General features: G+C 63.9%; 41 protein-coding genes (1 of these 41 only partly in view). 10 read left to right on the forward strand and 31 right to left on the reverse strand.

Annotation, left to right across the window (positions count from 1 at the left end):
- From pabB to FCS99_RS15515, 4 genes are all read right to left on the reverse strand, one after another.
- A protein-coding gene (pabB, locus tag FCS99_RS15500; RefSeq protein WP_138514208.1) for an aminodeoxychorismate synthase component I crosses the window boundary here: on the reverse strand, positions 1-265 show its 5' end (the start). 1,016 nt of this gene lie to the left of the window's left edge; 265 of the gene's 1,281 nt are visible here — the first part of the coding sequence; its start codon is at positions 263-265; its stop codon lies off the left edge, out of view.
- Positions 266-272: 7 nt separating this feature from the next.
- The gene (locus tag FCS99_RS15505; RefSeq protein ID WP_138514210.1) at positions 273-1,034 is read right to left on the reverse strand and encodes a tyrosine-protein phosphatase; all 762 of its coding nucleotides are present in this window, start codon (positions 1,032-1,034) and stop codon (positions 273-275) included.
- Between the two features lie 60 nt (positions 1,035-1,094).
- Complete coding sequence (locus tag FCS99_RS15510; RefSeq protein ID WP_138514212.1) at positions 1,095-1,745, reverse strand: hypothetical protein; 651 nt, start codon at positions 1,743-1,745, stop codon at positions 1,095-1,097.
- Positions 1,746-1,822: 77 nt separating this feature from the next.
- Positions 1,823-3,286: an AMP nucleosidase gene (locus tag FCS99_RS15515; RefSeq protein WP_233352871.1), complete on the reverse strand. Its 1,464-nt coding sequence runs from the start codon at positions 3,284-3,286 to the stop codon at positions 1,823-1,825.
- A 55-nt stretch (positions 3,287-3,341) separates the two neighbouring features.
- Between FCS99_RS15515 and FCS99_RS15520 the strand changes: the two genes are divergently transcribed.
- Entirely contained in the window at positions 3,342-4,157 is an 816-nt protein-coding gene (locus FCS99_RS15520; RefSeq protein WP_138514216.1) for a crotonase/enoyl-CoA hydratase family protein, read from the forward strand.
- Positions 4,158-4,289: 132 nt separating this feature from the next.
- On the forward strand, positions 4,290-6,872 hold the full coding sequence (locus FCS99_RS15525) for a bifunctional aspartate kinase/diaminopimelate decarboxylase (RefSeq protein WP_138514218.1): 2,583 nt from the start codon (positions 4,290-4,292) through the stop codon (positions 6,870-6,872).
- Here FCS99_RS15525 and FCS99_RS16175 read toward each other — a convergent pair.
- Positions 6,869-7,828: an alpha/beta hydrolase family protein gene (locus tag FCS99_RS16175; protein ID WP_171036411.1), complete on the reverse strand. Its 960-nt coding sequence runs from the start codon at positions 7,826-7,828 to the stop codon at positions 6,869-6,871. The genes FCS99_RS15525 and FCS99_RS16175 overlap by 4 nt on opposite strands.
- A 72-nt stretch (positions 7,829-7,900) precedes the next feature.
- Between FCS99_RS16175 and FCS99_RS16180 the strand changes: the two genes are divergently transcribed.
- Both FCS99_RS16180 and FCS99_RS15540 read left to right on the forward strand, forming a co-directional pair.
- Positions 7,901-8,938 carry a hypothetical protein gene (locus FCS99_RS16180; RefSeq protein WP_171036412.1) on the forward strand — a complete coding sequence of 346 codons (1,038 nt, stop codon included), beginning with the start codon at positions 7,901-7,903 and terminating at the stop codon, positions 8,936-8,938.
- Between the two features lie 92 nt (positions 8,939-9,030).
- A complete protein-coding gene (locus tag FCS99_RS15540) occupies positions 9,031-9,336 on the forward strand; it encodes a putative quinol monooxygenase (protein ID WP_138514224.1) in 306 nt (101 codons plus the stop codon).
- Between the two features lie 12 nt (positions 9,337-9,348).
- Here the strand turns inward: FCS99_RS15540 and FCS99_RS15545 are convergent, their stop codons facing one another.
- Positions 9,349-9,795 (reverse strand): DUF4396 domain-containing protein, encoded by a 447-nt coding sequence (locus FCS99_RS15545; protein ID WP_138514226.1) that lies wholly within the window; start codon positions 9,793-9,795, stop codon positions 9,349-9,351.
- 72 nt (positions 9,796-9,867) lie between these two features.
- Between FCS99_RS15545 and cueR the strand changes: the two genes are divergently transcribed.
- Positions 9,868-10,251, forward strand: a complete 384-nt coding sequence (cueR, locus tag FCS99_RS15550) for a Cu(I)-responsive transcriptional regulator (protein ID WP_138514228.1) — start codon at positions 9,868-9,870, stop codon at positions 10,249-10,251.
- Between the two features lie 12 nt (positions 10,252-10,263).
- Here cueR and FCS99_RS15555 read toward each other — a convergent pair whose 3' ends face one another.
- The 5 genes from FCS99_RS15555 to putA form a co-directional block, all read right to left on the reverse strand.
- Positions 10,264-11,295 carry a ribonucleotide-diphosphate reductase subunit beta gene (locus tag FCS99_RS15555; RefSeq protein WP_138514230.1) on the reverse strand — a complete coding sequence of 344 codons (1,032 nt, stop codon included), beginning with the start codon at positions 11,293-11,295 and terminating at the stop codon, positions 10,264-10,266.
- Positions 11,296-11,466: 171 nt separating this feature from the next.
- Entirely contained in the window at positions 11,467-12,924 is a 1,458-nt protein-coding gene (locus FCS99_RS15560) for an amidohydrolase family protein (RefSeq protein ID WP_138514232.1), read from the reverse strand.
- A gap of 22 nt (positions 12,925-12,946) precedes the next feature.
- A complete protein-coding gene (locus tag FCS99_RS15565; RefSeq protein ID WP_138514234.1) occupies positions 12,947-13,762 on the reverse strand; it encodes a lipid A-modifier LpxR family protein in 816 nt (271 codons plus the stop codon).
- Between the two features lie 238 nt (positions 13,763-14,000).
- A complete protein-coding gene (locus FCS99_RS15570; RefSeq protein WP_138514237.1) occupies positions 14,001-15,896 on the reverse strand; it encodes a ribonucleoside-diphosphate reductase subunit alpha in 1,896 nt (631 codons plus the stop codon).
- Between the two features lie 376 nt (positions 15,897-16,272).
- Positions 16,273-19,395, reverse strand: coding sequence for a bifunctional proline dehydrogenase/L-glutamate gamma-semialdehyde dehydrogenase PutA (gene putA, locus FCS99_RS15575; protein WP_138514238.1), 3,123 nt, complete (start codon positions 19,393-19,395; stop codon positions 16,273-16,275).
- Between the two features lie 484 nt (positions 19,396-19,879).
- On the opposite strand from putA, the gene FCS99_RS15580 reads away from it, so the two are divergent.
- Complete coding sequence (locus tag FCS99_RS15580) at positions 19,880-20,947, forward strand: glycosyltransferase family 4 protein (RefSeq protein ID WP_199288123.1); 1,068 nt, start codon at positions 19,880-19,882, stop codon at positions 20,945-20,947.
- 77 nt (positions 20,948-21,024) lie between these two features.
- Here the strand turns inward: FCS99_RS15580 and FCS99_RS15585 are convergent, their stop codons facing one another.
- The 4 genes from FCS99_RS15585 to phnC form a co-directional block, all read right to left on the reverse strand.
- Entirely contained in the window at positions 21,025-22,080 is a 1,056-nt protein-coding gene (locus tag FCS99_RS15585) for a substrate-binding domain-containing protein (protein ID WP_138514242.1), read from the reverse strand.
- Between the two features lie 57 nt (positions 22,081-22,137).
- The gene (locus FCS99_RS15590) at positions 22,138-23,337 is read right to left on the reverse strand and encodes an OprO/OprP family phosphate-selective porin (RefSeq protein WP_171036413.1); all 1,200 of its coding nucleotides are present in this window, start codon (positions 23,335-23,337) and stop codon (positions 22,138-22,140) included.
- A gap of 269 nt (positions 23,338-23,606) precedes the next feature.
- Positions 23,607-25,628 carry a phosphonate ABC transporter, permease protein PhnE gene (phnE, locus tag FCS99_RS15595; RefSeq protein ID WP_138514246.1) on the reverse strand — a complete coding sequence of 674 codons (2,022 nt, stop codon included), beginning with the start codon at positions 25,626-25,628 and terminating at the stop codon, positions 23,607-23,609.
- Positions 25,625-26,419 (reverse strand): phosphonate ABC transporter ATP-binding protein, encoded by a 795-nt coding sequence (gene phnC / locus FCS99_RS15600; RefSeq protein WP_138514248.1) that lies wholly within the window; start codon positions 26,417-26,419, stop codon positions 25,625-25,627. The genes phnE and phnC overlap by 4 nt, the downstream gene beginning before the upstream one ends.
- A 69-nt stretch (positions 26,420-26,488) precedes the next feature.
- Between phnC and FCS99_RS15605 the strand changes: the two genes are divergently transcribed.
- Positions 26,489-26,974: a prepilin peptidase gene (locus tag FCS99_RS15605; RefSeq protein ID WP_138514250.1), complete on the forward strand. Its 486-nt coding sequence runs from the start codon at positions 26,489-26,491 to the stop codon at positions 26,972-26,974.
- On the opposite strand, the gene FCS99_RS15610 is transcribed toward FCS99_RS15605, so the two are convergent.
- From FCS99_RS15610 to FCS99_RS15680, 15 genes are all read right to left on the reverse strand, one after another.
- Positions 26,971-27,516 carry a hypothetical protein gene (locus FCS99_RS15610; protein ID WP_138514252.1) on the reverse strand — a complete coding sequence of 182 codons (546 nt, stop codon included), beginning with the start codon at positions 27,514-27,516 and terminating at the stop codon, positions 26,971-26,973. The two genes, FCS99_RS15605 and FCS99_RS15610, sit on opposite strands and share 4 nt — an antisense overlap.
- Positions 27,500-28,207 carry a type II secretion system protein N gene (gspN, locus tag FCS99_RS15615; RefSeq protein ID WP_138514254.1) on the reverse strand — a complete coding sequence of 236 codons (708 nt, stop codon included), beginning with the start codon at positions 28,205-28,207 and terminating at the stop codon, positions 27,500-27,502. Before gspN ends, FCS99_RS15610 begins: the two co-directional genes overlap by 17 nt.
- Positions 28,207-28,710, reverse strand: a complete 504-nt coding sequence (locus FCS99_RS15620) for a type II secretion system protein M (protein WP_138514256.1) — start codon at positions 28,708-28,710, stop codon at positions 28,207-28,209. Before FCS99_RS15620 ends, gspN begins: the two co-directional genes overlap by 1 nt.
- Complete coding sequence (gene gspL, locus FCS99_RS15625) at positions 28,707-29,930, reverse strand: type II secretion system protein GspL (RefSeq protein WP_171036414.1); 1,224 nt, start codon at positions 29,928-29,930, stop codon at positions 28,707-28,709. The genes FCS99_RS15620 and gspL overlap by 4 nt, the downstream gene beginning before the upstream one ends.
- The gene (gene gspK / locus FCS99_RS15630; RefSeq protein ID WP_138514260.1) at positions 29,927-30,901 is read right to left on the reverse strand and encodes a type II secretion system minor pseudopilin GspK; all 975 of its coding nucleotides are present in this window, start codon (positions 30,899-30,901) and stop codon (positions 29,927-29,929) included. Before gspK ends, gspL begins: the two co-directional genes overlap by 4 nt.
- Positions 30,901-31,551 carry a type II secretion system minor pseudopilin GspJ gene (gspJ, locus tag FCS99_RS15635; protein ID WP_138514262.1) on the reverse strand — a complete coding sequence of 217 codons (651 nt, stop codon included), beginning with the start codon at positions 31,549-31,551 and terminating at the stop codon, positions 30,901-30,903. The genes gspK and gspJ overlap by 1 nt, the downstream gene beginning before the upstream one ends.
- Positions 31,548-31,907, reverse strand: coding sequence for a type II secretion system minor pseudopilin GspI (gene gspI, locus FCS99_RS15640; protein ID WP_138514264.1), 360 nt, complete (start codon positions 31,905-31,907; stop codon positions 31,548-31,550). The genes gspJ and gspI overlap by 4 nt, the downstream gene beginning before the upstream one ends.
- A complete protein-coding gene (locus FCS99_RS15645; protein WP_138514266.1) occupies positions 31,904-32,416 on the reverse strand; it encodes a GspH/FimT family pseudopilin in 513 nt (170 codons plus the stop codon). The genes gspI and FCS99_RS15645 overlap by 4 nt, the downstream gene beginning before the upstream one ends.
- Positions 32,416-32,871 carry a type II secretion system major pseudopilin GspG gene (gene gspG / locus FCS99_RS15650; protein ID WP_138514268.1) on the reverse strand — a complete coding sequence of 152 codons (456 nt, stop codon included), beginning with the start codon at positions 32,869-32,871 and terminating at the stop codon, positions 32,416-32,418. The genes FCS99_RS15645 and gspG overlap by 1 nt, the downstream gene beginning before the upstream one ends.
- A 10-nt stretch (positions 32,872-32,881) precedes the next feature.
- The gene (gene gspF, locus FCS99_RS15655; protein WP_138514270.1) at positions 32,882-34,120 is read right to left on the reverse strand and encodes a type II secretion system inner membrane protein GspF; all 1,239 of its coding nucleotides are present in this window, start codon (positions 34,118-34,120) and stop codon (positions 32,882-32,884) included.
- A complete protein-coding gene (gene gspE / locus FCS99_RS15660; protein WP_138514272.1) occupies positions 34,107-35,594 on the reverse strand; it encodes a type II secretion system ATPase GspE in 1,488 nt (495 codons plus the stop codon). Before gspE ends, gspF begins: the two co-directional genes overlap by 14 nt.
- Positions 35,584-37,542, reverse strand: a complete 1,959-nt coding sequence (gene gspD, locus FCS99_RS15665) for a type II secretion system secretin GspD (protein WP_233352872.1) — start codon at positions 37,540-37,542, stop codon at positions 35,584-35,586. Before gspD ends, gspE begins: the two co-directional genes overlap by 11 nt.
- Complete coding sequence (locus FCS99_RS15670) at positions 37,542-38,342, reverse strand: type II secretion system protein N (protein ID WP_171036415.1); 801 nt, start codon at positions 38,340-38,342, stop codon at positions 37,542-37,544. The genes gspD and FCS99_RS15670 overlap by 1 nt, the downstream gene beginning before the upstream one ends.
- 229 nt (positions 38,343-38,571) lie before the next feature.
- Positions 38,572-41,247 carry a TonB-dependent receptor domain-containing protein gene (locus FCS99_RS15675; RefSeq protein WP_138514276.1) on the reverse strand — a complete coding sequence of 892 codons (2,676 nt, stop codon included), beginning with the start codon at positions 41,245-41,247 and terminating at the stop codon, positions 38,572-38,574.
- A 70-nt stretch (positions 41,248-41,317) separates the two neighbouring features.
- A complete protein-coding gene (locus tag FCS99_RS15680; protein WP_138514277.1) occupies positions 41,318-44,191 on the reverse strand; it encodes a hypothetical protein in 2,874 nt (957 codons plus the stop codon).
- A 567-nt stretch (positions 44,192-44,758) separates the two neighbouring features.
- Here FCS99_RS15680 and FCS99_RS15685 point away from each other — a divergent pair.
- Positions 44,759-45,997: a type III PLP-dependent enzyme gene (locus FCS99_RS15685; protein ID WP_138514279.1), complete on the forward strand. Its 1,239-nt coding sequence runs from the start codon at positions 44,759-44,761 to the stop codon at positions 45,995-45,997.
- On the forward strand, positions 45,994-47,040 hold the full coding sequence (locus tag FCS99_RS15690) for a 1,9-bis(guanidino)-5-aza-nonane synthase (protein ID WP_138514281.1): 1,047 nt from the start codon (positions 45,994-45,996) through the stop codon (positions 47,038-47,040). Before FCS99_RS15685 ends, FCS99_RS15690 begins: the two co-directional genes overlap by 4 nt.
- Before the next feature lie 98 nt (positions 47,041-47,138).
- On the opposite strand, the gene FCS99_RS15695 is transcribed toward FCS99_RS15690, so the two are convergent.
- Positions 47,139-48,131, reverse strand: a complete 993-nt coding sequence (locus FCS99_RS15695; protein WP_138514283.1) for a hypothetical protein — start codon at positions 48,129-48,131, stop codon at positions 47,139-47,141.
- Between the two features lie 1,514 nt (positions 48,132-49,645).
- Between FCS99_RS15695 and FCS99_RS15700 the strand changes: the two genes are divergently transcribed.
- Positions 49,646-50,083, forward strand: coding sequence for a hypothetical protein (locus FCS99_RS15700; RefSeq protein WP_138514285.1), 438 nt, complete (start codon positions 49,646-49,648; stop codon positions 50,081-50,083).
- Positions 50,084-50,219: the final 136 nt, after the last annotated feature.

Consider the following 50,219-nt stretch of genomic DNA (forward strand, 5'->3'; position numbering starts at 1 on the left):
GATCGAGATGTGGCAGGCGCTCGAAGGCCGCGGCCAGGTCATAGCCGAACAGGCCGGCATGCAAACCGTCCGTCTCGCGAGCCGAAGCCGCCAGCGCCTCGAAGGCCGCCCGGCCCGCGCCCTCGAACACGGCGTCGGGCGCCGCGAATATCCGCGCCCGTCCCTGGCGGCCATCATGCAGAAGCAGGGCATGCGCCTGTCCGGACAAGGGCGCGAACGCCGCCAGCGGGTCACGCCAGGGCAGTCGGAGGACGGGATGGGTCATGGCCGGTTCAGGCGAGCCAGCGCTGTCGCAGCGCCTGGCGCTCCGCCTCGGTAATGCCCAGCTGCTCGGTGACGTATTGATCCGTCGAGCCCATCGTGCGGAAGGCCTCTTCCAGATAATCGCCATCCACGCCGAGGAAGACCTGCATCATGGCCGCGGGCATGGGCTGGCCATCCTCCGAGCGGACGCGTTCCTGGATGCGCGGGATGATCTCGTCGAAATTCACCGCCTTGTTGGTCAGCAGATAGTCCTCGACAATGGCGTCATGGTCGACGCCCAGCTCGTCGAGAATGAGGGCGCAGAAAATCCCGGTCCGGTCCTTGCCGGCCGCGCAATGCACGAGGAAGCCGGAATCCGCCTCGCCGGAGGCCAGCGCTTTGTAGGCTTCGCGATAGACTTCCTGATTGCACGCTTCCATCGGGATGCGGCGATAGGCCGACATCATGTAATCACGCACGGCCTCTTCGGTGTGGATGCCCTTGCGCAGGAAGGCCAGGTGCGGCGGCTCGCCGGAATTGCCCTGTTCGGAGGCAATTACGCGGACATGGTCCGGCCAGTCGAAGGGTTCATTGTCGCGTTCGCGCCGCTTGCGCAGATCGGCCACGACCTTGATGCCCAATTCCTCGAACACGGCCCGGTCGGCCTCGCTGGCGCGACTTTGATGGCCGGAACGGAACAGACCTTCGCGCACCTTGGCGCCATCGGCTGCGTCATAGCCGTGGAAGTGTCTGAAATTGTGGACGCCGTCGAGTTGTCTGATGCGTGTCATGCCATGGAGGTACGCAATCCGCTGGCCCGCGGCAAGACCGGAAATTCGAATGACGGACCGCTATTCCTGAAGCGCGGCAGGCGGCTCGATCCCGTTCTCCTGCAGCACGACAAGCTGGCGCCGCAAATGATCGATGAGGAAGCGCTCCTGGGAGGCCAGTTCGGAGAAGCCCGTCTGGGTAAAGCGCAGGCTTGCCGCGACCTCCTGCTCACGCATCACATCCGGGCCGGAGAACAGCAATTCGACAATCTGCCGCCAGGTGGATTCCACGCCGCTGGCCTGCATTTCATAGATCCGCGCCGTCGTCGCCACGAGTTCGTAGGGCATCACATCCAGCTGCCCGTGCTGCTGGGCGTGCGTCCAGGCAAAATCCGACAAGCCCGGCGCGTTCACCCCCCGCGGCAGGACACGGGGGAATTCATCGAACACGATGCCGCGAACGGGACCGTCAGCCGCCTCGATCTCCGCCAGCCGCTCATCGATCAGGGACACCACGGATTCATGGTAGGCCACCACTGCTTCCAGCTGCGCGACATTGTCCTCGATCTCGGCGGCAACCCGGATCATGGCATCGGTCGCGGCCTGCCGGTCGGCCACGGTCTCGCGCCATTCATTGACGATGAAACCGAGCACGACCGCAAAAACGATCAGCACGCCTTCGACAATGGCACGGCCGAGCCAGGCGGACACGGGAGAGGACGAGGTCGACATGAGGAAATTCCGCGTTTGTTTCCGCCAGCATAGGCAGAAGACAAGCGCGGCGTCACCCTCAACGTGTTGCCCGGTCCCTATCTGAAGGGCGGCTCGTCGAAACTGCGCAGTTTGCGCGAGTGCAGGGCGGCGCCCTCATCCTTCTTCAGGATCTCGATCGTCTCCAAGCCCGCGGCCAGGTGTTCGGACACCGAACGCTGGTAGAAGAGATTAGCCGCGCCGGGCAGTTTCAGCTCGCCATGCAGCGGTTTGTCCGAGACGCAGAGCAGCGTGCCATAGGGCACCCGCAGACGCAGGCCATTGGCGGCGATCGTGGCGGATTCCATGTCCACGGCGATGGCGCGGGACTGGTTGATCCGGCGGGCCTGCTGGGCATAGCGCAGCTCCCAGTTCCGGTCGGCATAGGTCGCCACGGTCCCGGTCCGCAGCCGCGCCTTCAGGGCCTCGCCCGTATCCCCGGACACGCTGGCAACGGCCTCCTCCAGGGCAATCTGGATTTCCGCGATCGGCGGAACCGGTACGGACAGGGGCAGATCCTCGTCCAGCACCGAGTCATAGCGTAGATAGGCGTGGGCCAGGACATAATCGCCCAGTCGCTGGGAGTGTCTCAGACCGCCACAATGGCCGATCATCAGCCAGCATTGCGGCCGCAGCACCGCCAGATGGTCGGTGATATTCTTCGCGTTCGACGGGCCGACCCCGATATTGACCAGGGTGATGCCGCGACCGCCCGGCGCCTTGAGGTGGTAGGCCGGCATCTGGAAGCGCCGCCAGGGCGCCCCCTCGACCACGGCATGGGCGTTCGGCGTATCCGCCGTCACCGTCACATTCCCCGCGGCGGAGAAGGCTTCATAATGATTGTCTTCCTTCAGCTGGCGGATCGCCCAGGCGGTGAAGGCATCGACATAGCGGTGATAGTTCGTGAACAGGATGAATTGCTGCACGTCTTCATAAGGCGTGCCGGTATAGTGCCGCAGGCGCTGCAGCGAGTAGTCCACCCGCGGCGCCTCGAACAGGGAGAGCGGCTTGTCCTCGCCCGGCACGGAGGGTCGCAGCCCGTTGGGCAATTCATCATCGACCTTGGACAGGTCGGCATAGGGGAAGTGGCGGACCAGCTCGGCCGGGCTGGCCGCATTCATGTCCAGATCATCCGCCCCGTCCAGCACGTAGGAGAAGGGAATCTCCACCTGGGACGGCCCGGTCTCGATCGTGATCTCGTACTGGTCCTGCAGCAAGGAGAGTTGCTCGATCAGGTAATCGCGGAAATGCTGGGGATTGGTAATGGTGGAGGCATACACCCCGGTATCGGTGAACTTGCCGAAGGCGCGGCTCACCGGAGGCGGCGGCCCGTCGGGCAGATAGGTGACCCGGAGCTCCGGATACACAAAAGCGCCAGACTGGCGCTCTTCTTCACTCGGGGGATGTCCGCCATCCAGGAAAGTCTTCAGAGCGGATTGGAGGCGTTCGACGGAAGCTTGGTAGAGCGCATCCAGCTGCTCCACCGCTTCTTCTGGTGTTCTAGCAATTTTATGTTTTGTCATCGCGCACCTCATGCCTGAATTTGGCGCGAGCGTAAATAGGACAGAGAACAGAGACATGACGCAGATCGAAAACTTTCATGACCGTGTCGAGGCCCGCCTGGACGGGTCTGTCGCCCATATCGAGATGGTCCGCGAAGACAAGCTCAACGCGCTCGATCCGGCCATGTTCGACGCGCTGATCGCGGCCGCGGACTGGCTGCGCGGCCAGAAAACGGCCCGCGTCGCCATCCTGTCCGGCCGCGGCCGCATGTTCTGCGCCGGGCTCGATTTCGGCAGTTTCGCGGCCATGTCGGAGGATGGCGGCGAGTCGGCCAACTCGCTGGAAGCGCGCACGCACGGCCTGTGCAACAAGCCGCAATATGTCGGCTATGTCTGGCACGAGATGGAAATCCCGGTGATCTGCGCCATCCAGGGCGGGGCACTGGGCGGGGGTCTGCAGATCGCGCTGGGCGCCGATATCCGCATTGCGGCCCCCGACGCCAAGATCGCCATTGCCGAGACGCAATGGGGCCTCGTCCCCGACATGTCCGGCTGCGCCACCGTGCGCCGCCTGGTCCGCGATGATGTCCTGCGCCTGCTCACCTATACCGCCCAACGGCTCGACGGCACGCAAGCGCAGGCCCATGGCCTGGTCACCGAAGTCAGCGCGGATCCGCTGGCCCGCGCCAGGGCGATCGCCGACGCCATTGCCGGGCGCAGCCCCTCGGCCATCCGCGCCTGCAAGACCCTGCTCAACACGCTGGATGACGGCGATGCGGCCGAGATCCTCCAGGCTGAATCCGACCTGCAGCAATCGGTCATGGGCGGCCCCAACCAGGTCGAGGCCGTGATGGCCAATCTGGAAAAGCGGGCACCCGTTTTCGCCGATTGACGGCAAAAGCCGTGCGCTGACCGCCGGTGTCAGACCGGGATTGCGCATTTATCTGTTGTTGCTGTGCACCATGACCTGTATGCACGCCGCGCCCCGGCCTCCCGGCCGGGCGCTCGTGTAATGGAGAAGGATATGAGCAACACGCACAATTGGGTCGTCCTGAAATTCGGCGGCACCAGCGTTAAGTCGCTGGCTGATTGGCGCGTGATCTCGAAACGGATTTCAGACGTGAAGGCGGAAGGCAAACGCGTGTTTGTCGTCCATTCCGCCGTCGCGAAAATCTCCGACCTTCTCGATGCGCTGGTGCGCAGCGCCGTGGCCGGTGACGGCGAGGCCGAGCTGGACGCGATCAAGACGCGCCATCTGGAGCTGGCCGCCGAGCTGGGCGTTGAGGGCGAAACCCTGCTCGCCCCCTATTTCGACGAACTGACGCGCCTGCGCGCCGGCCTGTCCCTGACCGGCGATGCCAGCCCGCGCCTGAAGGCCCGGATCATGGCCCAGGGCGAGCTGATGGCGACCACGCTGGGTCAGGCCTGGCTGGCCGGTGAAGGCGTCGCCTCGCGCTGGCTGGATGCCCGCAATCATCTGGCGGCCCTGCCGGCACCGGGCGCGCGCGGCTATCTGGCCTGCGACTGTGTCCACACCGAAGACGGCAATCTGCTGGCAGAGCTGGATGGCGGGCCGGATGTCATCATCACCCAGGGCTTCATCGCCCGGCGGGAGGATGGCGACACCGCCCTGCTCGGCCGCGGCGGGTCCGACACGTCCGGTGCCTATTTCGCGTCGAAACTGGGCGCCGAACGGATCGAGATCTGGACCGATGTCCCCGGTTTCTTCTCGGCGGATCCGCGCCTGACGGGCGCGGCCCGCCAGATCCGGTCGCTGGCCTATGAGGAAGCCCAGGAACTGGCCTCCATGGGCGCCGGCGTCCTGCACCCGCGCGCCATTGCGCCGGTGCGCGCGGCCGGGATCGAGATGCAGGTCCTGTGCACGCATCGCCCGGAGATGAGCGGCACCACGATCACCGCCACCCCGTCGGAAGATACGCCGCGCCTCAAGGCCGTGTCGGTGAAGAATGGTGTCCGCCTGATCACGATGGAAACGGACGGAATGTGGCGGGCCTCCGGCTTCCTGGCCGAGGCCTTCGAGCCCTTCTCGCGCCATGGCGTGTCCATCGACCTGGTCTCCACTTCGGAAACCTCGGTCACGGTCTCGCTTGATGATGATCCGGGTCTGACGCCGGACGTGATTGCGGCGCTGGAAGATGACCTCGCCAAGATCGCCCGGGTCACCCTGATCGAGAATTGCGCCGCCGTGTCCATGGTCGGCCGGGGCGTGCGCGCCCTGCTCGCCCAGCTCGGCCCGGCCATGGAGGCCTTCGCCCATTATCCGGTGCGTCTCGTCTCCCAGGCCGCCAACGACCTCAACCTCACCGTGGTGGTCGATGGCGATCAGGGCAAGCCGCTCTGCCGCCGCCTGCACGACCAGCTGATCCAACCCAAACCGATGGACAAGACCTTCGGTCCGTCCTGGCGCGAGATCGGCGAAAACCTGACCGGCACCCAGCCGGCCGGCACGGGCACCTGGTGGCGCGAGAAGCGTCAGGCGTTGATCGATCTCTGCCCCGCCGATGGCGCGACCTATGTCTATGACCTGGACACGGTGCGCACGCGTGCCGCCGCTGTCGCCGGTCTGAAGCATCTGGATCGCGGCTGGTATGCGATGAAGGCCAATGGCCATCCCGACATGATCCGCACCGCCGTCGAGGCAGGACTGGGCGTGGAATGCGTTTCCATCAATGAGGTGAAGGCCGCGCAAGAAGCCGTGCCCGACCTCACCGTCGACCGCATCCTGTTCACGCCGAACTTCGCGCCCAAGGCGGAATATGCCCAAGCGCTGGAGATGGGTGTCCATGTCACGCTGGACGGGCTGCACCCGCTGCGGGCCTGGCCGGAGATTTTCAAGGGCCGCAAGATCACGCTTCGGATCAATCCCCAGCGTCCGGAAGGCCACCACAAGCATGTCCGCACGGCTGGTCCGGAGGCCAAGTTCGGCCTCCACGCCGCCGAGCTGGACGAGGCCAAGGCGCTCGCCGCCCAGGCCGGGGCGATCATCAATGGTCTGCACGTGCATTCCGGTTCGGGCATTTCCGATCCGGACCATTGGCGCCGTGTCGGCCTCTTCCTGGTGGAAACAGCCCGCTCCATGCCGGATGTGGAAATCCTGGACCTGGGCGGCGGTCTCTCCGTCGACGAAGCCTCCGGTGTCCGCCGCATCGACATGGCGGCGCTGGACGCGGTGCTGGGTGATCTCAAGACCGCCCATCCGCACTACCAGTTCTGGATCGAACCCGGCCGCTACATCTCCGCGGAATCCGGTGTCCTCCTGGCCCGGGTCACCCAGCTCAAACACACGCCGGATGCCCGTTTCGTCGGCATCAATACCGGCATGAACTCGCTGATCCGCCCGGCGCTCTACGGGGCCCGCCACGAGATCGTGAACCTCACCCGTCTCGACGAGGACGCCACCTATATCGCTGATATTGTCGGCCCGATCTGCGAAACCGCCGACCGCCTCGGCGCCCAGCGTCTCATGCCCGACACACAGGAAGGTGACATCATCCTGATCGCCAATGGCGGCGCCTATGGCCGCGTCATGTCGAGCTCGTACAACATGCGCGAGCCGGCCGGTGAGGCGGTGATCCCGGTGAGCTAGATCAACCGGCCCAGCAGGAAGTCGTAGGCGGCCCGGCGTTCGGCGTCGGGGAAGCTGTGACCGGCGTCCGGGGTTTTCAGGACGAGGTCGCCGCCCGGCCAGAGCGGGGTGGCGGCCTCGGCCAGTTCGCGGGCCGAGGCGCATTCGAACGTGTCGTCGCGGGTCGGCGCGGAGATGAAGAGCGGACAGGGCGCGATTGCAGCCAGGACATCGTCGAAATCGGAGGGCAGGCGATTGACGCGGGTCTCGAATTCATCGGCGATGCGCGGCATGTATTTCTCGCGCAGGGCCCAGCCGGCCAGCCCCATCGGGTGATGCCGGGCATAGCTGGAAAAGCTGGAATAGCCGGCGCTGCAGACACAGGCCGCGATGCGCGGATCGTGGGCCGCCAGGAAAAGCGCATTGCTGCCGCCCAGGGAATGCCCGATCACGCCGATCACCGGATTGTAGCGACCGGTGATCTCCTGCAGCGCATCCAGGGCGAGGATGTGATTAACCAGACCCTTCTGGGAGACGCTGGCATAGCCCCATTCCTCATAAATCCGGTCGATATCGGGCTGGTACTGGCCGAAGAGCGGATAGTCCGGCGCCAGGACGACCGCGCCCTTGCGCGCCAGTTCCAGGGCGTAGGCCAGCCCGCGATCTCCCGCCAGACCGGCCGGTTCCGCCTTGCCCAGATCCGCCGGCTCCGTGGTCTGGTGCAGGGCCAGCACCAGGGGCAGGGCCGCGATCCGGATCCCGGCCGGATACAATAGCAGGCACGGCACTTCCTCGGGCGCATCCGCCTCGAACACGACACGTTCAACCACTATCCCGTCCAGCACGCGCTTGGCCTTGCGGGCGACCGGACTGCGGCGCGCGCGGATGCCCTCCACACGCGACCAGGTGAAGTCGGGCGCGCCGAGGATTTGTCCGAACCGTTCCAGCGGCTGACGGGCGGGGGGTTGAGTGCTCATGGCGCCAGCATATGCTGGAGCGCAGGGGAGAATACAGAGCGGTATCAGTAAAATGACCGCCGGGGGGATCAGATGACACGGCGTTTTCCTAAACCGAATGACCGGTTCCGCTACATGCTGACACGGGCGCCGGTCTGGCGGCTCCTGCTCTATTATGTCCTGGTCAATCTGCTGATCGCTGCCCTTCTGGCGGCCCTGACGCCCGTTCTCGCAACACTCGCAGCGGACACGGTCGGCGGCCCGGTCCGCACCGGCCCGCCCGGAGAGCTGATTGTCGGTTATCTGGCCCTGCTGGTCGGACAGGACTGGCCAGCCTCGGGCGTGACCGCCTTTTCCGGCTTTGCGGCCTTGCAGGCGGCCACGGGCATTATCGGCATCATCCTGCCCGCCATGCTGCTCGGGGCCGTGGTCTTCCGGGTGATGACGCCGAAGTCCGACCTGGTGGAATTCGAGCCGCACCTCTTCATCGAGGATGCCACGCCAGGCTCTGCGGCAGAGGGGCCGGCTGGTCTGGTCTCCACCTTCCACATCAGCACGCCCGTGCGCTGCTTCGACCTGTCGGTGACGCTCCACCTGAAATATTTCAAGCGCAACAAGCGCGGCCAGCCGAATGAGGAAGAACGCTTCCCCTGGCATTCGGTCACGCTAGGCACCGGCCTGACCGGCGGCGACAATCTCGCCTTGCCCTATGACCTGATCCCGACCCGTTTCCGGACCCAGGCCCAGATTTTCCGCGACCCGGACGCCTTCGAGGCCGCCGTCGCTTCGACCGGCCAGCAGAACCTGCCCCTGATCCTGATCGAGGACGGCCGTATCAGCCATGTCTATGTCGATGGCCGCAATCTGCGCCGCCAGGATGAGGACAGCGAGGACCATTGCGACCTCATGGTGGTCGTCCATGGCAGCCTGCCCGATGCCCAGGCCGAGCTGATGGAAGTCCATCGCTATGACCTGTTCCGCGATTTTCGGGACACGGCGGATCTGTCCAAGGCCTTCGAGGTGGAATATGTCCGCCGCACGGATGACTATTATGTCTCCAAGCTGCGGGATCGTCGCCGGAACTGGCTCTGGAGCCTGATCCGGCGCCTGCGCGGACCGCGTCATTTCTAGCAAAACAGGGCCCCGTGGCGGCAGAAAATTTCTTGCCTCACCGCATTCCCTTGTTAGCGTGGGAGAATTCACGTGTTGGGAAGGGCGTTCACATGTACGGGCTGATCGGGAAATTTACCGCTGTCAAAGGCGAGCGCGACGCGCTCATGGCCATTTTGGCCGAAGGCATGAAGGACATGCCCGGCTGCCATTCCTACGTCATCGCCCGCGATCCGTCCGACGCGAACGCCATCTGGATCACGGAAGTCTGGGACAGCGCCGACCACCACCAGGCCTCGCTCCAGCTTGCCTCCGTCCAGGCTGCCATCGCCAAGGGCCGCCCCCTGATCGCCGGCATGGACCGCATCGCCGAAACGATCCCGCACAGCGGGATCGGTCTGGCAGTGGAGCCGATCTGATCCGACCCGGCCTCAGTGGCAGCTCTTTCCGTGCGCGGCCAGGCGCCAGTAGTTATAGGGCAGCGGCGCGAGGAAACCGGCCACCAGCATGATCGGGATCACCCACCAGGTCAGCTTGGCCCCGCCGGTCAGCCAGACATCGACCGCATTCATCACCGCTTCCATGGCGATCATGGAGATGAAGGACATGCCGATCGCGGTCTTGAAAGCGACGGCCAACTCCATCTGGCGTGACATGATCCAGGTCTCCAGCGCGATCGAGGTCGCCAGGCCGTTGATGATGGCCAGTGTCATGATGGCGAGGGTCGGCCAGGGAATGCCCGTCACCTGGAAAAAGGCAATCGTCCCGAAATCACCGATCGAGCAGCCCAAAAGGCACCACGCCGTATTGGTCGAAGCCCGGCGCCAGTCCGGCAGGGATTGCCAGAAGCGCGGTTGTGTCAGTGTGGAGGCGGCCATGTCAGTCTCCTTCTTGCGGCGTCCACCCGAACACCTAATCTTTCCAGCAGGGGGAAGGTCAAGGAGACCGGTATGAAGATTTCACACGCTGCCCGTCAGGCCGGACTGCCGGTCAAGACCGTCCGCTATTACGCCGATATCGGCCTGGTGAAGCCGGCCGGCCGGTCGATGTCCGGATATCGGGAGTATGATGAGGCGGGCCTGGCCAAGCTGGGCTTTGTGCGCCGCGCCCGGGAATTCGGCTTCTCCATCGAGGAGTGCCGGGAATTGCTCTCGCTCTATGAAGACCGGGACCGGGCCAGCAGCGATGTCCGCACCATCGCCTCCGCCCATCTCGCAGAAATCGAGGAAAAACAACGCCAGCTCGCCGCCTTGCGGGACGAACTGGCGTATCTGGTCAAGACCTGCCAGGGCAATGACCGCCCCGATTGCCCGATCCTGGACCGGCTGGGCTGACGCCCCGGCGGTTTACTCCGCCGGTTCGGCGTCTTTCTTCTTCATCTTGTCGAACATGCCCCAGACGCCGTCATCGCCGTGCCAGTCGCCCTTGGTGGCGCCCTTGGAGTATTCAGTGGCACGGGCCTCGAAGAAGTTGGCGTGCTCGACCCCGTTGAGGATTTCCGTCAGCCACGGGATCGGGTGTTCCTTGACGCCATAGATCTCCGGCAGTTTCAGCTGCTTCATGCGCCAGTCGGCGATATAGCGGATGTATTGCTTGATATCGTCCGGCGTCATGCCTTCCACCTCGCCGGCCTCGAAGGCCAGTTCGATGAATTTGTCTTCCAGCTTCACCACGGTCTGGCAGCAATCGGCGATGTCGTCCTTCACCGCCTGGGTCAGCGCCCCGGTCTCTTCGGCGAAGGTGTGGAACATCTTCATCATGCCCTCGCAGTGCAGCGATTCATCGCGCACCGACCAGGACACGATCTGGCCCATCCCCTTCATCTTGTTGAAGCGCGGGAAGTTCATCAGCATCGCGAAGGAGGCGAAGAGTTGCAGGCCCTCGGTAAAGCCGCCGAACACCGCCATCGAGGTGAGGACATCCTTCTCGGTCTCAACGCCGAACTTGCCCAGATAGTCGTGCTTGGCCGCCATTTCCTCGTACTCCATGAAGGCGGAGAATTCGGAATCGGGCATGCCGATGGTTTCCAGCAGGAGGGCGTAGGCCGCGATGTGCACCGTCTCCATATTGGAGAAGGCGGACAGCATCATGCGCACTTCAACCGGCTTGAAGAGCGGCATGTAGTTTTCCATGTAATTCGCGCCGACCTCGACATCGGACTGCGTGAAGAAGCGGAAGATCTGCGTCAGCAGATTGCGCTCCTTGTCCGTCAGCTTGGTCGCCCAGTCCTTGCAGTCCTCGCCCAGCGGCACTTCTTCCGGCAGCCAGTGAACCTGCTGCTGGCGCTGCCAGAACTCATAGGCCCACGGATAGCGGAAGGGCTTGTAGGAATGGCTGGGACGAAGAAGTCCGGGAATCTCAAGCGTCGAATTGGACATGGTGACAGCCTTCTTGATGCGCCGGTGCGGCCGGTCGGAGAATCATTATCGAGAACACAACATATTGTGTTCAAGCTTACCGAAACGTCTACAGCTTGATGCGCCTTTGACGGACCGGACCTGTGGAGAGTGCGCGATTCGCGAGGTTTCAGCCATGCTTGGCTGACGCGTCTATTCCACCGGCGCTGTGTAGAGCTGAAGGTCGGACTGTTCCAGCAGGAAACCCGCCCGCATGACATGGGTGAGATCACGCATGTTCGCGATATCCGCCCTCGGGTCGGACGACAGCACGATCAGGTCAGCCAGCTTGCCCGCTTCCAGCGTTCCGAACCGGTCCGCCATCCCCATCGCATCAGCTCCGGCGCGGGTGGACATCTCGATGATGGCGCTGGCCGGCAAGCCGGCGGCCTGCATGGCCTCCATTTCCGGATTGATGGCAGCGCCGTGCAGGGTCAGCGGATTGCCGCTATCGGTCGAGGTGACGATCCGGACACCGGCCTCGTAAACGGCAAGGAGATTGGCCTGCATGATGTCCATTTCTTCCATGTAGTCGGCCCGGCGCTGCGCGATATCCTCGGCCGAGAGCTGGCCCGCGAAATCCTCATAGGCCGCGATATTGGAGATCCGGTCCCGCAGGGCCGCGTCGACACAGCCGTTGGGGTCATCAATCACTGACACGTTCTGCTCGGAGGCCGCGATGACCGCCTCATTCCAGTTCCCGCCCACGATCAGGGTCGGAGCATAAAACGTGTCATTGGCGATCAGGAGATCGAGAAACTCCTGGTCCACCGGCTGATCTCCAACCGAGTGGACCAGCATGAAGGCGCCCGCCCGAAGGGCGAGCTTGGCCTCGCGCAGATCGGTGGCGTGGACCAGAAGGGGCAGACCTGCCGCGTCTGCCGCTTCGCCGGCCGCCATCAGCAGGGCATCGAGCCGCTCCGCATCATCCGGATCAGGCCGCAGATACCAGACCTTGACCGCCTGCGCGCCGATCGACTGGAGAAAGGCGATATCCTCGGCGATATCGGCTTCGCTCTGCATGGGCAGGAAGACCGGCTGGTCCGCCAGCATGCCGACCATGAAGGGCGCGTTGTAGTCGACATGGGTGATCAGCGGCCCGGCGGCGCGGACATGGGCCCGGTCGGGACGGTCCGTATCCGTCGCCTGCTCATCGGTCACCGTCCAGACGGCGCCGCCGACGTCATAAACAGCGGTGATCCCGCTGCACAGGAAGGCGCGGTGCCACCGGCCCGGATCATCCCACAGATATTGGATCGTTTCGTCATAGGGATAGACATCGGTCGCCAGCGCTTCGGGGCGACCGTCGAGCCAGCCGGTCTGGTCGAAATGGACATGGGCGTCCACCAGGCCCGGCGTGATGAAGTGTCCGGTCAAATCCGTGCGCGGCGTTCCGTCCGGCACCGGGCAGTCCGCCGCCGAGCCGACACAGGCCAGCTCGTCACCGCGCACCAGGACCACGCCATCCTCGAAGGCCGGCCCGCCCGTCCCGTCGATCACCGTCGCGCCGGTCAGGGCCATCAGCCCGGTCTCGGGATCCGGTCCGGAACCGCCGCATCCGGCAAGAATGAGACCCGTCAGGGCTGCGCCCAGTGTTCGAACTGACGTCATGGCGAATTCCCCAAGTGAAAGCTTACCAGGTCCAGTTGACCGAAACCGCGCCGAATTCCTCGGTTTCGTCGAAGGTCGTCACGCCGGCCACATGGGCATATTCGCGGCGGACATAGGCCAGGGACAGATCGACATCGCCGACCCGCATCGCGATCCCCGCCTGGGCATCGCCCACGACCTGCCGGTCGGTGAGCTGCATGGCCGCGGAGAAGTCCATCCCCTCGCCCGGATTGTACATGAGCGCGCGCCGGTCGGCGCCCGCGAAGACATACCAGCGCGGCTGCTCGGCGGCTGCGCCCTGGAGGTATTGGCCGATCCGCACTTCCGCGCCGGCCCCGGCAGCTGACCCGTCCGGGCCGACCCGCACGCCGGCGCGGGGGGTGAAACTGACATCCAGCTCTTCACCATAGCCGCGTTGCTCGAAAGCCCGCTCATAGTTCACGGCCAGCACCGTATTCGGATCACTCCGGTCCAGGACGACGGGCGAATACGGGTCGCCGTCAGCGGAAAAGCGGGCCTGGCGATTGGCATCCACCACGGCGATTTCCAGGGAGCCGGCCTGGCCCAGATCCAGCCGCTGGCCCGGCGGCACGGTGAGGCCGGCCAGATCGTGCCGACGCAAGGGATCCTCCTGGTCCGACAAGGCGGTCATGGCCACGCGGGCTGCTTCCGGTGACAGGGGGCGCACATCCCCCTCGGCGCGAATCTGGTCCTGGATCATGTGGCGCGAGGACGCCCAACGGCTCTCCGCATATCCCGGCATGATCACCATGGCGCTGATTCCACTCAGCGCGATCACGCCGGCCGTGGCCATTTCGGCTGTCCGCCCCAAACGCATGACGCCTCCCCCCGGCGCTGACGCCAACCGGTTCACAGCGCCCCCTGCGCCCGCCCGGCCAGCCCGTCAGCGGAAAGGTTAACGCGGGCGCCGAGCGGCGTCCACGAAAACCCTTGCCGCAAAGCACAAACCCTTGAGCCATCACCGAAAACAAGAAAGGGAGCGCCCCCGGGCACTCCCTTCCAGGAGCCGGCCTCTCCCCCTCGAAGCGGCCGGCACTGTTCTGTGTCGCTGACGCCTACTGGCAGGCCAGGCACTCGTCGTAATCGGTCGGGGCCGCAGCCGCCATGGCCTTCTCGGCCTCCGACTTGGATTCGGACCCGGCATAGGCCGCACGCTGGATCGACTTGGAGCGGCAGTAGTAGAGCGACTTCACGCCCTTCTCCCAAGCCGTCCAGTGCAGCATGTGGAGGTCCCACTTGTTGATGTCGCCCGGCAGGAAAATGTTCAGCGATTGCGACTGGCACACAAAGGGCGTGCGATCAGCGGCATGCTCGATAACCCAGCGCTGGTCGATCTCGAACGCGGTCCGGAACAGAGCCTTTTCGTGCTCGTCCAGGGCATCGAGATGCTGGACCGAGCCCTCATGCTCCAGGATGGAGGCCCAGATGGCCGGCGTATTGAGGCCCTTGTCTTCCAGCACCTTCTCCAGGTTCGGATTCTTCACCGTGGTGGAACCGGACAGGGTCTTGTGCGTGTAGACATTGGCCGGGATCGGCTCGATGCCGGCGGAAACACCGCCACAGATGATGGAAATCGACGCTGTCGGCGCGATCGCCAGCTTGTGCGAGAAACGGGCCTTCACGCCGGAGGCTTCAGCATCCGGGCAAGCGCCCCGCTCTTCGGCGAGCTTCACCGAAGCCGCATCAGCCGCCGTCCGGATATGCTTGAACATTTTCATGTTCCAGGACTTGGCCATGGCGCTCTCGAAGGGCGCATTCATCTGCTGCAGGAAGGTGTGGAAGCCCATCAGGCCCAGACCGACCGAACGCTCCTGGATGGCGGAATAGACGGCACGGTCCATTTCCGCCGGGGCGCGATCGATGAAGTCCTGCAGGACATTGTCGAGGAAGCGGTAGATGTCCTCGATGAAGTCCGGCTCGTCCTTCCACTCCAGGTATTTGGCGGCATTGAGCGAAGACAGGCAGCACACGGCCGTGCGCTCCTTGCCGTTCTGGTCGAACCCGGTCGGCAGCATGATCTCGGCGCACAGATTGGACTGGCGCACTTTCAGGCCCAGCTTGCGCTGGTGGGCCGGCAGGGCACGGTTCACCGTGTCCGAATAGATGATGTAGGGCTCGCCGGTCTGCAGGCGCAGCTCGATGATCTTCTGCCACAGCTTGCGGGCATTGACCGTCTTCACGACCTCACCGGACTTCGGCGATTTCAGCTCGAACTCTTCATCATTCGCGACAGCGTGCATGAAGGCGTCGGAAATGTTCAGGCCATGGTGCAGGTTCAGGGATTTGCGGTTGAAGTCACCGGACGGTTTGCGAATTTCGAGGAATTCCTCGATTTCCGGGTGGTGGATGTCCAGATAGACGGCGGCCGAGCCGCGGCGCAGCGAGCCCTGCGAAATCGCCAGGGTCAGGCTGTCCATCACGCGGATGAAGGGAATGATGCCCGAGGTCTGGCCGACTTCGCCGATCTTCTCGCCGATCGAACGGACATCGCCCCAATAGGTGCCGATGCCGCCGCCATTGGAGGCGAGCCAGACATTCTCCGTCCAGGTGCCGACGATATCGTCCAGCGAATCCCCGACCGAGTTCAGGAAGCAGGAGATCGGCAGACCGCGATTGGCGCCGCCATTGGACAGGACCGGCGTGGCCGGCATGAACCAGAGACGCGAGATATAGTCATAAAGACGTTGGGCGTGTTCGGTATTGTCGGAAAAAGCCGTCGCCACGCGGGCGAACATGTCCTGATAGCTTTCGCCCGGCAGCAGATAGCGGTCTTCGAGGGTCTTTTTGCCGAAATCGGTCAGCAGCGCGTCGCGCGACCGGTCAATCGTGATGCCCTCGACCACGCGCAGATGCGCGCTTTCATTCGCTTTCGGCTTGCCGCGGTTTGTCGGCCGCGTGACCGAAACTTCGTTGTCCAACTGACGGTTGGTGGCCGAATCCAGTGGCGTCATGATGGCGTAACTCCCCAAGCCCGAGGCAAAAATTCCCGTTTGCGCGGTAGACAGCGCCGCGCAGCGAACAAACCCGAAAGGTCAAAGAAACTCTGTATAGTGTGTCGCCGTTTCCAGCCGACCCAACATATAGTGGATGAACCGTTTGGGCCGGTCAACGCCCAGAATGGTCCGTAGGCGGTTTTTTTGGTTAACAAACCCCTAACGCCCGAAGCCGGGCGAAAGAGCCGGTTAAGCTTCCTCAAGTCTCACGCGAGTTTCCGGCGATCAATGGCCCCGAAACCCACACATGCCATTGGCTGTGGAAAGGTCGAAAAAGCACAAGGGGCGGTGGTTGGCACCACCGCCCCCTGCAATTGCGGAATGGCTGTTCGGCCTAATCCAGGTTGAGCAGTTCCGGGTCGCCGCCCTGGGCCGCGATGTTCACCGTCACCGTCCGCTCGCCGGCAAACCGGTGCAGATAGTGCGGACCACCGGCCTTGGGACCGGTGCCGGACAGGCCTTCCCCGCCGAAGGGCTGCACGCCGACCACGGCCCCCACCATGTTGCGGTTCACATAGACATTGCCGGCCGGAACGATGGCCTGCATCTGCTGGTGGAAGGATTCGAGTCGCGAATGGATGCCCAGGGTCAGGCCATAGCCCTTGGCGGCCAGCTGACGGGCAATCGCCGACAGGTCGCGCCGCTTGTAGCGCACGACGTGAAGGACCGGACCGAAGACCTCGCGATCGATCATGTCGATCGAGGGCAGTTCCACCAGGGCCGGGCCGAAGAAGAAGCCCTGGTCCGCCAGATCACCGACATCGATCTGCTTGATCACGGTCGCCCCCGCTTCCATCCGCTCCATGTGGCGCAGGAGAAGCTCGCGGGCCTCATTGTCGATCACCGGACCGACATCAGTGGCCGGATCGGCCGGGTCGCCGATTTTCAGCTCGTCCATGGCCCCGGCGAGCGATTCGATCAGCTCATCCGCCGTCTCCTCGGGCACGAAGATGACGCGCAGGGCCGAGCAGCGCTGACCGGCCGAGCCGAAGGCCGACATGATCGCATCATCCACCACCTGCTCTCGCAGGGCCGACGTGTCGACGAACATGCCGTTCAGACCGCCCGTCTCCGCAATCAGCGGCGCAATCGCGGTTTCACGGGCAGCCAGCGAACGGTTGATCGCCCGGGCCACTTCGGTGGATCCGGTAAAGGCCACGCCCGCCGTGCGCGGGTCATTGGTCAGGGCCGCACCGATGATCTCGCCCGTGCCCGGCAGGAAGTGCAGGACCGACGGCGGCAGACCCGCTGCCTGGAACAATTGCACGGCCTGGAACGCGACCAGCGGCGTCTGCTCCGCCGGCTTGGCGATCACCGCATTGCCCGCCGCGAGCGCCGCGGCGACCTGGCCGGTGAAGATGGCCAGCGGGAAGTTCCACGGACTGATACAGACGAAGACACCGCGGCCTTTCAGACCGAAATGATTGGTCTCGCCGGCCGGCCCGGGCAGACGGGTATTGATGTCGAACTCGCGCTCGGCCTGGGCGGCGTAATAGCGGCAGAAATCGACCGCCTCGCGGACTTCCGCGATCCCGTCATTGAGCGTCTTGCCCGCCTCGCGCGTCATCAGCGCGATCAGGTCTTCCATATTGTCTTCCAGCGCATCGCCCATGGCGCGCAGGATCGCCCCGCGGGCCTTGCCGCCCCGCGCATCCCAGGCCGGCTGGGCCGCCATGGCGATCTCGAAGGCCGCATTGACCTCGTCCACCGAGGCATCCACCGCAGTGCCGACATATTCGGCCGCATCGATGGGCGACATGATCTGGTGGGCGGCACCGTCCAGCGCCTGGCCATTCACCAGCGGCGTTGCCGTGATCGGCTCGGACTTCTCGAAATCCTCGAAGGCCTTGCGGAACCGGGCCTGGATGGCGGCCTGGGTCAGATCGAGCCCCTTGGAGTTCTTGCGCTCCTCGCCATACAGGTCTTCCGGCTTGGCGATCTTTTCGTGGCGGTCGATCGTCTGGGCAATCTCGAACGGTCCCCGGGCCACGTCTTCCACCGGCACATCCGGATCCAGGAAGGAGTGGACGAAAGAGGTGTTGGCACCGTTCTCCAGCAGGCGGCGGACCAGATAGGGCAGCAGGTCCTCATGGCTGCCCACCGGCGCGTAGATGCGCACGCGCTGCTTGCCGTACAGCTTGTCAGCCGCCGCATAGAGCGCCTCGCCCATGCCGTGCAGGCGCTGGAACTCGTAATTCTCCACCCCTTCCTGCAGCGCCATGTCACGCACCGCACTCAACGAGTGGGCGTTATGCGTGGCAAACTGGCCGTAGATGGCTTCCGGGGCGCTCAGCATCAGCCGGGCGCAAGAGAGATAGTTGAGGTCGGTGGCCGGTTTGGTCGTCCAGACCGGGAAGTCCTCCCAACCCATCTGGTGGGCGATCTTGATCTCGGTATCCCAATAGGCACCCTTCACCAGACGCACCATGAAGCGGCGCGAGGTCTGGCGGCCCAGCTCGATCAGGCGCTCGATCAGGAAGCGCGCGCGCTTCTGGTACGCCTGCACCGCCAGGCCGAGCCCCTGCCAGCCTTCCAGCTCCGGCTCGCGGGCCAGACGGTCCAGGATTTTCAGCGACAGCACCAGGCGGTCGGCCTCCTCGGCATCGAGGCAGAAGCCGATATCATAGGATTTCGCCTTGATCGCCTGTTCCAGGACGAGCGGGTAGAGCTCCTCCATCACCCGGGCTTCCTTCACCGCGAAATATTTCGGGTGCAGGGCGGAGAGCTTCACGGACACACCGTGTTCCTGTTCCACCGGCTTCTTGCCGCGCACCTTGCCCACCGCATCGATGGCGTCGAGATAGCGCCGATGATAGCGCTTGGCGTCCTCCGCCGTGCGGGCGCCCTCGCCCAGCATGTCGAAGGAACACATGCGCTCATTCTTCTTGGCGCGCTTGATCCCCTCGGAAATCTTGCGGCCCAGGACGAAATTCTCGCCCATGATCCCCATTGCCCGCATGGTGGCGGCGCGGATCACTGGCTCACCCAGGCGCTGGGTCATGCGACGCCAATAGGCCCCCGGGTTTTCCCGCGCCTCCGGATCGACATCGATGATATTGCCGGTCATCATCAGACCCAGCGTGGAGGCATTGACCAGCCAGCTCTCCGACCGGCCCATATGCTCGGCCCAGGCGCCGCCGGCAATCTTCTCGGCGATCATGCGGTCGGCGGTCGGGGCATCCGGGATGCGCAGCAGGGCTTCCGCCAGACACATCAGGGCCAGGCCTTCCCGGTTCGACAGGCCGAATTCCTGCAGGAAACTGTCCATCAGGCCACGCGACTTGGTGGTCTGACGCGCCGTCTTCACCAGACTGATCGCTTCATCATGAATACGGGCCCGTGCCGCATCATCCAGACCGGCCTGCCCGGCCAGTTCTTTTACCATCGCCGTTTCATCGGCGAATTTCACCGTATCAAGGTCGTCCCAGCGAAGGGTTTCGCGAGCCTGGACATTCATGACTGAAACTCCATTCCAGCAAGTTACAGGGTCGGACATTGGTCCCGACTTCAAAGCCGGGCAAGCGAAGTCTTCCGTTATTCAGTGATGGCGATACCACGCACAAAAACCATCAAACAAGCAAAGCAGTATGACTTCGCCATACATTTCGAATGTTTCGGGGTGAGCGCATTTCCCGAACAATCCTGTCCCGGTTTTTGCGCCCTTATTGACAGCCCGTCCCACGGCCGGAATTTCCGTCTGCGACCTGTCGCGCGGCGCATAACCGCTTTCTTTCCTTCAAGCCAGCTCAAACGCCAGTATGCTGCCGGGCTGACAGAGCCCGCCGGCTCGGCTAAAGCCTGCCGGATGCATGTTTCCCGGCCCAACACAACGGACTCCCATGACTGACCCCACCGATCTGCACGATGATGACGAGGACCTCCGGCTCGAGGATGAGGCGGACGACACTGATGATGACGGGGATGACCGCCCCCAGCGCATCATGCTGGTCACCGATGCCTGGGAACCGCAAATGAACGGAGTGGTCCGCACCCTGTCACGCACGGTCGAGGAATGCCGCGCCATGGGGCACCAGGTCGAGGTCATCCATCCGGGCCTGGGCTACAAGACCTTCCCGCTGCCGACCTATCCGGAAATCAAGCTCGCCCTGTTCACCCGCAAGGACTTGGTGCGGCGCTTCAAGGAATTCGAGCCGGAAGCCATCCACATCGCGACGGAAGGGCCGCTGGGCCTGTCGGCGCGCCGGATCTGCGTGAAGTGGAAACTCCCCTTCACGACCAGCTATCACACCAAATTTCCGGAATATGTGAACGCGCGCTTCCCGATCATTCCCCTGTCCTGGGGCTATGCCTTCATGCGCTGGTTCCACAATGCGTCGGGCCGGATGATGGTCACCACGCCGTCCATGCGCGACGACCTGGCCGAGCGCGGCTTCAAGAATCTCACCCCCTGGGCCCGCGGCGTCGACATCGAGCTGTTCAATCCGGACAAGCGCAAGGTGAATGGCGAGGATGTCTATGAAGGCCTGCAGCGCCCGATCTGGGTCAATGTCGGCCGGATCGCGGTCGAGAAGAATATCGAGACCTTCCTCAAGCTCGACCTGCCCGGCACCAAGGTGGTGGTGGGAGACGGACCCCAGCGCGAAGAGCTGAAGCAGAAATATCCGGATGCCGTTTTCCCGGGCTCGCGCTTTGGCGAGGAATTGGCGCGCTATTTCGCCGATGCTGATGTCTTCGTCTTCCCCAGCTGGACCGACACGTTCGGCCTGGTCAATCTGGAAGCCATGGCCTGCGGCACGCCAGTCGCCGCCTTCCCGGCCCACGGTCCCCGGGACATCATTCCCGGCTCCGGCGGCGGCTTCATCAATGATGATCTGCGCCAGGCCTGCCTGGATTGTCTGGAGATCGACCGGGCCGCGCCGCGGGCCCATGCGGAAAAGCACTCCTGGAAACAGTGTGCGATCGATTTCGTCCAGAACCTGACCCCGCATCCCAAACCGGAACGCCGCCGCTTCTGGCGCCGCCTGCGTCGTCAGAAATCCCTCTACTGAGGCCTGGCAATACCGCATGAAAAAAGGCGCCGTGGTCAGCCACGGCGCCTTTCTTGTATGCGGATTGGACCCGGCGCCTATTCCGGCGCGTGGGTCATCGCCGTCAGGGAGACTGCTGCATCGCGAACGGCCATGCGCTCGTCTTCATGCAGCGGGATCAGACCCCGGTCGGTGAGATAGCCGAACTCGCCCCAGGCTTCGTCGGAGGTGAATTCCTCAACATACTCGGCCAGGCCCGGCACGATCGCGGCGTGCTGGTTCTTCACATAGAAGAAGAGCGAACGGGACACCGGATAGCTGCCATCGGAGATGGCGTCGAATTCCGGCACCACGCCCTCGATCATCACGCCGGACAGACGGTCATAATTCTGGTCGAGGAAGGAATAGCCGAACACGCCGAAGGCGTCGGGCGTATTGACCAGGGTCTGGACAATGGCGTTGTCATTCTCGCCGGCATCGATCCAGCGGCCGTCTTCACGGATACGGCTGGCAATGCCCTCGAAACGGTCGCCATCGGCATCATGCAGCGCGTCCATGCAGGCGATGCCGCGGGCGCCGGCCTGCATGCCCAGTTCCACGAAAGCGTCACGGGTGCCGGACGTCGGCGGCGGACCGAAGACTTCGATGCGCTGACGCGGCAGGGAGGAGTCGATGTCCGACCAGCGCTCATACGGGTTCGGGATGAAGCTGGAGCAGGTCTCGTCCGCCGGGACCTCGGCGGCCAGGGCCAGCCAGAGCTGGGTCAGGGTCAGGTCCAGGTTTTCCGCGTCACGGTCGGCCGAGCCCAGCACGATGCCGTCATAGCCGATCCGCACTTCGGTGATCTCGCGCACACCATTATTCTGGCAGCGCTCGTATTCGGAGGCGCGCATGCGGCGCGATGCGTTGACGATGTCCGGGTTCTCGGCGCCGACACCGGAACAGAAGAGGCGGAAGCCGCCGCCCGAACCGGTCGATTCCACCACCGGCGTCGCATATTCCGTGCTCGCACCGAAGGTTTCGGCAACGGCCGTCGAGAAGGGGAAGACGGTCGAAGAGCCGACAATGCGGATCTGGTCACGCTGCTGGGCTTCCGCCCCGCCGGCGATGGCCAGCACGGCACAGACGGCCGCGATTTTCGCTTGGAGTTTCATGTCTAGCATTCCTTGCCAATTGAACCTTTTAGAGCGCTTGCGCGCCGTGATCGGGATCTAGAAATCCCATTGCAGTCGGAGTTGTGCGCCCGAAATGTCCGTGCTGGCGGCACCGGCCCGCTCGACCGTGCCATCGACCAGATTCGCCATCACGCGAACCCGGTCTTCCAGATACCAGTTTACGCCCAGCGTCCAGTTGGTCAGCACGCCTTCATTGACCGAGTCCAGGTCGGCACGGTCAACGCGCAGGGCGATCTCGACCGCGCCCAAACCGCCTTCGGACAGGGGCGTGGCCGGACGCGTGCGACCGAAGCGGCCGGAACCGCTGGAATAGGAACGGGTCTCGCCGGTCAGGAAATAGCCGGCGGAGATGTACTGGGCATTGAAGTCCGGATCACCGGCCGGTCCGTCGACCGTCAGATCCATCCATTCCGCTTCCACATGGAAGGGCCCGCGAACCATGGCCGCTTCCAGACCCCAGAACAGGGAGGTCTCGGCTTCGCCCAGCGGGCGGCCCGGACGGAAATCGGCCGACACGACCCGGTCGGTGATATGGGTCTGCGGACGCACGCGGACACGCGTGCCGGCATCACCGTAATCCAGGTGGCGCACGGAAGCGCCGAAATGCAGCGTCGCGGCTTCGGTCGAAACGGACCGGGTGAAGCGCGCTGCGATGGCGGAGCTGTCATCCAGCTCCAAGCTTTCGGACAGATCGCCCGGCCGGCCGCCGAACACGCCGCCACTGATCGTGAACCCCTCGCCCTCATGCACCAGAAGCGCACCGACGCGGCGGTCCAGACCGAACAGATCCGTGCCCAGGCCGCGCTCCATGAAAGTGATGTAGCGGGACGAGGTTGCCTCATCGATCGAGTTCGGGGTCTTCATGTGACCCAGCTTCAATTCGAAGCCGGTTCCTTCGAAGGTGAGGTAGACGTCATTGGCGGCAATCGACTCATTGATCCAGTCGAACTCGGCCACATAGCCGACACCGCTGAAACTGCCGGTCACGCCGAGGCGGGCGGTGCGGATCTCGCTGTCCGACCAGGACGTGGTGGCACCGGCCGTGTCGAACTCGACATCGCCGTAATCCAGGAAGACGCGGCCGCGGAAGGTGAAGCTGTCGCCGGTTTCCGGGTTCGACCAGGAAGGGACACCATCGAATTCCCAGCCCGCTTCATCCTGGGCGAAAGCGGCAGAGGTCGGAACGAGTGCGGTGGCTGCGGCCAAGAGGGTGCTCGCAAGAAAAGCTTTGGTCACGAGGGACTGTCCTGAAGCTTTCAGGACGCCTGTCTGACGTCGTCGGCTATAGAAGCTTTGTGTCAAACCTGCGTCTCTGATGTGAAGGTTTTGCTACGACTTTGGTATTTCGCGAAAGCTCGTAATCGGAATCCATGACGGTTTTGCAACAAACGCATCACAAGTTTGTTGCAGTATTCCGCGAAGAGTCGAAAAGCACCATGTAAACAAGAAAAAGGCCCGGGACCTTGGGGTCCCGGGCCGGTTTCGTCGGCTCAATCTGACGCTGTCTAGACGAGACGTTTGCGCAGCAATTGTGACAGCAAATCGATGGCGCTGACGGCCACGACGATGACGATCACGATGGCCGCGGTCCGTTGATAATCGAAGGCGCGAACCGCTTCGAACAGGATCTGGCCGATACCGCCCGCCCCGATCAGGCCGAGCACGGTGGCCGAGCGCGCATTCGACTCGAACCGGTAGAGACCGAAAGAGGTCCACAGCGGGGCGACCTGCGGAATCACCGCCCAGATCACTTCGTGCAGCGGCATGGCGCCGGTGGCGCGCACACCCTCCACGGGCCCGTTATCGATCGCCTCAACGGCTTCCGAGAACAGCTTGGCGAGCACGCCGGTCGTATGGACCGCGAGCGCCATCACACCGGCCAATGGCCCCAGGCCCACAGCGGCAATGAAGACGAGGGCAATGATCAGCTCATTGATCGAGCGGAACACGTCCATCAGGCGGCGCACCGGTTGCACCACCCAGTTGGGTGCCACATTGCGGGCACTCAGCAGGCCGAACGGGATCGCCGAGAAGACGGCGATGAAGGTACCCCAGATCGCGATCTGCACGGTGACGATCATCTGCGGGACGGCCTCGGAGAAGCCATGCATCAGGTTCTGGCCGTACTCGGTGCGCGAGGCGGCGGAGGAAATATCATCCGGGAAGAAGCCGGCGATGAACTCGCCCATATCCCCGGCATTCTCGACCAGCAGGTAGGACCGATCCATGTCGGCACTGTCAAAGCTCCAGACCAGGATGATGATCACGCCGGCCGCAATCACCGCATTGGCAACGCGTTCGAACAGCGGCACGCGCGGTCCCGGCCCGCGCGGCGCGGAGGCCCACAGGAGCAGGGTCAGAAGAACGAGGGCCAGGCCCAGCATGGCGCCGCTGGCCAGCCAGTTGATGCTGGAGACTTCCGCCGGCGCCGGACCATCGGTCTGGACATCACCCACGGCACTGGCCTGGCTGATCAGACCGGTATTCCCGGCTTCCACCTCGGCCAGACGTTCCCGCAGGGCCGCGACGCGGGTTTCGCGCTCGGCCTCCGACAGGTCCGGATCATTCCGGGCCTCGGTCAGGTCCCGCACGATTTCCAGCTGCACGATCGGATCGAGATGCGCATTGGAGGAGGGCAGGAAGAGGCCGAAATACAACGGATCCAGCACTTCGCGGGCCGCCGCAATTTCTTCCGGCGTGCCCATGCGGCCATAATTCATGAAGAAGTATTGCAGGCGCTGCTTGGCTTCCTCGTCCAGGTCCGTACGCCAGATGATCGGGTCGGTCTGGATCGGCGGCGAGGTCCAGATCACGCGGATACGGGCCGCAATGTCCGGACGCGTACGCTGCAGCAGCGTCATGTTCGTGGTGTTGTTGGTGCCGACATCGATCAGCCCATTGGCCACCGCCACGGCATTGGCTTCATGGTTGGCATTGCGGACCGAGTTGAAGCACTCGCTCGGATCAATGCCGCGCGGCGCGAAAATGAAGGCCGACGGGACCAAATAGCCGGAGGTCGAATTGGGATCACCCATGCCGAAATCGATCGATCCGTCACAGGTCAGAATGTCCTCGACCGACTGGATCGGGCTGTCCACCGGCACGATGAGCACGGAATTATAGCCTTCCGACCCGTCCGGATAGGTCGCCTTGGCAAAGACCTGGCCACCGCCCAGCCGCACGGCCTGCAGACCGGAGAAGTTGGAGAACCACGCCACCTGGATCGAGCCATAGCGCATGGCCTGGATCATCCCGGCATAGTCGGAGGCATAGAAGGGCTGGATGTCATAGCCCGTCCATTCCGACATGGCGGCGATGAAGGGGCGCCAGTTGGATTCCAGATTGGACGAGGACTCGGTGGCAATGATGCCGAAATTCAGCGTGCGGCGTTCGACCGGTTCGGTCAGCACGGTCGGGCTGGCACCGGTATCGCCGCTGGTGTCCGCCGGGCCCGAACAGGCGGCCAGGCCGGCCAGCGAGACCAGAAGCGCCAGGCGCAGGAAAATCTGGGACATCAGGCGGATCATGACTCCCCTCCATGGAAGGCCGTCTCGAATTCGGGGCCGTAGATCTCGACCAGTTTCTCGCGGCTCAGACCGTCGGACGGTCCGTCATAGACGATCCGCCCCTTGTTCAGGGCGACCGTGCGGTCGCAGAATTTCTGGGCGTAATCGACCTGGTGCAGGGTCACCACCACGGTCAGGTCATCGGTCTGGTTCAGCTCGCGCAGCAATTCCATCACCTTTCGGGCGGACACCGGGTCCAGCGAGGCGATCGGCTCGTCAGCGAACAGGACTTTGGCGCCCTGGACGAGCGAGCGCGCGATGGCGCCGCGCTGCTGCTGACCGCCGGACAGGTTGGAGGCGCGGCGGCCGGCGAATTCGGCAATGCCGACCCGTTCCAGCGCATCCATGGCGGATTGCTTCACCGAGGTCGGGAACAGGCCCAGCGCCCCGCGCCAGGCCGGCAGGCGGCCCAGGGCGCCCAGCATGACATTGGCAAACAGGGTCAGGCGGCCGACCAGGTTGAACTGCTGGAAGATGAAGCCGAGCCGGGCGCGATTGGCGCGCACACCGGAACTGATCTTGCCCTTGGACTGCATGACCTTGCCGAGCACGGAGACCGGACCGGAATCGGTATCGGCGACTTGCAGGGCGGCACCGACACGCAGGAGGGTGGACTTGCCGGAACCGGACGGGCCGATGAGGGCCACCATTTCACCCGGTTCGATGGTCAGGCTGACATTGTCGAGCGCCTTCGTCTCGCCGAATGTCATCCGGACATTTTCGGCTTTGAGCGCCGCTGCGGCGTCTGTCATGTTTGGCCTCACCCCTTTGCGCGCCGATGTTTTGGCGCAGTCCCAAGACACTTTTGTGACAGGACCCGCATGATTGTCATCCACGCCGCGAGCCTGATCCTCATAACTGCGTTGATCACGCTGTCCTGGATCGATTTTCGGACATACCGGCTACCCGATCCAGTGACTTTGCCGCTGATCGCCGCCGGTCTGGCAGCGAATGCGTTTGTGTTCAATACCCCGGCTGCGTCTTTGGTCGGTGCAGCGCTGGGCTATGGCGTTTTTGTCGCAATCGAGATCGGCTTCAAAAAGCTGCGCGGCATCCAGGGGCTGGGGCGCGGGGATGCCAAGCTTCTGGCCGCTGGCGGGGCCTGGTGCGGTGGCTGGCTGTTGCCGGGCATCGTGCTGATCGGCGCCCTCTCCGCCCTGCTCTTCGTGGGCATGCTGGCGCTGATCCGGCGTCAGCCTCTCAATGACACCACGCCCTACGCTTTCGGCCCCTGGCTCGCCCTGGGCATCGCCTTGGCCTGGGTCTATCGCGCCTATGGTCCCGGCCTGTACCCGCCCGTCTACTAGCGCGGTGCCTGGCCCGCACCGCGGCAGGCATAGACACCGATCACCGGGATCACCAGGGTGCGGCCATTGGGCTGGACCACGCGCATCACGGCCCGCTCGATCCGCTGCCCCGTCGGCAGGCTCTCGCCCACGCGTCCACTTAACCGGATGTCCAGCTGTCGCTGCGCATCGGCATAGACGCGATGGAACGGATCGCCGGTGACATAGCCGCCCTCGCGCGCCGGCGTGTAGAAACCGTGCTCGGCGCCCATGGCGAAGATGCGGGCAAACCCGTCCGTCTCATTCTCGAAAGCGACCAGGCGGTGCGCCGCATCCGCCGTCCAGAAGAATGTGGCACAGGCTCCATCGGCCAGGCTTTGCGGGGGCAGGCCGGATTGCCCATCGGTCAGCGCGGCTTCAGCCCCGGGCCGAGCCTGTTCCAGCGCCGGCGGTCGCGGCAGCGATGCGGACGGAGCGGCCCCGCCCGTGCTGGCACAACCCGCCAGGACCAGACCGGCCAGACCGCACAGGAGCGGGACCCAGTGTCTACGGATTGCCGTCATAAGCCCGTCTCCCTTCACGCTGCCAGACATCACCGTCACGCTCGAACCCGGCCAGGGCCAGCATGTCGGCCATGTCCGACATTTCCGTCCGTGCTGTCACGCGCCAGTCCACAGCCTGCGCGCCGAACACCGCCTCGCCGTCCAGTTCCAGACGGTCGGAGCGGCCTGCAAAATCCACCACCAGAACCCCGTCCCGGCAGGCCAGCTGCCCTGTCAGGACCGGACCGTCAAACCCGGTCAGCGCGCCGGTGCGCACTTCACCCGCCGCCGCGCGGCAGGTGCCGTTTCGCCAGTCCAGTTCGCTGATCCGGCCCTGCACCCGCTCACCACCGCCCAGCCCGGGCAGGTCTGGCGCATCCAGCCGATCCAGGGCGACAGAGAAATCGGCCCCGGTGAGCCGGACACGGCCACCGCTCCAATCCGCCCGGCCCCGGCCGCGCAGACTGTCATCCTCGATCTGCCAATCCAGACTCAGCTGTCCGGTCAGCAACCCCGCAGGCCGCAGCCCGACCCGGGTCTCCCGCACGGTCTGGTTCCGGAGGCGCAGATCATAGATCCGGCCATCCCAGACCGTGCCATAGACGTCGGAATAGCCCGCCGGCCCCGCCAGCATGACCACCGCCTTGAGCGGCATGAGCACGATCAGCCAGACCAGAAGAAAGCCCAGAACCAGACCCGCCCGTGCCCACATCACGCGCCTCCCGCCTGCCGCAGCAGGATCGAGGCCGACACCATCTGGCCCGGCTCGCGGTCGAGACTGGCGGACATGACGGCAATGCCGTGCTCCTGTTCCAGTCCGACCAGGAAGCGCATCACCGACGGGCCCGGCGCGCGGTCGATCGTGATAGTCAGCCCGCCATCCTCGGTCGGAACCATGCGGGCCAGGGCGATCTCGTTGCGCAGCGCCATTGCGCCGACCACGGCCCGCAGGGATTGCTCCGTCCGCGCCGCCTCGCCGGCCCCGCTGGCCGCCAGCTCCCGATAGGCTCGGGCATCGGCCTGCACCGAGCGGTAAAGCTGCATGGACGCGGCATAATCCGTACGCGCCGCCGCATGGAAATCGCGCAGCGGACGGATCACCGCCACGGTCAGGATCAGGCCCAGGATCATCACACCCATCACGCCCAGCATGACCTGCTCGCGGCCGGTACGAGCCTGCCAATAGGCCAGGATCGGGGTCAAAAACCGGGTCATCGCAGCCTCACCGTGAACTCGCCCTCAATGGCATTCTGGCTCTGGCGCGCGCCGCCATCGGCCAGCACAATGCCCAGCGCCTCGGCCCGCGCATTGAGCGTCTCGAAATCGGCAAAATCGGCATAGAGCGCTGACACCAGAAGTTCGGACCGGGCGCGATCAAAGCGGACATGATCGATCCGCACCGTCTCGCTGCCCGCGGTCAATTCCGCCAGCGCCGCCGTCAATTGCAGGAAAGAGGAGCCGGTCTCGCCGCCGCCCAGACGAGCCAACCCGTCGCCGAGCAGGCGTTCCGCCTCTGCCGGGATGACGCGCCGTGTCACCTGCGGCATGGCGGCCCGGAATTCGGCAATCGTCGCGGTATCGAACCGGTCCGCCTGCATCCGGTAGTAAAGCCCCTCGCCCCCGGTCAGCAGACCGAAACCCACCAGAAGCGCCGCAGCCAGCGCGGCCGGTCGTTTCAGCGGCTCGACCAGGGCCGACCAATCCATTCGGGACAGGAGGTCTGTCCCCAGAAGCGGCGGCTGGGCCGCGACCACGGCGTCAGGCAAGGCCGACGCCATCAGGTCGAGATCACCACGCGGGATCTGCCGGAAATTCTCGCCGGCCAGCCCCAGCGTGGCCGACACGGTCACCCCGGCACCGCCCACCGGCTGGACCAGCGGGGAAATCACCGTTCCGAAAAGCTTGGGATCGAGCGCCCCCCCCGCCGGTTTGCCGGGCTGGCGGACAGCATCGCCCTGGAACCAGAGCACGCTGTCGCCGCGGTCGAACAGGGTCAGCCCCGCCGCCGCATCGGCCGCGGCCAGACACTCACTGAGCACATGGACCGGCCGCACGGCCAGCGCATCCACCCGCGCCCGCCAGGCCTCGACCTGGTCGCGGCGGGCCGCCATCACCCAGCGCCGGCCGGTTTCCTGCCGCGCCCCCGGCACGACATGCGTGTCGTCCAGGCGCGCGGCGAGCTCGTCCTCGATGGCAAAAGGCGCAGCCTGTTGCGCGTCCCGGTCACCGCGGGCCGGCAGGTCGATCTCCGCCAGGAACACGCTCTGGGCCGGCAGCAGGACCAGGGTCCGGTTCACCGCGTCCAGCGGAACAGGCAGTTCGGCCAGCTCGCCATCCGCGACACCGTCATGCAGGCGACGCCCGCTGGCGCGCTCGATGACCGACCAGTGCAGGCGTCCGGCCTCTTCCAGCCTGAGGATCAGGTCCTGGCTCATGCGATACTTCCATAACTCTGGGTGATCCGGCGGACCCGGCCACCGGCACATTCGACCAGCGCGGCCAGATGGAACACCTGGCCGGCATGGACGACATCAATCTCGATTTCAAAGAAGCGGGTCTCCAGACCCACCAGGTCCCGGCGCAACCCGTCCGGATCGGTTTCACGAACGACATCCAGCGCCCAGAAGGTCTCGATATCGGCGAACCCGTCCTGCGGACGTTGCAGCAGCAGGCCTTCAATGGCCGTGCGCGTGAGGCTGCCGTCGAAGGCCGCCGCCAGGAGCGGCCATTGATCGGCCTGCAGCGTATTGATGTTCAACCGCGTCGGCGCGGCCACCGGCCGGGTACACACGACAGGCTCCAGCACGCGGTAGATATCCGGCGTCATGGCATCCAGGGCCAGCAATTCGGCGCGCTCCGACATCAGCGTATTGCCGGTCCGGTAGGCCGTGTAGAGCCCGTCCTCGCCGCCCGCGGCCAGGGGCCGGGCATCGCTGTCGATCCAGTCTGCCGCCTGGGCCGCGATCCGCGCTGCCTCGCTCGCCGGAATGTCGAGGGAGCGCATCAGGATTTCGAACCGGTCCTGCTGCGCCGGGTCAGCCCGCCAACCGCCCTGGCCATCCGGCGTCACCAGCCCATTCAGGTTGAAGCAATTATTCCCGTCCCGGACCTGTCCGCTCAACCGGCCGCGCTCGATTGGGAATTGGCGGGCACCGGTCAGCCAGTCCGCATCCGGCCTCAAGGCCGTGTCCGGATCCGCCATGGCGCGCTCGACCAGGGCTTCGGAGAATTCGCGTGCCCCCAGCGCATACCAATAGGCCTGGTCGCGCAGCTGGAGATTGGTCGCGCGCTGCTGGGCAAAGCGCAGATCCCCGGCCAACACCACGGCCAGGCTGGCCATCACCGCGACCAGAAGCAGGGCACTCACCAGAGAGGCACCACTGTCCTTGTGTGCGAAGGCCCGCATCACTGCACACCTCCCGGGGTCAGGACAACATGTTCCATCGCGCCCATGCCGGCCCAGTCATAGCGAAGCCGGATCGCGCCCGGCAGGCCTGCCTCACCTGCTGCCGTCAGGCGAAGACGCCGGCTCCACACCGCGCCCTGCAATACGTCCAGCTCAACGCCCGACACATCGGAGACCAGCACGACTTCACTGTCCTGCGTCCGCGCGGTCGCATCGGGATAGGCCCGGACCCGGCGGATCAGCGTGTCCTCGCGGACCAGGTATTCCACCCGCATCAGAGAACTGCGCGCCCGCAACAGGCCGGGATTGGCCCGGCCCCGGCGGGTCAGGACCAGAAGCACCCGCTCATCCCGGGCCAGATTGCCGGTCTGCCGGACACCGTCAGCATCGGCCGCGAAGACGGCGTGCTCGGGTGCGCCATGCGCATCGCGCACCGGGCGCAGCACGATCTGGCCGGCATCCTCGCGCAGAAGGGTGCGCAACCGGTCCAGCTGCGCCGTCCGGTCCAGCGCCTCGCGATTGACCGCCTGCGCGCTCAGGCTCGACGACATCAGGGCCACGGAAATCGCGCCGATCACGGCAAAGACGAAGACCGACACCAGGACTTCAATGAGGGAGAAACCGCTCTCGGCGGTGACCGGCCGCGTCATCCTTCCGCCCTCCGGAAGGTCGTGTACTCCGCCGCGACCCGCGTCTCACCGGCCTCGCGCACTTCCAGGTGCAGGCGCAGCAGGCCCGCATCATCGGTTCGCGCCACTTCCAGCGACCAGTCATAGGCCGTCCCGGCCAGTTCATACCGGCCCGAGCGCGAGGCCGGACGGGCCGCGTCCAGCCATTGCAGATTGAGAATGTTTTCCGCCGCCAGCGCCGCCAGGCTGCCGCGCTCCACGGCCGCCGTATTGCGCGTCGTCGCACCGGTCATGTTGACCAGGGCGAGGCCCGCCACCGCCAGCACGGTCAGCGCCACCATCATCTCGATCAGGGAGAAACCGGTCTCGCGGGTCATGAGCGTCCGCCCTCGATCCGCTCCAGCCCGCCCCCGCCGGACCAGCCCAGCTCGGTCCAGCCGTCCGGGGTTTCCAGCCGCAGACGGAAGGGTTCGGTCAGCCCGGCCGGGTCGAACCAGATCGCCGGAATGCCGGCCGCGCCACCATCCGCCACCCAATACCCGTCCGCCACGTCGAGCCGCACGGCCTCATCCAGACGATGGGCTGACAGGGCGGGATGATCCCGCAACACCCACCAGCGCCGGTCGACATAGCGATGGAAGGCATAGGACTGCCCGCCCGCCTCCACCGACAGACCGACGGGCGAACCGGTCGCCACGGCCTCTTCGGCGGCTTGGTTGAGCCGCAGGGCCAGACGGTCCGTCTCGCGATCGAGCGGACGCGCCTGCGGCTGCAGGCTCAGCGTGATGGCAAAGGCGACGATGCCGAGGATCGACACGCCGACCAGGACCTCGATCAATGAGATCCCGGCATCACGCCGGTTGGTATCGGGCCGGCTGCAGGGCATCAGCCCTGCCAGTTCCCGATATCGGCATTGAGGCCCTCACCGCCTTCGCGGCCATCGGCACCGAGCGAATAGATGTCGATCATGCCATGCTGGCCGGGATAGGCGTACTGGTAGGGATTGCCCCAGGGGTCGTCCTGCAGCCGGCGGACATAGCCACCCTCGCGGAAATTGACGGCATCGCGCGGCGCTTCCACCAGGGCCTGCAAGCCCTGTTCGGAGGTCGGATATTCGCGCATGTCCAGCCGGTAGGCATCCAGCGCCTGTTCCAGCGTGGCAATGTCGGTGCGCGCCTTCTGCAGCATGGCCTGGTCCTGCGCCGGCAGGACGTTGAGCAGCACGATCGTGCCCATGATGCCGATGATCACCACGGCGATCATGATCTCCAGCAGCGAGAAACCGGCTTCGCTGTCGGTCTCGTCGTCACGGATAGAAGGGTTTGCGAGCGGGTCGGTCATCGACGCCTCCCTAGCCAAGAGCCAAAGTGTTGAGTTGCAGGATGGGCAGGAGGATGGAGAGCACGATCACCACCACCACACCGCCCAGAACCAGGATGATGCCCGGCTCGAGAAGATTGAGTCCGACGCTCACCGCGCCGTCGATATCCTGTTCCAGCTGATCGGCGGAGCGGCGGAACATCTCGCCCAGCGCCCCGGAGCGTTCCCCGGCCGCGACCATGAACAGCATCAGGGCCGGAAAGACACGGCTGGCCTGGAGCGCATCGGACAGGCCGCGCCCGGTCTCCACATCCGCCTTCACCTTTTCCACCGTCTGCCGGAAGGCCAGATTGCCCGTCGCCCGCGCCGCCGCCTGCAGCGCGTCGGGCAGGACCGATCCCGCCTCGATCAGGATACCCATCGTGCGGGCAAAGCGCGCCGCCTCGACCTGGCGCAGGAAACCGCCCAGCAGCGGCAGGCGCATCATCACGCCGTCAAACCCGGTCCGGACCGATGCCTGGCGCAGGGCCAGCATGGCGCCGATCACCAGCGCCGCCCCGCCCGCCAGCAGAAAGGGCCAGCTCGCCAGGAGACCGGCGGAGAGACTGATCATGATCCGGGTCAGCAGCGGCAGCGCCATCCCCATTCCGGTGAACTGGTCGGCAATCTTCGGCACGACGAAGGTCATCAACAGCATGACCACACCCAGCGCCACGACAGAGAGAACCACCGGATAAACCAGCGCCCCGGTGATGCGGTTTTTCACCGCCTCTTCCTTTTCCAGATAGTCCGCCAGCCGGGCCAGCACGGCCTCCAGCCCGCCGGCCTGTTCCCCGGCCGCGACCATGGCCCGGTAGACCGCCGGGAAGGAGCGCGGATAGGCCTTCATCGCGTCGGACAGGCGTTCGCCCTCGCTGACCCGCGCCCGGACTGCCGACAGGACGCGCTTCATGTGGTGCCGCCCGCCCTGTTCGGCCAGCAGGCCCAGGGTCTCGGCAATCGGCATGCCGGCCCCGATCAGGCTCGACATCTGGCGCGTCACCAGCATCAGTTCGCGGCCGGACAGGTCCTGGGCGCGCAGGCGCTCCATCAGGCTGGCGCCGTCATCCGCCTGCGCGGACATTTTGCGGCCTTCCGCCGAGCGCAGGGCCAGCGGTGCCATTTCCCGGCTGCGCAGTTCGCGCCGGGCGGCGTATTCACTGTCCGCCGTGATCAGGCCCTTCGACTTGCGGCCGCGCGCGTCCAGCGCCTCGTACTCAAAGGCCGGCATCGCGGCCCTCCTCGCGGCTCACCCGCAGGACTTCCGAGAGCGGTGTCGTGCCCGCCAGCACCAGGTCCACCCCGTTCTGGAACAGGGTCTTGCGCCGGGCGAAGGCGTGGCCGGCCATCTCGCTCTCGCGGGCGCCGTCATGGATCTGCTTGCGCAGCCCGTCATCGACCATGACGAGTTCATAGACCCCGGTCCGCCCGTCAAACCCGGTCTGTTTGCACTGCGGACACCCCGTCGGACGATACAGGGTCACATCGCTGCGCCCGGTCAGGCCCAACAGGTCCAGCTCGGCGGCGTCCGGCGTGTAGGCTTCGCGGCAATGCGCGCACAGGCGGCGCACCAGGCGCTGGGCGATGATCGCCGTCAGCGTCGAGGCCAGGAGATAGCTTTCCACCCCCATGTCGCGCAGGCGGGCAATCGCGGCGACAGCGGAATTCGTGTGCACGGTGGACAGGACGAGGTGACCGGTCAGCGAGGCCTGGACAGCGATCTGCGCTGTCTCGCCATCGCGGATCTCGCCGACCATGACGATGTCCGGGTCCTGGCGCAGGATGGCGCGCAGGCCGGCCGCGAAAGTCATGCCGACCTTGGCATTGACCTGGGTCTGGCCAACCCCGTCGATGGCGTATTCCACCGGATCCTCGACGGTGAGGATATTGCGGGTTTCCTCATTGAGCAGGTTCAGCCCGGCATACAGCGTGGTGGTCTTGCCCGCACCGGTCGGACCGGTGACCAGGATGATGCCATTGGGCTGGGCCAGCGCCTTGCGCAGATCGGCCAGCACGCCCTCCGGCATGCCCAGATCCTCCAACCGGAAACGGGCCTGGGAATTGTCCAGCAGACGCAGCACGACCCGTTCGCCATGCCGCGACGGCAGGGTGGAAACACGGACATCCACCGACTGTCCGCCCAGCGTGATCGAGAGTCGGCCATCCTGGGGGATGCGTTTTTCGGCGATATCCAGGCGCGCCATCACCTTGATGCGCGAGACCAGCGGTGCAGCCAGGCGCGGTGAGACCGAGACGGTCTCATGCAGCACACCATCGACGCGATAGCGGATCGAGACGCGGTCCTCGAAGGGTTCGACATGGATGTCCGAGGCGGCGGTTCGCACGGCTTCGGCGATCATGCCATTGATCAGGCGGATGATCGGCGCGTCGGAGGCACTGTCGAGCAGATCCTCGGTGCGCGGCATTTCATCGATCAACCGGCTCAGGCTTTCGCCCGCCTCATGATCCGCCGTCTCGGTATCCGCCCCCAGCGCGTCATAGGCATAGATGTCCGACAGCGCCTTGTCGAAAGCGGCCGGATCGCACTGGACCACGGGATGGCTGGCACCGACGACGCGGCGCACATCCATCAGGCCCAGCCGGTCGCCATCACTGCGCAGCAGGAAGGCCGGACTGTCTCCGGGCCGGAAGGCAACGCCCTTGCGGCGCGCAAAGGCGTAGGGGACAGGGGTCTCACTCGCCATTCGCGGTGTCACCCTGCGACGTCTCCGTCATCATCATCTCGACAATGGATTCCAGCGAGCTTGTGCCCGTCTCCGAGCCCTGGATCTGCTGGTTGCGGATATAGTCATAGCGATTGCTGGTGACGGCCCGCATGTCCGCCTCGTCGCGGATGATGGTCGGGCGGATGAAGACCATGAGATTGGTGCGACGGGTTTCCGTGCCCTCGGAACGGAAAAGACGGCCCACGCCCGGCACCCGCGACAGGCCCGGCACGCCGGACGTGGTGTCATTCTCGTCCTGCTGGATCAGCCCGCCCAACACGATGATCTCGCCATTGTCGGCCAGCACGGTCGTGTTGACCGAGCGCTTGTTGGTGATCAGGTCGGAACTGCCGGCGGTCACGGCCCCGGCCACGGAAGAGACTTCCTGTTCGATCAGGAGGCGCACCGTATTGCCCTCGGTGATCTGCGGCCGCACGACCAGGCGCACCCCCACTTCCTGACGGTCGACCGTGCGGAAGGGGTTGGAATTGTCGGCGCTGAGCACTTCGCCCGTGGTCACCGGGATTTCCTGGCCCGACAGGAAGGAGGCTTCCTCATTGTCCAGCGCCAGGATGGACGGCGTCGCCAGGACATCGGAATTCACATCGCTTTCGACCGCGTTGAGCACCAGGCCGAACAAATTGCCATTGCCGTTCTGACCGCCAAAGCCCAGCGTGCCACCGGAGGCATTCAGCAGGGAGTTCAGCGCCGCCGTGCGCAGGGTCTCGTTGAAGGAACTCTCATCATCGCCCGGCGAGGCGATCGCCCCGGTCAGGGCCAGCAGGTCCGGCGTGTTGGAGCCGAAGCGGGTCATCGCCAGCGGCGCATCGCCCTCACCCCCGGCCAGCAGCATCTGCACGCCCAGCTCCTGGGCCACCGTGTCGGACATTTCCACGATGATGCCCTCGACCAGGACTTGCGGGCGGCGCGTATCGAGCTGGCGGATGACCAGTTCCAGTTCGCGCTGCACATCCGGATCAGCATTGATCACCAGGGCATTGCTGGGCGCGTGATAGGACACCGACGGACGGCGCGATTGCGTATCGTCCTCGGTCAGGCTTTCCACCACCTGTTCCAGGATCGGCAGGAGATCCTCGCCATCGGCGTGATTGAGATGGATCACGCGGAAGCCCTGGCTGGACCGGCTGACACCGTCCACGCGGCGGATCAGGGCGACCATGTCCGACACGGACTGGCGATTGCCCCGCAGCACGATCGTGTTGGAGGCCGGGATCGGGGCCAGGGTGACATTGAAGACCGTGTCGTCCTCACCGGCCGAATTGCGCGTGCGCATCGTCTGCAGGATGCGTGTCATTTCGGCGGCGGAGACATTGGACAGCTCGACCATTTCCACCACGGACGTATCGCGGTCCAGATCCCGCAGGACCTGGCGGATACGGCTGACATTCTCGGCATAGTCGACAATCACCAGGGCCTGGCCGTCCTCGGCAGCGTTCACGAAACCGGTCTGGGAGACCATCGGGCGCACCACGCCCAGCGCATCGCGCGTGCCGGCATGGTTCAACCGCACCACGGCGGTGACATACTGGTCGCCGCGAACATCGGAATTGACCGGGCTGGACGTACGGGCGCCCGCCTGTTCCGGCACGATCTGATAGGCGCCGGACGCGGTCGGCACGACCGCAAACCCGTGTACCCGCATGGTCGACAGGAAGACCTGGAAATACTGCTCCGGCGAGAGCGGCGTCTGCGAGGTGATGGTCACCCGGCCGCGCACATTCGGATCGACGATGAAGGTATAGCCGGTGACAGCGGACACATCATCGATCACGGCCTGGATCTCGGCCTGGTTGAAATTGACCACCTGGTCCTGGGCCTGCGCCGGCAGGCTGACGGTCACGGCCGGCACGAGCGCCAGGGCCAGCGCCAGCATCGGCGCAGTCAGGTGTCGGAGAAAATCACGCATCAGGGCAGTTCCACTTGCACACTGAGGGGCAGGCCGCCCCGGTTGATGGTCAGCGCGACGCGGTCTTCCCCCCGCAGCCGGGCAAATTCGGCACCCAGATCGGAAATCTCCGAGACCGGGCGGTCATTGATGGCGGTCAATACATCCCCGTTGCGCACGCCCAGGGCGGCCAGAACGGTCGGGCTGCCCTCGCTGACGCGATAGCCGGTCACCCGACCCGCTTCGCGCACAGGTTCGGCCCGAAACAGGCCGGCAATCATTTCGCCCCCATTGGCGGCAGGCGCCGTGGTCTCGGTGCGACGCGAGACAGCGCGGCCGGCCCCGCCATCCTCATCGCGCAGATAGAGGGACTCGATGACACCGCGGCGCTCGATCAGGACATGGTCGACATGCACTTCATCCAGCCTCACACCGTCCAGAATGCTCTGTCCGGCGGCGAAGAAGCGCTGGCGATTGTCCGGGGTCTGGATGATGGCGCCACCGCTGTCCGGCGTGGCGCCGCGGCGGATGCCGCGAAGCGTCAGGTTGAGCTGGGTTTCCTGCACGCTCGACCGGTCGGCCTCGGCTGGGGCCGCGCCCAGGCGCCGGTCGGCAAACAGGTCGGTTTCACGCAGGCGGGACAGATCGGCGACATAGGCCGGGGCCCGAACAGCCAGGCGATTGCCACTGGCATCCTGCTGGAAATCAGCCGCGCTGGCGCCAAAGGCGATGAGCCAGATCAGACGGGCAAGAATGAAGGTGAGACCGGCCAGGAGGGCGAGCTCGGCCAGGCGGACACCCAGCCGCACGGACCGCGGCACGGATGCGTTCCCCGGCTGCTTGGCCGTCATTGTCCGTGCCTGCGTCATTGACCCGCTTGTCCGCCCTAATTGAAAACCGATGACATTCAACCCTAGAGAGAGCGTTAGTACCATCAGTAACAGGCTGTGCGATACACTCGGCCTACGTCAGTTTTGCGACGTTTCGGGAATATTCGTGTGACGATTTCAACGGGGCGGACCGAAAGGCCCGCCCCGTCGCAGTATCGTCTTACCAAGAGCGGCTGATGGAGACGCTGAAGGAGGTGCCGACATCATAGGTGTCGACCGGCAGCACCACATCGCCATCGCTCTGGGTGGCTTCGTAATCATCGCCGAGAATGTTGCGGACCGAGAAACCGAAATCCCAGTCGGCATTGGCGACTTCAACCGTGCGGCTGTAGACGAAGTCCAGCGAGCTCGGGACCTGCTCGACGATCTCCGGGAGATTGTCGGACAGGTTGGCCACGGCGCGCGAACGCTCACCCGTATAGTTGTAGAGCAGTGCCCCGCGAGCCCGGCCGTCGAAGGTTTCGAAACCGACCTGCACGTTGAACAAGTGCTCCGACTGCCCCTGCAGCGCCCGGCCATCCTGGATGAAGCCGGCCGCATTCAGCTCGAGAGCCAGCGGATTGCCGAAGGCACCCTGGGCCACCGTAACCGTGCCATCCGCGGAGACTTCCGACTGGATATAGGTGTAGTTCGTCTTGATGAACCACTCACGGTCATTGAAGAAGGGCTGGTCCCAGCGACCGGAGAGATCGAACACTTTTTCGTATTCGAACTCGGCACCCGTCAGCGTCGCTTCCGGAGCGTTGATGAAGGATGTGTTCAGGCCGTCACCGATCGGGATGATGAATTCCTCGATCGGATTGTCCAGGATCTTGTGGAACAGGCCGACGGTCACAAACTCCTCACGCCCGAAGTAATACTCCAGACGGGCATCGAAGCTCTCGATCTCGGTGTTCACAAGGAACGGGTTGCCCTGGAAGCGCTGGTCCGTTTCGGTGTTGAAGAACTCGGCGAATGCCAGCTCGCGGAATTGCGGGCGGGTGATCGACTGGGAGTAACCGGTACGGAGCTGCAGGTTATCGGCAAACGTCCAGGTCAGGGTCACGGCCGGCAGGAAGTAGTCTTCCTTGAGCTGAGTCTCGATCTGGCCGCTGTCGGCTGCATTGGCCGGGAAAGCATAGGTGTCGACACTTTGCTGTCCGCTTTCATAACGGCCACCAATCGCGGCGCGCACGAAAGGCGTCAGCTGGGCATCAACACCGGCATAGGCGGCTTCCACCTGCAATTCACCCGCATAGGCTTCCGGGAAGGTCAGACCGCCCGTTTCCACCAGACGCAGGCGGCTGTCGGTGATGTTCTGGTTCGCAAAGATGTAGTCGATGCGGGAGAACAGAAGATCCGCCGGAATGCCTTCGGAACCCTGTTCGAAGGAGAAGCGGCGCGTATAGGCGTCGCGTTCGCGCAGGGTGTAGGAATAACCACCGGACAGTTCGACATCGACGTCACCCAGGGTCAGCGGATAGGCGAGATCAAAGCCGCGGTCGCGGGTATTGTCCTCGATTTCCGAGAAACGGGTGAAGTTGTCGTTGATGTCGCCTTCATAACGATAGGTCTGAAGGGCATCTTCGTACTGGTAGTTCACGAAGCGCTGGTATGGCGCGTCACGCGTGGCCGTCGCGTCGGAAATCCGCCAGTCAAGGGACAGGTCGCCGAGGCCTTCGAACACGTGCTCGCCGGAGAGCTGGTTGAAGATCACCTGACGCTCGAACCATTCGGTGTAGTCACCGCGAACAACGGCGGAAGAACCGGCGTTGAACTGTTCTTCGGAACGCGCGCCCTTGGTGGTCGAACGCAGCACCATGCTCAGGAAGTTGATTTCGTGGTCGTTGTACCAGTCAACGCCCACCGAGATCATGCCCGAGGCTTCGATCGTGTTTTCGGTCGACAGATAGTTGTCGATGCCTTCGCCAAGCGGCGCGAGGCCGGAGCGGTCCGCGGTCACCGGGCCGTTCTCGTAGACGAGACCATTGGAGCCGATGGAGCCCTTGCCGCGCTGACCCTGACGGGTCTCCCACGAATTGTCGTAGGAGAAGGCGCCGAGAACGCCGAGCGAGAAGCTGTCGAAATCGAAACGCTCACCGGCTTCCACTGCGATGTCGCCATTGGCGTCGACATCCACATTCTGAAGCACCCAGAGTTCCGAATTCACCAGCGAGCGGCCAATGGCCTGCTGCTGGTCGGCAGGCAGGTTGTTGCCGACGCGGGTCGTGTCGAACACGGCAGCCAGCTCCGCCGGCATGTCACGCAGACCGTCGTCATAGCCGAGCCAGTCCGTGTCGGACCCATCATAGGTCAGACCCCGATTGCCCGTCGTGACCGTGTCGAAACTGCCGCCCACGGAAACCGTCAGGAAACGGTCGTCCGGCAGGGTCGAGGTTTCGATACCGATCACACCACCGCCGAACTCACCCGGGAATTGCGGGGAGAAGGTCTTCTGGACGAGCACATTCGAGAGAATGTTGGTCGGCAGAATGTCCAGCGGCGCGGCCCGGCGGAACGGTTCCGGCGACGGCATCGGCGAGCCGTTGAGCAGCGTGTTGGAGTAACGTTCATTGAGGCCGCGGACGACGACAAACTTGCCGCCCGTGCTCGACAGACCGGTCACCCGGACCAGGGCCGCAGCCAGGTCGGAGTCGCCGGTGGTTTCCAGATCGTCGATCGAGAGGGCCGCAGAGACTTCCGAAGTGACGCGACGGTCATCCGGAATGTACTGGAAGCGGACCTGGATCACGTCTTCGGGTTCGGAGGTCGGAGCGTCCTGCGCGAAGGCGGCTACCGGAACAAGCGTCGTGGACGCCAGCAACGCAGCCGAGAGCGCGATTCGATTGGTTTTCATCCTAATCACCATGTGACTGCATTCAAAACGAAGTCCTGGCCGGCCTGGGCCGGCCAGGGGCTCGGTTGCGTTACTGGGTGCGACGGAAGGTCCAGCCCTGGTACCAGGTGTCGTTCGCGTCCTCGACGGCGCCGACATAGGTGGTGGGGGTGAACCAGCTGTCGATGGCGTTCACGTCCGTGACCGTGGTGGCCAGTTCCGTGGCGCTCGGCACGACACCGCTATTGCCCGGGATGAAGGCAAAGCCGGACATGCCGTTGGTGGCGCTGTCGACATTGTTGATCATGGTGTTGTTGAACCAGTCGGCCACATCCACCAGATCGTTGGCACCATCGTCAGCGAAGTTCTCCGTACAGTTGAAGAACACCGACTGGACGATCAGGTCTTCATCGGCCGGACGGCCATTGTTGAAGGTGATGCCGTCGAAGGTCGCGTCGTCATCGATGTCCAGGCACTGCTCGCCCATGTCGACCACGATGCCGTTGTAGAACTCACCGGCGGTACCGGCGCGCAGCAGCATGCCGTCATCCGATTCCGCGGCACCACGTTCACCGATGATGGTGAAGTTGGCGATACGCGGGTTGGAGCGCGGCGTCAGGTCGTTGTTCGAGGAACGGTTGTCGAACTCGAAGCCCTGGTCGGCATCATCGCCCGACTGGGCCACGATCACGAACTGGGCGCGGCCGATCCAGCCATCGGTGTAGTCGAAGCTGTCATCAGCATTGCCGGTCAGGACCACGTGGCGAACATCGACGGTACCGCCGAACATCTCGATGCCGTCATCGGCATTGTTGTGGACCTGGATGTAATCGACTTCCGTACCGGATCCGATGCCCTGGAAGGCGATGCCGTTAAGCTCGTCTTCATTGTTGATCAGGAAGCCGGCATAGCGGACCTGCGTGTAGAAGAGATTGCCGGTGTCGTCGTCGACCGTGGCGCCGCCGAACAGGCCGGAAGAGCCCTCGCCCGACTTTTCGCAATCCACGGTGCCGCCGGTGGCCGTACCGTCGATACAGGCATTGATCGGCGCGCGGCCGTTCAGCACCAGACCGCCCCATTGACCCCGGTCATTGGCACCCACCGTGCCTTCGACGTCCGAGCGGGCCGTCATGACGACCGGCGAGGTTGCTGTACCGTTGGAGTTGATGGTCGAGCCACGGGCCACGACGATATAGTCGGAACCGGCGGTGCCGAAGATGGTGACACCCGGATCGATCGTCAGGCTGGCTTCGATGCCGGACGGCAGCGGGCTGGCCGGATCGGGGCCGCGGTCCACACCGACGAAGACCGGACCGACCAGCTCGTAGATCGAGCCGCGGGTCAGACGAACGTCAGAGGTGATGTTGCCGGTGATCTGGCAGATGCGGGAGCCGTTGATGGTCTCGGCGCTCTCGGTCGTGCCGGCCGGACAGCCCGGATCCTCGAACAGGTCGAAGGTCCAGCCCGCCGCCCAGTTGGAGGCGCTCGTTTCGGACGGCGAGAAGGCACCGACGAAGCTCGTGGCGTCAAAATAGCTGTCGATGGCGTTGACGTCGGTGACGGTCGTGGCCAGTTCCTGCGGGCCCGGGAAGACCCCGGCCATGGAATTGGTCGCACTGTCGACATTGTTGATCATGGTGTTGTTGAACCAGTCGGCCACATCCACCAGATCGTCGGCACCGTCATCGGCGAAGTTTTCGGTACAATTAAAGAAGACCGACTGGACGATCAGCGCTTCGGAGGCCGGGCGGCCATTGTTGAAGGTGATGCCGTCGAAGGTCGCGTCGTCGTCAATGTCCAGGCACTGCTCGCCCATGTCGACCACGATGCCGTTGTAGAACTCACCGGCGGTACCGGCGCGCAGCAGCATGCCGTCGTCGGATTCGGCTGCATTGCGCTCACCAATGATGGTGAAGTTGGAGATCATCGGGTTGGAGCGCGGCGTCAGGTCGTTGTTCGAGGAGCGGTTGTCGAACTCGAAGCCCTGGTCGGCATCGTCGCCGGACTGGCGGACCAGCACGTATTGGGCGCGGCCGACCCAGCCATCCGTGTAGTCGAAGCTGTCATCGGCATTGCCGGTCAGCACGACGTGGTTCACGTCAACAGCGCCACCGAACATCTCGATGCCGTCATCGGCATTGTTGTGGACCTGGATGTAGTCGACTTCCGTGCCATTACCGACACCCTGGAAGGCGATACCATTCAGCTCGTCTTCATTGTTGATCAGGAAGCCGGCATAGCGGACCTGGACATAGCGCAGGATGCCGCTGTCATCGGCCGGATTGTCGCCACCGAACAGGCCGGAAGAGCCTTCGCCGGACTTTTCACAATCGGCGGAACCGCCAACGGCCGTGCCATCGATACAGGCATTGATCGGCGCGCGGCCATTGATGATCACGCCGCCCCACTGGCCCCGGTCGTTCTCACCGACCGTGCCTTCGATGTCGGAGCGCGAGGTGAAGACGATCGGGCTGTCGGCCGTGCCGACGGCCTCGATGCGCGAGCCGCGGGCGACCACGATATAGTCGGAGCCTTCCGAACCGAACAGCGTGGCACCGGCGCCGATTTCCAGCGTCACCGGCGTGCCGCCGGCGGACAGGTTGCCATCCTTCTGGGCCACGGCACCGTCGTCCAGACCGATGAAGGTCGGGCCGGTGATGATCACGCCGGCATTGGCCGGGATCACCGTGTCCTGGGTGATGTTGCCGGTGATCTCACAGGCATTGATCGTGATGTCGCCATTCGTGACGGACGTTTCGCGGACCGAACCCGTGCCGCAGCCACCGGCCGGGATCAGATCGATCGTGGTCTGGCTTCCGCCACCACCACCGCCGCCGCCACCACCGGGAGGCGTGCCCAGGTCTTCATTACCCGGGGAGGAGATGGACGTATCTGCGCACGCCGCGAAAAAGGCGCACGCGGTGGTCACAAGCAGGAGCTCGCGAAAGTTTTTCTTCACCGACATTGAAGACCCCCAAAAGGATTGAATCTCGACTACGGCGGCCCGGCGGATCCGGACCTGACCGCATGGCGGGGGGATAAACATCAGCTTTGTAACGCTTGAATGACATCCGCCTGAGCCCACAGGCGAATTCATGCCGTCGCCGGACACCAGTCCTGGGGGTCACGCCGGTCAGGGCCGACTATATGCAGGCTGTACAAGGGTTTTCGCGCCTGAACTGTTTCGGGTATTCCCGAAGCATTGTACTTTGAATTTTTTGCGACAACTCGGAATGTGACACTTCTTTTACAGAATTCACGCCCGTCCTCGCGATAATGATTGAATTGCGAGTCAAGACCAGACGGTCCGTGGACAGATCAATATTTGCACGCCTTGAAATCCGGGCCCGTCCTGACCACACTGGGGTCGCGTTTCGCAACCGGAGGCATCCCATGATGAGCCCCTCCCCGACTATGTGCACCGCACAAAAAATTCCCGCTTTACACAGCGCTTATGTGACTTTAATTGCGCTTCTCCCGGCGGAGGCGACGATGCCGGATTGGGTTAACTGCCAACAGGGGGTCACGTGAGTTGCACACGTACCATACTCCCCTGGACCTGGTCCGTTCACGGCACGTAGAAAATCCGGTCGTCTGCGCACGTCCGGATCGTGTCGAACACGCGAGCCACTGGTTCCAGGACAATTTTCCGGGCGAAGTCCTCTACGCCGTCAAAGCCAATCCGAGCCCCTGGATTCTCCAGACGCTCCACAAGGCCGGCACGCGCTTCTTCGACGTCGCATCGATTCCTGAAATCAAGCTGGTGACCGAGCATTGCCCCGGCGCCCGCATGGCCTTTCTGCATCCGGTCAAAAGCCGCGAGAGCATTCGCCGCGCCTATTATGAATTCGGCGTGCGCATCTTTGCCCTCGACTGCGAAGCCGAGCTGCAGAAAATCGTCGAGGAAACGAACTACGCCAAGGATGTGACCTTCATCGTCCGCCTGGCCGTGTCCAATGACGGCGCGATCTTCTCGCTGGCCGGCAAGTTCGGCGTGCCCGCCTATGAGGCGGCGGAGCTGATCCGCAAGGCGCGCTCTCATGCCGACGAGCTGGGGGTCAGCTTCCATGTCGGCTCGCAATGCATGCAGCCCTCGGCCTATCGCTCCGCCATGCTGGAAGCCTCTCGCCTGATCGTTCAGGCCGGGGTGACCGTGGACATTGTCGATGTCGGCGGCGGCTTTCCTTCCATCTATCCGGGCATGACCCCGCCGCCGCTCGATGAGTACATCACGGCGATCGAGGATGCCTTCGAGGAGATGATGGTGCTGGAGAATGCCGATCTGTGGTGTGAACCCGGCCGCGCCCTCGTCGCCGAGTGCGAGAGCCTGCTGACCCGGGTCGAACTGGTGAAGGGCGATGCCCTCTACCTGAATGACGGCGCCTATGGCCGCCTGTTCGATGCCGCCCACGCCAAATGGCCCTTCCCGGTGCGCCTGCACCGCGCCAAGGGCGAGCCCGGCGAGACCACCGCCTCTTTCCGCCTGTTCGGCCCGACCTGCGATTCGATGGATGCCATTCCCGGCCCGTTCGAACTGCCGGCGGACATTGCCGAGGGCGACATCATCGAGATCGGCATGCTCGGCGCCTATGGCACCGCGCTGGCCACGGACTTCAACGGTTTCGGAACCGTCGAACGCGTCACGGTTGAGGATATGCCCTGGCCGTCTATGTTCGAGGTCCAACCCGATCAGGCGGACGACACGGAATCGACCGTCATTTCCTTTGCGCGCGCCCGGCGCCGCCGCCCCAGACTTAGGAGACGTGCATGAGCGAGACCTCGAACCGCAAGGCCGAGCTGCTCTCTTCCCCGATCGAGCATATCGACATCACGGCCTTTGACGGCCGCCAGATGATCGACAGCTGGGAGAAGATGTCCTTCACCTCGCGTGACGCGGCCCGCGCCGCCCGCATCCTGCAAGCCGCTGTCGCGGATCCGGACTGCTCGGTCATCCTGACCCTGGCCGGTTCCACCTCGGCCGGCGGCTGCATGCATGTCTGGCGTGACATGGTCCGTCACAACATGGTCGACGCCATCGTCTCCACCGGTGCCTCCATCGTGGACATGGACTTCTTCGAGGCCATGGGCTTCAAGCATTACCAGGCACGGGAAATCCCCGACGACCGGGTGCTGCGCGATCTTTATATCGACCGCATCTACGACACCTATATCGACGAGGAAGAACTCCAGGCCTGCGACCACGCCACGCTGGAAATCGCCGACATGCTCGAGCCGGGACCGCGCTCCTCGCGCTCCTACATCAAGGCGATGGGCAAATGGCTGGCCGACGGCAATGCCAAGAAGCCCGGCTCCCTCGTGCAGGAATGCTATGAGCACGGCGTGCCGATCTTCTGCCCGGCCTTCTCCGACTGTTCCGCCGGCTTCGGCCTGGTGAAGCACCAGGTCCAGCGCATGAAGGAAAACAAGCCCTACCTGTCCATCGACAGCGTGGCCGATTTCCGCGAGCTGACCGAGATCAAGATCAAGGCCGGCACGACGGGCCTGTTCATGGTCGGCGGCGGCGTGCCGAAGAACTTCGCCCAGGACACCGTGGTCTGCGCGGAAATCCTCGGCGAGGACGTTCCGATGCACGCCTACGCCGTCCAGATCACCGTCGCCGACGTCCGCGACGGCGCCTGCTCCTCCTCCACGCTCAAGGAAGCCTGCTCCTGGGGCAAGGTCGACGTCGCCCTGGAACAAATGGTCTTCGCCGAAGCGAGCACCGTCGCCCCGGTCATCGTCTCCGACGTCTACCACCGCAAGGCCTGGGAAAAGCGTCCCCGTCACCGCTATGGCGACATGTTCCAGGACTGAGGTTCTGGGAAATGGGAATGAAAGAAGCCCCGGTGCAGAGCGCCGGGGCTTTTTTTCCAACAAATCTACACAGCTTCAGAGAGGCATATTCAGGAAGCCTAGTCCACCCGCCGCCCCTGCAAATACGCACCCAATACTGGCCTCTCAGATCTGTTTGCAAGGAATTTATCTATCTCTGAAGATAGCTTTTTCTTTGTTTTCGCAGGGAGATTTTTATGTCGATCAACAATTTTTTCAATTAGCAACTTAACCTCATCATTTGACAGCGAACTTTTGTACAAATCATTCAGCAGATTTCTATCAATAAGTTTTTGGAAAAGAATACTCTTGCGCTTAAATATTGCCCCAATATCAACCTGGGACGACTCCAAATATTTATAACGGTCTCGCTGTCGTAGATAGCTTTCATATGCGTTTTTTTCTCCCCGTAGCCAGCGCTCTGAAATACGCCGATGAAAACTGACCGACCTCTTTATATCGCGAAGAACTTTTTCAGTAACATCTAGCAAATCGGTCTTATCACAACTCTGCAAAAAATTTCGCGACTCCGCTTTCCAGTCCCATCCAGAATATAAAACTTCATTATTATCTATATATAGAAGTTCATTTTTGTCATTTCCCCAACTGACCTGGACAGAAGGCTTTATCACTTCATAGTGTAGTTGATAATTACGGCAATCTCTAACAAATGCGTGCTTCCCCTTGTTACGCCCAATAAGTCGAAAAACTGCTTTATTGTAAGCAACGCTTTCGGATAACCCCGCCACTTTTCGCACTCTCCGACACACATCCAAATAGGTAGCATAAAGAGAAGTGAAATTGAGGAAGTACGTAGCCGCCTGCAGCTGAGATGCTTCATAGAGGGGCCGCGTCGTGTCTAAGAAAATCATAGAGGCCGCCATAGCCGAGCGAGCAGAGCTTAAGTCAACTAATGACCGCTCCATAGCTTCATACAAAAACTCAAGATTATGAATGAACCCTACAGTCTTATGGTAGGGGCATAGACGAATAGCGTACCGCCACTGCTCGTCCGACAGTTCGGACACTAAGATCGCGAAATGCTCGTCGTCGCCAGTCTCGTAACTAGACATGTGCGACCCCAGGAGGAATGCAATACTCAGCTTTCTGAGCTCATCCCTGCTTTGGTGTACTGAAAACGAATGACGAGAATTGAATCTTTTGGTCCAATCTAATTGCTCCTTGGGATCGCTCCCCCTGCACAAAAAATCCCTCAATTCGAACTTGTGCAAAAATAAGAACCCCGCAAGGGACCTAAACTCCTTGTGCGGGCGATCCGCATCTAAAAGTGCGACCATAATTGCGTCCCATTTAAATTGAGGTCAGCCTAAACAGCAGGAAGCCGTCTATACAACCCAGGGGATTTACCTTTCACAACGGGTGAACGTGCATCTCAGCGCAACGGCTGAGAGCTTAACCAAAATCACGTGCCAGCCAGCAGGCCGTATCCGGTTCTCAAGCTCAAGGGTGGAACCGTGGAACGGCGCCGCAGGCGCCCTTGACCTTGAGAACCGGATACGGCGTCGTCCCGGCAAGTGATCCAGGGGCCGGTCTGCGCTGAGGCGCGTCACATCACTCCTTTGTCATCCCGGCCGGATGCCCCCGACTTGATCGGGGGCGCAGAGCCGGGACCCATACACGCGGAACAAGCCCGAAAGCAGACTCCGCCGTCTATCCAGGCTGGATTCACACCGGGATTATGGGTCCCGGATTGGAGTTTATCCCTGCGAAAGCAGGGGCCCGGCCTGCGCCGGGCATCCGTCCGGGATGACAAAAGGGGATCACCCTCCTTCCCCTTGACGGGGACGGAGGAGCCTAAGGACAGTCCGGGGGACTGTCCGACGTGACGACGCCGCGAAGCGGGCGGAAGGGGTGAAACGCAAAGCGTTGAGTCTTCCTTGGTCACCCACTCCACCATTGCTGCGCAATGGTCCCCCTCGCCCATCAAGGGCGAGGACCTTTCGCCCCTTCTTCCCACCGGGGAGACGGTTGCCGATGGCCGGATGAGGGGCGGCGCGTGAACGCACACAAGAATTATCCTCCCCCTTGATGGGGGCTGAGGAGCTCAAGGACAGTCCGGGGGACTGTTCGGCGCGACAAAGGCCGGGCGCATGCCCGGCGGAGGGGGTGGGGGCGAGGTCTATCCCGTGGACACCGGGATTCACCCCTTCCGTCCGGCAGTCGCCGGACACCTTCCCCATCAAGGGGAAGGATAGTCATTACCTTATCCCCACCCCCCAAACCTGTGCCTAGACTTCCCCCGTCCTCGCACCACTCGAGGCCCGGTCCGGTCGACCGGGGGTGTGAGGAGGACGGAGCTTGTCCGGGTGTGCCGGGTTGACCACGGCGCATTCTGGCAGGGCCATCGGCCAGGACGGACGGCACTAAGCCTCGACCGTCGCGGTACCCGGCCGGTTTCGGAGCAGCGCCCCAAAGGGCGTTGGACAAATCTCCGTGTGCGGGGTGTCTGTCGATGCCACTCACAAACTCACAAAGATCGGCTTCGGCCGGCCCCCGCACGCCTCATCCCGCCAGGTGGCACCACCGTGGCGATCCTTCCCCTGTCCCCTTTGCAAAGGAGAGCGCCATGCGTCCCCGCAATCACCAGCCTCATCGCCGCCAGCCCGGTTCGCGGCCCCATTGGTCCGGGATCAAGGTCGATACCCCCGACACGTTGTCGCGCTTCGGCGTGCGGCCGGAAGTGATGGCCCGCTTCCTGGACAGTGTCACACCGGAAACGGTCGCCCGCGGCACCCTCTCCACGGCCCAGCTCGCCCTGATGGACAAGAAGCCCCGGGAAGCCGAGCGCTACCAGATCATGACCCTGCGCTTCATCAAGATCGCCGAAGGTCTGGAGAGTTTGCGCGAGGCGCGCGAAGACCGGGACGCCAAGCAGACCCTTTTGGGCGACTATCTGGAGGAACTCCACAAAGCGATCGATGAGCATGAAGCGGCGGAAGCGGCCAAGAGAGGGCAGCGCGCAACCGGATGTCCCCCGGACGAAGATCCGGGAAAATGGCGATAGCGGGACGCCCCTCCTTCTCCCCTCGCGGGAGAAGCAACTATGTCGTTTGCATTTCTGATTGCCATGGTGTTTGGCGTTTCAGGACGAGGTTTGCAGCCTCGATGAGCTTTCGCATGACGGCGACGTTGACGAGTTT

The sequence above is a fragment of the Maricaulis alexandrii genome (genome assembly GCF_005871165.1).
GTDB lineage: Bacteria > Pseudomonadota > Alphaproteobacteria > Caulobacterales > Maricaulaceae > Maricaulis > Maricaulis alexandrii.

Excerpts from the sequence above, each read along its gene's own strand:
- FCS99_RS15545 (WP_138514226.1), bottom strand. The coding sequence starts at position 9,795 with ATGGCCGCCTCCACACTGACACAACCGCGCTTCTGGCAATCCCTGCCG.
- FCS99_RS15605 (WP_138514250.1), top strand. The coding sequence starts at position 26,489 with ATGATTGTCATCCACGCCGCGAGCCTGATCCTCATAACTGCGTTGATC.
- cueR (WP_138514228.1), top strand. The coding sequence starts at position 9,868 with ATGAAGATTTCACACGCTGCCCGTCAGGCCGGACTGCCGGTCAAGACC.
- gspE (WP_138514272.1), bottom strand. The coding sequence starts at position 35,594 with ATGGCGAGTGAGACCCCTGTCCCCTACGCCTTTGCGCGCCGCAAGGGC.
- FCS99_RS15620 (WP_138514256.1), bottom strand. The coding sequence starts at position 28,710 with ATGACCCGGTTTTTGACCCCGATCCTGGCCTATTGGCAGGCTCGTACC.
- FCS99_RS15585 (WP_138514242.1), bottom strand. The coding sequence starts at position 22,080 with ATGAAACTCCAAGCGAAAATCGCGGCCGTCTGTGCCGTGCTGGCCATC.
- FCS99_RS15515 (WP_233352871.1), bottom strand. The coding sequence starts at position 3,286 with ATGACAAAACATAAAATTGCTAGAACACCAGAAGAAGCGGTGGAGCAG.
- FCS99_RS15610 (WP_138514252.1), bottom strand. The coding sequence starts at position 27,516 with ATGACGGCAATCCGTAGACACTGGGTCCCGCTCCTGTGCGGTCTGGCC.
- gspG (WP_138514268.1), bottom strand. The coding sequence starts at position 32,871 with ATGACCGACCCGCTCGCAAACCCTTCTATCCGTGACGACGAGACCGAC.
- FCS99_RS15540 (WP_138514224.1), top strand. The coding sequence starts at position 9,031 with ATGTACGGGCTGATCGGGAAATTTACCGCTGTCAAAGGCGAGCGCGAC.
- FCS99_RS15525 (WP_138514218.1), top strand. The coding sequence starts at position 4,290 with ATGAGCAACACGCACAATTGGGTCGTCCTGAAATTCGGCGGCACCAGC.
- gspK (WP_138514260.1), bottom strand. The coding sequence starts at position 30,901 with ATGCGGGCCTTCGCACACAAGGACAGTGGTGCCTCTCTGGTGAGTGCC.
- gspD (WP_233352872.1), bottom strand. The coding sequence starts at position 37,542 with ATGCGTGATTTTCTCCGACACCTGACTGCGCCGATGCTGGCGCTGGCC.
- putA (WP_138514238.1), bottom strand. The coding sequence starts at position 19,395 with ATGAATGTCCAGGCTCGCGAAACCCTTCGCTGGGACGACCTTGATACG.
- phnC (WP_138514248.1), bottom strand. The coding sequence starts at position 26,419 with ATGACAGACGCCGCAGCGGCGCTCAAAGCCGAAAATGTCCGGATGACA.
- gspI (WP_138514264.1), bottom strand. The coding sequence starts at position 31,907 with ATGACCCGCGAGACCGGTTTCTCCCTGATCGAGATGATGGTGGCGCTG.
- FCS99_RS15700 (WP_138514285.1), top strand. The coding sequence starts at position 49,646 with ATGCGTCCCCGCAATCACCAGCCTCATCGCCGCCAGCCCGGTTCGCGG.
- FCS99_RS15510 (WP_138514212.1), bottom strand. The coding sequence starts at position 1,745 with ATGTCGACCTCGTCCTCTCCCGTGTCCGCCTGGCTCGGCCGTGCCATT.
- FCS99_RS15520 (WP_138514216.1), top strand. The coding sequence starts at position 3,342 with ATGACGCAGATCGAAAACTTTCATGACCGTGTCGAGGCCCGCCTGGAC.
- gspN (WP_138514254.1), bottom strand. The coding sequence starts at position 28,207 with ATGTGGGCACGGGCGGGTCTGGTTCTGGGCTTTCTTCTGGTCTGGCTG.
- phnE (WP_138514246.1), bottom strand. The coding sequence starts at position 25,628 with ATGATCCGCCTGATGTCCCAGATTTTCCTGCGCCTGGCGCTTCTGGTC.
- gspF (WP_138514270.1), bottom strand. The coding sequence starts at position 34,120 with ATGCCGGCCTTTGAGTACGAGGCGCTGGACGCGCGCGGCCGCAAGTCG.
- FCS99_RS16180 (WP_171036412.1), top strand. The coding sequence starts at position 7,901 with ATGACACGGCGTTTTCCTAAACCGAATGACCGGTTCCGCTACATGCTG.
- FCS99_RS15565 (WP_138514234.1), bottom strand. The coding sequence starts at position 13,762 with ATGCGTTTGGGGCGGACAGCCGAAATGGCCACGGCCGGCGTGATCGCG.
- gspJ (WP_138514262.1), bottom strand. The coding sequence starts at position 31,551 with ATGACGCGGCCGGTCACCGCCGAGAGCGGTTTCTCCCTCATTGAAGTC.
- FCS99_RS15580 (WP_199288123.1), top strand. The coding sequence starts at position 19,880 with ATGCTGGTCACCGATGCCTGGGAACCGCAAATGAACGGAGTGGTCCGC.
- FCS99_RS15505 (WP_138514210.1), bottom strand. The coding sequence starts at position 1,034 with ATGACACGCATCAGACAACTCGACGGCGTCCACAATTTCAGACACTTC.
- gspL (WP_171036414.1), bottom strand. The coding sequence starts at position 29,930 with ATGAGCCAGGACCTGATCCTCAGGCTGGAAGAGGCCGGACGCCTGCAC.
- FCS99_RS15680 (WP_138514277.1), bottom strand. The coding sequence starts at position 44,191 with ATGTCGGTGAAGAAAAACTTTCGCGAGCTCCTGCTTGTGACCACCGCG.
- FCS99_RS15570 (WP_138514237.1), bottom strand. The coding sequence starts at position 15,896 with ATGACGCCACTGGATTCGGCCACCAACCGTCAGTTGGACAACGAAGTT.
- FCS99_RS16175 (WP_171036411.1), bottom strand. The coding sequence starts at position 7,828 with ATGAGCACTCAACCCCCCGCCCGTCAGCCGCTGGAACGGTTCGGACAA.
- FCS99_RS15695 (WP_138514283.1), bottom strand. The coding sequence starts at position 48,131 with ATGTCTAGTTACGAGACTGGCGACGACGAGCATTTCGCGATCTTAGTG.
- FCS99_RS15555 (WP_138514230.1), bottom strand. The coding sequence starts at position 11,295 with ATGTCCAATTCGACGCTTGAGATTCCCGGACTTCTTCGTCCCAGCCAT.
- FCS99_RS15690 (WP_138514281.1), top strand. The coding sequence starts at position 45,994 with ATGAGCGAGACCTCGAACCGCAAGGCCGAGCTGCTCTCTTCCCCGATC.
- FCS99_RS15645 (WP_138514266.1), bottom strand. The coding sequence starts at position 32,416 with ATGCCCTGCAGCCGGCCCGATACCAACCGGCGTGATGCCGGGATCTCA.
- FCS99_RS15560 (WP_138514232.1), bottom strand. The coding sequence starts at position 12,924 with ATGACGTCAGTTCGAACACTGGGCGCAGCCCTGACGGGTCTCATTCTT.
- FCS99_RS15675 (WP_138514276.1), bottom strand. The coding sequence starts at position 41,247 with ATGAAAACCAATCGAATCGCGCTCTCGGCTGCGTTGCTGGCGTCCACG.